The sequence below is a fragment of the Streptomyces sp. NPDC127038 genome (genome assembly GCF_042725875.1).
GTDB lineage: Bacteria > Actinomycetota > Actinomycetes > Streptomycetales > Streptomycetaceae > Streptomyces.
In genome coordinates, this window is the sequence record NZ_JBHXDQ010000069.1 from 1 (window position 1) to 52,786 (window position 52,786).

Below are 52,786 nucleotides of genomic sequence, written 5' to 3' on the forward strand. Positions count from 1 at the left end.
TGTCCGCAAAGTCGCGTCTGCCCGGCGGGCGGACGACGCGTCGTTGCGGTCACGACCTAGCGGCCGCTCCGGTCACGGGAGCGAAGGAGACGTTCCGCTTGCCGGATCCGCGACCCACCACGCCGGAGGCATCCGTGAGTCCAGCCCCTCAGCCGCACACCGTGGCCATCGTCGGAGCGGGCGCCGCCGGCACGCTCACCGCCGTGCAGCTGTGCGAGACGGCCACCCGCCGCCGTACCGCCCTCGCCCTCGTCCTGGTCGACCCCGCGCCCGAGGCCGGGCGGGGCACCGCCTACGCCACGACCGACCCCCGGCACCGGCTGAACGTGCCCGCGGGCGGCATGAGCTGCTATCCCGACGACCCCGGCCACTTCACCCGCTGGCTGTGCGGGCACGGCGAACCCACTGTCAGGGGAACCGACTTCGCCACCCGCTACCGCTACGGCGCCTATCTCGCCGACACCCTCGCGCGGGCGATCGTCCACGCCCACGGCGTCGTCACCGTGCGGCGGCTGCGGACCAGGGCCGAGGCCTGCGCCCCGCGCCCGGACGGACGGCTGGAACTCCGGCTCGCCGACGGGGAGGGCCTGACGGCCGACAGCGTGGTCCTCGCCACCGGACCGGCCGCCACCACCGGTGACTGGGCCCCGCCCCGGCTGCGTACCTCCGCGCGGTTCATCCGCTCGCCCTGGACCCCGGGCGCGCTCGACGGACCACTCGCCCGACCTGCCGGTCACGCACGGGGGGACAGGTGCGACGACGTCCTGCTCGTGGGGACCGGGCTCACCGCGGTCGACCTCGCGCTCAGCCTCGACCGCCCCGGACGCACCGTGCACGCCCTCTCCCGGACCGGACTGCTGCCGCAGCCGCACGCCCTGAGCCCCGCACCGCCGATGGCCCCGCCCGAGGGGCTCGACGCGCCGGACCTGTCCACGCTGCGCCGGGCCGTCTACCTCCACATCGGCCGTGCCGTCCGCGCCCACGGCGACTGGCGCCCCGCCCTCGACAGCCTCCGCCCGCACACCGCGCGCCTGTGGCGCAGCCTCACCCCGGGGGAACGCGCGGAGTTCCTGCGGAACGAGGGCGCACTCTGGAACACCCACCGGCACCGGATGGCCCCGACGACCGCCGAATCCCTGGACCGTGCCCGGACGGCCCGGCGGCTGCGCGTGCACACCGGCGGGATCGCCGACGCCGTCCCCGCCCGGGACGGCAGCGTGCGGCTCACGCTCACCGACGGGGCCCGGATCGAGGCCGGTTGGGTCGTCGACTGCACCGGACCCGGTCCGCGCCCCGAAGACCCCCTGTGGCGCTCGCTGTTCGCGGCGTGCACCGCCGTGCCCGGACCGCTCGGCCTCGGCGTCGCGACCCGCGACGGCCGGCTCCTCGACTCCGAAGGCCGCCCGGGGGCACCGGTGTTCACCCTCGGGGCCCCGCGCCGCGGTGAACTCTGGGAGACCACCGCCATCCCCGAGATCCGCGTCCAGGCCGCCGAACTGGCCGAGCTGCTGCTCGCGCCCCTGTCTCCCCGGCCACGCCCCGCGCGCCGCCGCCCCCTCGACGCGCACGGGCTGCCGCTGTCCACCCACGCCGAGGCCGCCGCCGCCCACCGCGCCGGCCTCGAACGGGTCCTCAAGGTCAGGGCGGGCGCCGAGGACGCCTTCGCGCGTTCCGTCGCCCTCGACCCCGGCTTCGCGCTCGGGCACGCGGCCCTCGCCCTGCTCGGCCACGAATGCGGCGCCGACGTCGACGTCCCCCGGGCACTGGCCGACGCCCGGCGCTGCGCCCGGGAACGGGCCGACGCCCGCGAACGGTCCTTCGTCGACATGGTGAGCCGCCGCGTCCACGGCGAGGGACCCGACCAGGGTGCCCGCGCCCTGCTCGCCCATCTGACCGCCTACCCCGCCGACGCGCTGGCGCTCGCCGCGGCCGTGCCCACCATCGCCTTCTCCGGCATCAACGACCTCGACCCGGCCTACGCGCTGAGCCTGGTCGAGCGTGCCTCGCCCGCCTACGACGGCCACTGGTTCCCGGTCTCCCTGCTCGCCTTCCTGCGCCAGGACCAGGGCCGCCACGAGGAGGCCGCCGAACTCGCCGGACGCGCCCTGGCCGACGAGCCCGCCTCCGGACACGCCGTGCACGCCCTCGCCCACGTCCACTACGAGACCGGCGCCCACGAACGGGGCCGTGACTGGCTGGACGCCTGGGTGGCGGGCCACGGAAGGGGCGCCGTCCACCGCGCCCACTTCTCCTGGCACATCGCCCTGCACGAACTGGCCCTGGACGATCCCGCCGCCGTCCGCAGGCGCTGGTTCGCCCAGCTCGCGCCCGGACGCGTGACCGGCGTCCGCGCCCTGGTCGACTCGGGGTCGCTGCTGTGGCGGGCCCGGCTCAGCGACAGCTGGCGGGGGCCCGTGCCCGCGACGGACGTGCTCGACAGCGTCGCCCGCGAGATCGTGGAACGCCCCGCGACCGCCTTCACCGCGCTGCACGCCGCCGTGGCGCTCACCGCCGCCGGCGATCTCGCGGCACTGCGCCGGCTGCGCGATCACGCCGCGGGTGCCGACCCGGTGCAGCGCGAGGTCGTCGTCCCGCTGTGCGAGGCCTTCGCCGCCCTCGCCGAGGAGCGCTTCCACGACGCGGCCCGGGGTCTGGACGCGCTGCTCCCGGTGCTCGGCCGGGTCGGCGGCAGCGCGGCCCAGCGCGAGGTCGTCGAGGAGACACTCCTGTACGCCCTGACCGCGGCCGGCCGGTGCGAGGCGGCCCGACGGCTCCTGGACACCCGGCTCGACCGGGGCCACGCCCCTCGCGACCGGCGCCTGCTGGCGGCGCTGCGCGACTGAGGGCCGCCCCTGGCGGGCGGGGCGGACCACCGGGCACGCCGGCGTGACGCCGCCGCCCACCCGCCGTGCCTGTCCGCCGTGTCTGTCCGGTCCCCCGGCAGCGGTCCCGGGGACCGGGTGTGCCGCCCGCGCCCCGTCCGTCAGGCCGCCGGGCCCGTCCGGGGTGCCGGGCGCTGGCCCAGGGCCCTGGAGATGCCACGGGCCGTCAGCCGCACCGCCGGGATCAACGACGCCACCCGGGCCTCCGCCTCGGGCACGACGAGCGACACGGCCGCGACGACCGAACCGTCCGCGCCGCGCACCGGGGCGGCCACCGACAGCGCGTCCTCCGTGATCTGACGGCTGCTCACCACCACGCCACTGCGCCGGACTTCGGCCAGTGTCCGGCGCAGACGAGCCGGATCCGTGATCGTGTACGGGGTGTACGCGGCCAACGGCCCGGCGCAGTAACGCTCCTGGACGTCGGGCCGGGTGTGCGCGAGCAGCGCGAGCCCGACCCCCGTCGCGTGCAGCGGCCAGCGGGCGCCCACCTGGATCCGTACCCCCACCGACGAACGTCCCGCGATCCACTCGGTGTAGACGACCTCGGCCCCGTCCATGACCGCCAACTGCACGTTCTCGTGCGTCGCTTCGTACAGGTCCTCCAGGAACGGCAGGGCGATCTGGCGCAGCGCGAGGCCGCGCGGGGCGAGCGCGGCGAGCTCCCACAGCCGCAGGCCCACGTGGTAGACGCCGTTCTCGTCACGCTCCAGCGCGCCCCACCCGGTCAGCGCGGCCACCAGCCGGTGCGCCGTGGTGAGGCTGAGGCCGGCCCGGCGGCTGATGTCCGTCAGGGACAGGGCCGTGTGCTCGTGGTCGAAGGCGGCGAGCACGGCGAGCAGACGGCCCGAGGCGGAGCCGGCGGCGCGCTCTCGACCTTCCATGACCGGCTCCCCGCGGTCCGACCCCGGGCGGGGCGGTTCGGACGTCGTGACCACCCTGCCGTACGGGCCCGGCGGCGACAATCGCCGGGGACGCGATGACACCCTGTTCCTGAAGGGCATGTGCCGCGCGGCCGTGTCCCCGTACGAAACGGCGAAGGCGGTACTTGCGTGAGGCTGACCATTCTCGGCGGCGGCGGATTCCGTGTCCCGCTCGTGTACGGGGCACTCCTCGGCGACCGGGCCGAGGGCCGGGTGACCCGTGTCGTGCTGCACGACCTGGACGCGGGGCGGCTCTCGGCCGTGGCCCGGGTCCTCGCCGAGCAGGCGGCCGACGTCCACGACGCGCCGGAGGTGACGGTCACCACCGACCTCGACGAGGCCCTGCGTGGGGCGGACTTCGTCTTCTCCGCCATCCGGGTCGGCGGTCTGGAAGGGCGTGCTGCGGACGAGCGGGTCGCCCTCGCCGAGGGCGTCCTCGGCCAGGAGACGGTCGGCGCCGGCGGCATCGCGTACGGCCTGCGGACCGTGCCCGTCGCCGTGGACATCGCCCGGCGGGTGGCCCGGCTCGCGCCCGACGCCTGGGTCATCAACTTCACCAACCCGGCCGGGCTGGTCACCGAGGCCATGTCCCGCCACCTCGGCGACCGGGTGATCGGCATCTGCGACTCGCCGGTCGGCCTCGGGCGCCGTATCGCCAAGGTCCTCGGCGCGAACCCGCGCGAGGCGTGGATCGACTACGTCGGGCTCAACCACCTCGGCTGGGTGCGCGGCCTGCGGATCGCGGGCCGCGACGAACTCCCGCGCCTGCTCGCCGATCCCGCCCTGCTCGGCTCCTTCGAGGAGGGCCGGCTCTTCGGCCCGCAGTGGCTCCAGTCCCTCGGCGCCGTCCCCAACGAGTATCTGCACTACTACTACTTCAACCGCGAGACCGTGGCCGCCTACCAGCGGGCCGAGAAGACGCGCGGGGCCTTCCTGCGCGACCAACAGGTGGGTTTCTACGAGGAGATGAAGCGCCCCGACGCCTCGGCCCTCGCCGCCTGGGAGCGCACCCGGGCCGAGCGCGAGGCCACGTACATGGCGGAGAACCGGGACGCCGCCGGTGCGGGCGAACGCGAGGAGGACGACCTCTCGGGCGGCTACGAGAAGGTGGCGCTCGCCCTGATGCGGGCCATCGCCCGCGACGAACGCACCACCCTGATCCTCAACGTCCGCAACCGCGGCACCCTCGGCGCCCTCGACGCCGAGGCCGTCATCGAGGTGCCCGCTCTGGTGGACGCCAACGGGGCGCACCCCGTGGCCGTCGACCCGCTGCCGGACCATGCCACCGGACTGGTGTGCGCGGTCAAGGCGGTGGAACGGGAGGTGCTCTCCGCCGCCGCGTCGGGCTCCCGTACGACCGCGGTGAAGGCCTTCGCCCTGCACCCGCTCGTCGACTCGGTCGGCGTGGCGCGCGCGCTCGTCGAGGGCTACACGGCCGTCCACCCGGGTCTCGCCTATCTGAGGTAGGGCCCACCACGCCGTACCCGGGCGGCGGACGCTGCCCGGGTCCCTCCCGATGACACCCGCTTTGCGCACCGGACTTGCCTACGCTTTGACGATCCGTTTCCTGCGTGTTCAGCCGGGGGTCTGTGCCCGCGTTGTGTACGGTCCCTAGGGTCCCTGTGTGCTTCGAGTGCGTCGAGTGCTTGGAGGAAGGGACACATGGACAGAGCTCTGGCCGTCCGGGCTCGCGGGATCACCAAGTGCTTCGGGGACGTCGTCGCGCTCGACGGCGTCGACCTGGAGGTGGCACGGGGTCAGATCCACGGCCTGGTCGGACCGAACGGCGCCGGCAAGACGACCCTGCTCGGTCTGCTGCTCGGCCTGGCCGTCGCCGACGAAGGCCGCCTGGAGATCCTCGGCACCCCGATCGGACGGGCGCTCGCCGCCCCCGGCGGGGTCGCCGGCTTCGTCGACGGGCCCGGCCTCTACCCCTCGCTCACCGCCCGGCAGAACCTCGCCGCCCTCGCCGCGCTCCGCGGCAGGAGCGCCCGGTCCGCCGGGGTCGACGAGGCGCTGGCCGAGGTCGGGCTCACCGACGTCGCCGACGATCCGGCCCGCGGCTACTCCCTGGGCATGCGCCAGCGGCTCGGCCTCGCCGCGGCCCTGCTCACCGAACCCCGGCTGCTCGTGCTCGACGAGCCGTCCAACGGCCTGGACCCGGCGGGCAAACGCCATGTGCACGGCGTTCTGGACCGGCTCGCCGCGAACGGGACCGCGGTCGTCCTCTCCAGCCACCGGATGGACGACCTCCAGGCCCTGTGCTCCGAGGTCACCATCCTCGCCACCGGACGGGTCGTCTTCTCCGGGCCGCTGGGCAAGCTGGCCGCCGAGAACCGTGAACTCGACTACCGGCTGCTCACCTCGGACCCGGACGCGGCCCGCCCGCTGGCCCTCGCCACGGCCGGGGTCCGGCTGGTTGAGGAGGCCGTGCCACGGGGCGCCACCGACGTGCTCGTCGTACGGGCGCTCGTGCCCGCCGTGGACGAACTGGTGGCGCGGCTCGTCGGCGCCGGCATCGCGCTGCGCGAGCTCGCGCCCGTCGTGTCACCCCTCGAAGCCGCGTTCCTCGCCCTCACCGAGCCGAAGGAGAACGGCGGATGACCGCGACCGTCGCCGAAGACGCCGGAGTCGAGCCCCACGGACCGGACGAGGACGCCACCGCGGCGCTCCGTGTCCCGGTCGCCCGCGTCTACCGCTTCGAACTCGTCAAACTCGTCTCCCAGTGGCGGATCCGCCTGCTGGTCCTCGCCTGCTGGATCGTGCCCGCGCTCTTCGTCGCCGCGGTCAGCCGGCAGAGCACCCTTCCCGTGGACACGCTCTTCGGCCGCTGGATGCACGCCACGGGGTGGGCCGGGGCGCTGGTGACGCTCGGGTTCGCGGGCACCTGGGCGCTCCCGCTGCTGACCTCGGTCGTCGCCGGTGACGTCTTCGCCTCCGAGGACCGGCTCGGCACCTGGCGCCATCTGCTGGTGGCGGTACGGTCACCGCGCCGGATCTTCGCGGCCAAGGCCCTGGCCGGCCTCACGGTCCTGCTGCTGCTCGTGGCCGGACTGCTGGCCTCCAGCTCGGCCGGCGGGGCCGTCGCGGTCGGCGACCGGCCGCTCGTCGGGCTCGACGGTCATCTGCTGAGCCCGGCCGACGCCGCGGGCAGGGTCCTGCTCGCCTGGCTCTGCGTCCTCGCCCCGACCCTGGCCCTGGCCGGCGTGGGACTGCTCGGCTCCGTCACGCTCGGACGGTCCCCGATGGGGCTGCTGCTGCCCGCGCTGGTCGCGCTCGCGATGCAGCTCGCCCAGATGATGCCGCTGCCCGTCGCGGTGCGCCTGGCCCTGCCCAGCTACGCGTTCATCGCCTGGAACGGCCTGTTCACCGGCCCCGCCCAGCTCGGCCCGCTCCTGATCGGCATCGCGGTCAGCCTGCTGTGGGCGCTGACCGCGACGGTGTCGGCCTATCTCCTGTTCATGCGGCGGGACTTCACCGACACGGCCCACGACGGACCGGGCCGCCGCGCCGTCACCGCCGGAGCCCTGCCGCTCGTCGCGCTGGCCGCCGTGACGGCCCTGGCCGTCGGCGCCGCCACGGGGGCCACGGGCTCCGGGATCGAACAGGACAAGGTGCAGCGCTCGGCCGCGACCGCGTTCGCGCACCTCTACCGGCTCCAGACCCGTCAGCTCAACCGCCCCGCCGTCACGGAGGCGCGGCTGAGGGTCACGGCGGACTGCGACAAGGGCAGCGTCCGCGTCGCGGCCGAGGGACCGGGCAACGACTGGCGCTGTGTCCTCTCCTGGCACCTTCCCGGCGTCGACGCCGTGGGCACGGCCGTCTACCAGCTCGACATCACCCCGGACGGCCGATACATGGCCGACGGCGACGGACCGAAGGAGGTGAACGGCTACTTCCTGGTCCGCACTCCGACCGGGGACGCACCGAACCCGCTCTGGCAGTTCGACGGCAATGTCGACCTGCTCGCCAGCTCGAAGGGATGACTCCATGCAGGTAACGCGTCGCCGACGGACCGGGAAGAAGGGACGACCGGGCGCCCTGGGCAGACCCACCGGCGCGGCGGGCCCGTTCGGCGGACTCGCCGGAAGACGGATACCGCTGGTCACGGTGGGCACCACCGTGCTCGCCCTCGTCGCGGCCGGGGCCGCCTTCGCCCAGACGCACCAGTTCGGCACCGACCAGGTCGGCCAGGTCACCGACCAGGGGCAGGTCCTGTCCAGCGACCAGTACATCGCCCCGTACGGCGACCGGCTCGTCGTCCAGAACGGCAAGATCATGTCGTCCTCGGTCAGCCCGGACGGCACCCATCTCGCGGCCTCGCTCACCGACGGCGGGAGCGCCCTGTCGATCGTCGACCTGAAGAGCTGGAAGGTGCAGCAGCTCGTCAGCAGCTCCGCGACCTCCGTCCCGCGCATCAGCGGCAACAGCGTGGGACAGGAAGGGCCGACCTACTCGCCCGACGGCAAACAGCTCTGGCTGGGCCAGACCGACGGGTACACCCGGTTCACCGTGACCGCGGACGGCAGCGTCACCGCCCCCGTGTCCGTCCCGATCGCCGCGGACGGGGACAAGCACGCGCTGGTGGGCGCGGCCGTGTTCTCGGCCGACGGCTCCACCGTGTACTCCGCGGTCAACGGACAGAACCGGGTCGTCGCCATCGACGCGGCCACCGGGACCGTCCGGCAGAGCTGGAACGTGGGCAACGCCCCGCGCGACCTGGCCCAGGTGGGCGACCGGCTCTACGTCAGCGACGAGGGCGGGCGCACGGCGCGGGCCGGCGACACCACGATCAACTCGTACGGGACCCAGGTGCCGGCCGATCCGGTCACCGCGGCCACCACCACCGGAACCGTCAGCGTCATCGACCTGGCGGACCCGGCCGCAGCCGTCGCGAGCATCCCCGTCGGGCTGCACCCGACCGCCCTGTACGCCAAGGGCAGGGCGCTGTTCGTCACCAACACCGCCACCAACGACGTGTCGGTCATCGACACGGCCAGGAACAAGGTCGTCCAGACCATCGCGACCCAGCCCTGGCCCGAGGCCTCGGTGGGCTACGAGCCCGACGCGGTGACGCTCACCGACGACGGCCATCTGCTGGTGACGCTGGGCCGGGCCAACGCCGTGGCCGTGTACCGGTACCGGTCACCGCAGGATCCGGTCCGCTACGTCGGCCTGCTCCCCACGGACTACTTCCCCGCGGAGATCGCCGCCGTCGGCAAGGACGTCGTGGTCTCCAACACCCGTGGCGTCGACGCCCGCCGGACCACCACCGCGGCGGGGCACGCCACCCACGACACGACGTCGAGCGTGCAGCGCTTCACCCTGCCCGACGACAGTGTCGTACGGGCGCAGACGGCCAAGGTCTTCCGGCAGAACGGCTGGACGGCCGGGTCGGTCGCCCGGTCCAAGGGCAGGAGCCACGCCAAGCCCGTCCCCGTCCCGCTGCGGCTCGGCGACCCCTCGACGATCAAGCACGTCTTCCTGCTCGTCAAGGAGAACCGCACCTACGACCAGATCCTCGGGGACGTCCCCGAGGGCAACGGCGATCCGTCGCTGGCGCAGTTCGGCGAGAACGTGACCCCCAACCAGCACGCCATGGCGAAGCAGTTCGGGCTCTACGACAACACCTACGACATCGGCACCAACTCCGCCGAGGGCCACAACTGGCTGATGCAGGCGGACGATCCGGAGTACACCGAGTCCTCGGCCGGTGAGTACGCGCGCAGTTACGACACCGAGGACGACGCCCTCGGCCACCAGCGGACCGGGTTCCTGTGGACCGGGGCGCAGGCGGCGGGCAACTCGGCCCGGGACTTCGGCGAGTTCCAGCAGTTCCTGACCAAGCCGGCGGACGCCAGCTGGCAGAACCTGTACTGCGACGCGAAGAACATGGCCGCGACGGGCCAGGACACGGCGTACGCGCTGGACTCGTCCTCGCCGATCCCCTCGCTCAACGACGTGTCCGTGCACGGCTTCGCGAAGTTCGACACCAGCGTCCCGGACGTCTACCGGGAGGAGATCTGGAAGCGTGACTTCGAGAAGAACGGGCCGGCGAACCTGAACATGTTCTGGCTCTCCAGCGACCACACCGGCGGTCCGGCGAACGCGGCCGCGCAGGTGGCCGACAACGACCTCGCGACCGGCAGGATCGTCGACGAGATCTCGCACAGCAAGTACTGGAAGGACTCGGCGATCTTCGTCGTCGAGGACGACTCCCAGGCCGGTCTCGACCACGTCGACGGCCACCGCGCCCCGATCCAGATCATCAGCCCCTGGGCCCGGCACGGAGTCGTCGACAGCCACTACTACTCGCAGATAACGCTGATCCGGACCATCGAGCAGATCCTCGGCGTCCACCCCATGAACCAGAAGGACAGCGCGGCCACCCCGATGCGCGCCGCCTTCACCGGGCACGCGGACCTCACGCCGTTCACGGCGCTGCCCAACAGGACCTCGCTGACCGACGGCCTCAAGACCCCGCCCTCCTGCGGTACGGACACCCCGGCGCCGCAGGACCCGGCCGCCGCGCCGGTACCGTCGGCGAAGGTGCCGGCGGCCGAACGGGCCCTCGCCGCGCAGTGGGACACCTGGAAGTCGCACCAGCGGCTGACCGGCCCCAACGCCATCCCGGACTACGCCAACCCCGCGCAGATGAACCACTTCACGTGGTACCAGACGCACGGCTGGACCAAGCCCTACCCCGGCGAGCACAAGCTCTTCGCGCCGGGGGACGTGCCGGGCGCCTACCTCCCGTCGTCGGAGTCCGACGGCTGACGTTCACGACCGGTCACCGGTGACCGGTTTACGCGCACGCGGCGATGGGCCGCCCGGAGCAAGTCCCGGGCGGCCCACCGCTCTTGGTCCGATCGCGTCGGCCTCAGCCCGTGAAGCCGGCCGTGATCGACGTGAACTGCCAGGTGTTCTGGCTGATGCCGGAGCAGTTGCTCACCACGCCGCCCCCGGGGCAGGACCGGTCGCGGTTGACCGCCCAGTAGGCGAGCCGGGCGATGTGGTGGTTGTTCGCCCAGTCACGGATCGAGGTCCAGATGGCCGGGGTCGTGTTCTCCTGCTGGTCGGACAGGCCGTTCATGCCGGAGATGCCGATGTGCGAGTACGCCGTGGCGTCGTCCCAGCCGAAGGTCGACTTCAGCTTGGTCTTCAGCCCCTCGGCCGCGTTGACCGTGTTGCCGTACATGTCGGAGCCGCCGCCGAAGTCGAACGGCATGATGGTGAAGACGTCGATGTTCGCGTTCAGGGACTGCGCCTGCTCGATGAGCCGGTTGCCGTAGTAGGTCGGGCCGGTCGTCGAGGTGCCGAAGGTGACGATGGTCTTCAGCCCCGGGTTGTTGGCCTTGACCGTCTTCAGCGCGGTCAGGATCTTCGCCTGGACGGCCTCGTTCTCGAACTCGTCGGTGTTCTCGATGTCCATGTCGATGGCCTTGAGGTTGTAGGCCGAGATCACCTTCTGGAGCGCACCGGCGAGCGCGCTCGCCGAGGAGCAGTTGGCGCCGAGCTTGCTGCCCTGCCAGCCGCCGAACGACGGGACGACGTCACCGCCCGCGGAACGGATCTGGTTGATCGCCGTCTGGTCGACGCCGCCGGTCAGCGCCCGGCTGCCGTCCCAGGCCGGGGTGCAGCCGCCCGAGTCCAGCACGAACGCCATCGTGAACCACTTGACGCCGGTCGCGCTCATCACCGTGGTCGGGTTCGGGGGGTCGCCCCAGCCCTCGTACAGATAGGGAGCGGCCTGCTTGAAGCCGGTGCCGCCGCCTCCGCCGCCCGCGTCGGTCGTGACGCTCACGGAGTTGGAGGCCGCGGAGGTGTTGCCCGCCGCGTCCCGCGCCTTGACGGTGAAGGTGTACGCGGTGCTCGCGGACAGCCCGCTGACCGTGGCGCTGGTGCCCGACACGCTGAGCACGTTGGTGGAGCCGCTGTAGATGTCGTACGCGGTGACACCGACGTTGTCGCTCGACGCGCCCCAGGACAGGGACACGCTGGAGGAGCTCTTGCCGGTGGAGGTCAGGCCCGTGGGCGCGGTCGGCGCCTGGGTGTCGGTCCCGCCGCCACCGCCGCCGGGACCGTCGAGGCTGATGTCGTCGGCGTAGTAGGTGCCCTGCGCGTACCAGCCGTGGACGTAGATCTTGGCGCTGGTCTGCGAGGCGCCGGTGGTGAAGGAGACGGTGAGCTGGCTGTACGCCGACGGGGACGTCGTCCAGTTCGAGGCACCGCCGTCCACACCGAGGTAGACATAGCTGCCGCGCACCCAGCCGGAGAGGCTGTACGTCGTGTTCGGCTGGACCGAGACGGTCTGGGTGCACTGGGCGTTGTCGCTCGAACTCGCCGCCCCCGCGAGGGCTTTGGAGCCCCCGTGCACGGGAGTCGAGACGATCGAACCCAGGTTCCCCGAGCAGGTCCAGGGGGAGAGGCTGCCGGTCTCGAAGCCCGGGTTGGTCAGGATGTTGGCCGCCTCGGCCGTGCCCGGCAGGGCGACCGCGCCGGCGAGGGCCAGCGCGGCCGTGCCCAGCAGGGCGAGGAAACGATGTCTGGAACGTCTGAGCATGGTCATGCGCACGCGATCTCCCTGGAGATATGGGGGTGTTCGGGAGTGCAGAGAGGTGCGCAACCAAGTTGGTATGGACCAATCCCGCTGTCAAGACACTGCGCGGGAATTGGTCCAGACCGGTAAAGGGGGTGGCTCCGTGTGCTACGCCGGTGCGATCGCCGCGCCCGCGGCCGTGGCGGCCTGGGCCGGCAGGGCGGGGGCCGTCGCCTCGACCGGAGCGGGCAGGGCGGACGGGGACTCCGTGGCCCGCGCCGGTACGGCGGGCAGGACCGGCAGAGCGGACACGTCCGGCTCGGACCGCTGCGCCGGCAGCGACACCGGACGCAACGGACGCGGTCCCGCGACCACCGTGTAGTCCGGTCCGAGGAACGGCGGGACCAGCTCGCCCGTCTCCTCGCCCAGCGCCAACTGCACAGCCGCCCAAGGAGCGTTGACCCCGCACTGGGCGATCTGGTGCAGCCCGCCGGCCGGACGGGTGTTCACGTCCATCAGCACCGGCTCGTCACCGTGCATACGGAACTGGATGTTGGACAGATAGTGCAGCCCGAACGCCTCCGCGAGCAGCCGGGCGGGCTCGATCCAGGCGTCGTCGAGGGTGAAGCCGCGACGGCGGCCGTTCTTGGTGCGGCCGATGGCCATGCGGACCCGGCCGTCGGGACCGGTCAGGCAGTCCACCGACACCTCCGGCTGCCCCAGGTGCGGCATCACCAGCCAGTCGACGGGCTCCGCGGCCGTGCGCAGCGCCTCGACCACCAGATCCAGCGGCACGTACGCGCTCGGGAAGCCGGTGAGGTGCATGAGCGAGAAGGGGGAACGGGTGATCCCCCGGAAGCCAACTCCGCCCGCACCGGCCGCCGGCTTGAAGCACGCGCGGTGGCCCGCGGCCTCCAACTCCTCGACCGCAGCCATCAGTTCCTCGACCGTGCGCACCCGGTACCACGGAGGAACCGGTATGCCCACGGCCTCCACGGCCTGGTAGGCGACGACCTTGTCGTGGAAGACCGCGACCGCCTCCGCGGGCGGCGCCAGCAGCGCCGTACCGACCGCCGCGAACTCGGCGCGCTGCGCCACGATCGCGTCCTGGTGCAGGACCGGCACGAACACGTCGACGGAACGGCGCGCGCACATGTCGAGGGCGTACTCGACGTAGGCACGCGGCGACAGGCCCTCGGGCTCCGGTTCCGCCGTGTCGGCGGCGGCGAGCACGGGGGAGTCGGGGTCACCGTGGGTGGCGTGGATCTCGACCGCGCGATGCTGCGGATTATTTCGCAGCTGGTCCATGAAGAACACGTTCTCCGCGTACGTGCGGTTGAGCCAGACGCGTACGCGAGAGCCCATGCATGCCACCGTTTCGGGGTTCGCGGGCACGGCGGAGCGGGCCGGGCCCGGCCAGGGGTAGGGGAGGTACACCGAGCCGTCGCACGCCAAAGCAGATTCGAGCGGAGGTGTTGGGGCGATCATAGGGGTCGCGGAACCCCGATGCTGCTACGGGGATGTTACGGATTCCCCGGCCGCCGCCCGGGCCTCCTTGTCCGGTGGCCGGAGCGTGTGCTGTTGTGTCGGTATTGGCTCTCTACGGGGGTGGCGCGTGCGGCCGACAGACGGCGGTGCCGGAAATCTGCTGGCCATCAGCGACCTGCACATCGGCTACGCCGAGAACCGCGCCCTGGTCGAGGACATGCACCCCTGGACGGACGAGGACTGGCTGCTGGTGGCCGGTGACATCGGTGAGATCGTCGAGGACGTCCGGTGGACCCTGGAGACGCTCGCCGCCCGTTTCCGCAAGGTCGTCTGGGTGCCGGGCAACCATGAACTGTGGACGCACCCCAAGGACCCGGTGCAACTGCGCGGAGTGGCCCGCTACGAGCATCTGGTGGCCCTGTGCCGGGAGTTGGGCGTCATCACGCCCGAGGACCCCTACCCCGTCTGGAACGGCCCCGGAGGCCCCGCCGTCGTCGCCCCGCTCTTCCTGCTCTACGACTACTCCTTCCTCCCCGAGGGCTGCGCCACCAAGGAGCAGGGGCTCGCGTACGCCGAGGGGACCGGCATCGTGTGCACGGACGAGTACCTGCTCCACCCCGACCCCCATCCGAGCCGCGAGGCCTGGTGCCGGGAGCGGGTCGCCGAGACCGAGCGCCGGCTCGCCGCGGTTCCGGACGGCCTCCCGGTCATCCCGGTGAACCACTACCCCCTGGACCGTCACCCGATGGACGTCCTGTGGCACCCCGAGTTCGCCATGTGGTGCGGCACGGCCGCGACCGCCGACTGGCATCGCAGGTTCCGGGTCGAGACCATGGTCTACGGACATCTGCACATCCCGCGGACGACCTGGCACGAAGGTGTCCGGTTCGAGGAGGTGTCGGTCGGCTATCCGCGAGAATGGCGTACGCGACCGGGACCGCCCGGCGCGCTGCGCCGCATTCTGCCGATGGAGGTCAAAGCCGGTGATGGAGGAGCTGCTTCCGGAGTCGGTGGTGGCCGTGGAGAGCCACGGTGACGACCCCGCCGGAGAAGCGAGCCTGTACCCCGAGGAACTGGCGGTCCTGAGCCGCGCCGTGGGCAAACGGCGCCGCGAGTTCGCCGCCGTACGGGTCTGCGCCCGGCGTGCCATGGAGAAGCTGGGCGTGCCCCCGGGGCCCGTGCTGCCGGGCGAGCGCGGAGCCCCGCGGTGGCCGGACGGTGTCATCGGCAGCATGACGCACTGCGACGGCTACGGCGCCGCCGCGCTCGCCCGGGCCGCTGATCTCGCCTCCCTCGGCATCGACGCCGAACCCCATCTCGCGCTGCCCGACGACGTCCTGGACGCCGTCGCCCTGCCCGCCGAGTCGGAGCGCCTGGACCGGCTGCGCGCCCGGGAGCCGGCCGTCCACTGGGACCGGCTGCTGTTCAGCGCCAAGGAGTCCGTCTACAAGGCGTGGTTCCCGCTCACCGGCCGCTGGCTCGACTTCTCCGGGGCGGACATCGAGCTCTCCGCCGACCCGGGCCGCACCGCCGACGGCCTCTCGGGATCCCTGAGCGCCCGGCTCCTCGTCCCGGGACCGGTGGTGGACGGCGTCCCCCTCCAGACCTTCACCGGTCGCTGGACGGCCCGGCACGCGTTCGTGGCGACGGCGATCACGGTCCCGCACCCGGCACCCGGAACGGCTTCCGGCCCCGGGGCCTGAAGGCCCGGCCGCCCCGCGCCGGGACCGATGTCCCTCAGGGCCGGTCCTGCGCCGGGTACCAGGCGTGCAGCAGCTCGAAGAACGCGTCCTCGTTGCCGGTGAGGCCCGCCGCCTCCAGCGCCCGTTCGGTCTCGGCGAGCACGGCGGGCGGGACCACGGGTGGCCGGCCGCCGTCCGGCGGGCCGTCGAAAGCCGCTCGTACCGTCTGGAGGAGGCGGAGGTAGGCCTGCACGGCGGCGCGTTCGTGGTCGGTCAGTACGGCGGTCGGCATCGGACGGCTCTCCCTGGTCGGCTTGTCGTGACACTGGTCCTGACCCCAGCTTGCCGTCCGCCACTGACAATCCGGTTTCCCACCGTGGAGGTTCGCTCGCTTAGCGGAGGCGAAACGTCCCGGAAACCCCAGGTGGAACAAGGCCCCTACGCTGGACGGACGAGCAGGAGCCGCCTTCGCGGCGGCCTGGGAACGGGAGGTTCCGCCCGTGGTCGACGTACAGCCCCGGCAGCCGCGGCGCACCGCGCGACTGCGTCCGGTCGGTGACGGAGAACTGCGCCTGCACCACCGTCTCGTGCACGGATACCGGCGCGCCTACCGGATGGCGGGACAGGGCCCGGCGCTCGTCCTGATCCACGGCATAGGCGACTCCTCGGCGACGTGGGCGGAGCTGATCCCCGACCTAGCCCGCACCCACACCGTGATCGCGCCCGATCTGCTGGGCCACGGCGAGTCCGACAAGCCGCGCGCCGACTACTCGGTGGCCGCGTACGCCAACGGGGTGCGCGATCTCCTGGGCACGCTCGACATCGAGTCAGCCACCCTGGTCGGGCACTCGCTGGGCGGGGGAGTGGCGATGCAGTTCGCCTACCAGTTCCCCGAGCGCACCGAACGGCTGATCCTGGTCAGCGCGGGCGGTGTCGGCGGCGAGGTCAATCCCTTCCTGCGTGCCGTGTCGCTGCCGGGAGCCCATCTGATGCTCTCCGCTCTGCGCCTGCCCGGCATGCGCGTCAACGTCGGGCTCTTCCTGCGGCTGATGCGGCTGCTCGACACCGATCTGGCCCAGGACGCGCCGGAGTTGCTGCACCTCGTGGACGCGCTGCCCGACGCGACCTCCCGCAGCGCGTTCGTACGGACGCTGCGGGCCGTGGTCGACTGGCGCGGTCAGGCGGTGACGATGCTCGACCGCTGCTACCTCACCGAGGGCATGCCCACCATGCTGCTCTGGGGGGACCGGGACAGCGTGGTGCCGGTGCGGCACGCCCACGGGGCGCACGCGGCCATGCCGGGCAGCCGTCTGGAGATCTTCGAGGGCGCGGGACACTTCCCCTTCCACAGCGATCCGGCGCGATTCCTGTCCCTGGTCGAGGAGTTCACGGCCACCACCAGCGCGGCCGACTGGAGCCGCGAGCGCTGGCGGGAGCTGCTGCGCGCCGGGCGTCCGGGTACGGCGGCGGGGCAGCCGGACACCGTCCGGAGCCGTTCGGCGGAGCGTGACCTGCGCGAGGCGAGCGAACGCAGCGCGACCTGACGACCAGGATCGTGGCGCGGCCCGAGTGTCCGGCTCACCGTGCGGGGGGCGAGGTGCGAACCCGGCCCGTGACGGGGTCTGAGGACCGGGTGGCGCGCGGCGGGCCCGGGAGCCCGGCCGGGGAGGAACGCGCGGGGTCAGCCGGTCCGTTCACGGGTGCCGTGCTCCGGTCCGGCCGTCGCTCCGGTCCGGCCCCGGACGGCAGCGACGACCGGCGAGTGACGCAGCGCGTCGGACATGCGTACGAGATCGCGGCGGCCGTCGGTGTGCGCGAACGTGGCCCCGGCCGCGGGCGACGCGTCGGGGGTCTCCGCCGAGCTGATGACACGGCCCTCGGGGTCGGCGGCCCTGGCCCGTACCGCGACCGTCACCATCGCCGCGTCCGCCTCGGCGTGCGCCTCCGTGGCGGAGGAACCGGCGGCGACCGCGGCGCCGTAGGCCCGGGAGCGCACCTCGGAGTCGAAGTAGGGGTAGAGGCTGAGCATCCCGTCATGGATGTCGGACTCCCGCTGGGTGACCTGGAGTTCGGCCGGCGACCACCAGGACATCCGCACCGCGCGCTCCTCCGGCACGGAGACCGGCTTCAGTTCGCGCCAGAGCGGCCCGAGCCGTCGATAGGCCGACCAGGTGTTCCAGCTGTCCTCGACGCGCCGCCAGGCCAGCGGCAGACAGAAGCCGACCGCGGTGATCTGGGCGCCGGCCGAGGCCAGCAGCGGTGCCACGTTGGTGCTCAGTCCGTCCAGGTCGGCGCCGTTCCAGCGGGCGACGACCGCGGTGAACTTGGCCGCGGAGTAAGGGATGTTGCACAGCGACCCGAAGGCGATGATCACCAGACCCGCGCGCAGCCGGCCCTGCACCTGGATCGCCCAGCGCCAGCACATGAAGTTCATCGCGACACCGGCCACGGTGAGCGAGGCGAGATACAGGACGATCATCTCGCGGATGAAGGGCGTGTTGGCGTAGTACGTGTCGAGGTCGCGCAGTCGTTCCTCGGAGGCGTCCCCGAGCGCGAACAGGACGATCAGCGCCACGCCGACCACGGTGTAGCCGAGGATCCAGCGGCGCGACAGACGCCGGGTCACCTCGGGCGGCCCGCCACGCCAGTTGATGATCAGCACCAGACAGGAGGCGCTGTAGGCGCTCAGCAGGCAGTAGACGATGGGGGCCGAGACGTTGGGGACGCCGGTGACGCGGTTGACGGCGGCGATGGTGGGCGGGGCCGCGAAGAGGAACACCAGGCCCGCGAGGGCGAGGAGCACGCCCACCGACCGCAGCAGCGGGTCGCGCCAGCCGCGCAGCAGTGAGGGCCCTTTGAACGCGATCGCCGCGCCCATGGCGACGGCCGGGGTGTAGTAGCTGGATCCGTCCATGGCCCAGGACCTTCAGCCCCGCGGCCCGCGACAGCCGAGTGAGGCCTCGATGCGGCCGGCCAGACCGTGCCGCTGCACCGGACCGCGCAGCGAGGAACCGGCCAGCCAGGTACGGCATTTGCTCGCGAGCAGGAGTCCGAAGCTCTCGGCCTCCTGCTCGTCGGCGCGGTCGAACCGGGTGCGCGCCGCCACCTTGAGGACGGTGGCCTGGAGGTCGGCACCGTCGCTGAGTAAGCGCGCCGCGACGGCGGTGCCGTCGACGTGCTGGGTGCAGTGCCCGGCCTTCATGTGCCACAGCTCGTGCCCGAGGATGACCAACTGGTGGTCGGGCGCGGTGCGTTCCTCGATGACGACCAGATCCTGCTCGGCCATGTCGAGCCACAGTCCGCTGGCGGTGCCGGGCGGGAAGGCGGCCGTACGGAACTGGACGGGACGGCCCCGGCGCCTGCTCATCGCGCCGCACAGCGCGGTGTAGAGGTCGGTGGGTGCCGCCGGCGCGGGGAGCGAGAGCTCCGAGACCAGCTCGCCGCACAGGCGGCGCATTTCCCTTCCGATGCCCACTGCTCTCCCCCGGCTCACGACTCGGGCCGTTTGACGCTCTCCAGGAGCATGTCCAGCCATTCCGCGACCTTGTCCCGGTGCTGGTCGGTGGGCAACTGCGCGGCCCGCCAGGCGATCCCGCGGACGCCGTGGTCGAGGAGCAGCCGTTCGAGCGGGTCGCGGGCGACGGAGGCGGCGGCGCGTTCACGGTCGGCGAGCCGTTGCAGGAGTTCCTGTTCCGAGCGCTGGAGGGCGCCCACGAGTGCCTCGGAGTCCTCGGCCGTGAGGAATCCGGCGTGCACCCGGAAGAAGCGCTGGATGGCGTCGCAGTGCTCCATGGTGGGGCGCCGGTCGCCGTTGATCAGCGCGCCCGCCTGCTGCCGGGACATGCCGGCGCCGTCCGCTATCTCCTGCTGCGTGTAGCGCCGGCCGTTGGGCTTGAGCCGGGTGCGCCGCAGCAGGTCGAGACGTTGCAGGAAGCGTGCCTGGAGGTCGGGTTCACCGGCGGGGCGGCCGCCCAGCAGGGCCTTCGCCACGGCTTCGGGGACACCGGACTCGGCCGACAGCCGCCGGACGTCGAAGACCTCGGCGTGCGGAACGCCGAGCCGGTCGGCGAGTGCGGTGACCCTGGCCACGACGGCCTGAAGCAGTACCGGCGCCGTGGCGCACGGAACCTCGAAGCCATCCGTCACCGACAGATCTCCTACTCAGGTGGCTCTCACGAAGTTCGGGAACCATGCGGACACGAGGGTCAGGAACCATCCCGGCGCCAAGTCCGGGGACCAACCGGAGCGTAGCCCGTCGCTCGAACTCACATCCAGGTCTCGCCACAACTGTGGCGAGATTCAGCCGTCAACGGCCGCCAAATGCCACGATAGTTGACACGCCCGTCCCCGGGACAGCAGGATCGGGACGCCGCGTGAAGGCCGCAGAGGCAAGAGGGGTGACCTCCCGATGGCGTACCAGGCAGGAAGGCAGCGGTCCCAGCCGCGACCTGTCCCCGAGAGTCTCGAAGCGCAGGCGTACCTCCAGGACTACGCCACGCTGCTCGAGGCCGTTCCCTTCCCCTCCGTCGTCTTCGACCACCGCTGGGACGTCGTTCTGTCCAACGCCGCGTTCCAGACACTTTTCGACGGCGTGGGGCCCCATCCGACCGCCATGCCGGGCGACAACTTCCTGCGCTTCGTCCTGTTCCACCCGGACGCGGGAGCGGTCCTCGGTGAGCACGAGTCGAGCTGGTGCCTGCCGATGCTCGCGCACTTCGCGGCGGCGGTGGAGCGCAACGGCCAGGACCGCGGACTGCAGGCGATCCGCCGGGACATCGCCCAGGACCCGATCATGGACGCCGCCTACCGGCACGGCCTGCCCCACTGGATCGAGGCGGTCGGACCGCGCGGGGTCGAGCACGACGGAGCCGTGCGTCCGCTGGTCCACCCCGATCCGCGCTGGGGCAGAACCGACTGCCGGATCGTCGACGACACCCCCAGGACCCTTCAGGACATGGGCTATGCGCGGATGACCCTGGTGCTCCGCGAGACGGCCCGGCCGGTCACGGGCGGACCGCGCAGGGCCCGCACGACGCGCAACGGCGCGGCGCAGCTTCGGGCCGTGTGACGCGCGTCGACTCCGCGGGCGGGGGGCCCGGGTCCGGGTTCACGCGCCCGTGCGGAGCCGGGTCCGCTCAGCCGGCCGGCATCACCAGGACGAGGGGCACGCCGTCGCAGGGGACGAGCCGCATGTTCTCGTGCCGCGCGCTGCCGCCCCCCGCCAGCACGGCTCCGAAGTCGGGCCCCTTGGTGAGGGATCCGGCCAGATGCGCCGGGTCGGCCGAGGCGGCCACCCGGCCCCGCGCGTTCACCAGGTAGGCCGCTCCGGGCAGCCGCTGGAGGAGCGGGACGACGGCGCCCTCGAAGTGCCGCAGGTACACGTCGGCCGCGGCGACCCCCACGAACCGGCCGTCCACATGGACCGGCGCGGACAGGGTCAGGCTGTACTCGTCGGAACAGAGGTAGTCGACGTAGGGCCCGGCGACCGCGCGCTGCCCCGTGTCGCGGGGGAGGGCGAACCAGTCCCAGTGCGTGTAGTCCGAGTACGCGGAGTGCGCCGGATCGAGGTCGAGCAGCAGCGGCCGTACGCTCCCGTCGGAGCCCTGCTGCCACCACTCCAGCCACGCCGGTACGTCACCGAGCAGGCCGGGCGCGGCCACGAACCCGGCGCCCGACACCAGCTCCTGGCTGGTGAGCCGCAGATGGAGGCCCGGGCGCAGCGCGGCGAGGTCCACGCTCGCGGGGCGGCGGCCGGCGGCGGCCACCCGGGTGAGCAGCGCGGTGGTGTCGGCGCGGGTGTCGGCGACCGCGTCGAAGACGGCCTCCAGCGTGGAGCGGACCTGCGCGGCCACGGCCGCCTCGGCGGAGACGTCAAGCGTCGCCGTCGCGCCGACCGCGCCGGGGCTCCTGCGCATGGGTGCCCTCCAGTGGACGCTGACCTGACACGGCACGCGGCATCGACAGACGCAGGGTGATGAGCCGCGCCGTCGAGTCCAGTACGCACCGCTCGGCCAGTGCCCTGGCCGAATCGTGGGCCCCATCTTGCACGGCGGAGATTACGGCGCGGTGACGGTCCGCGACTTCTTCACGATATTCGTCGTCGCCCAGCACCAGGCACATCAGCGCGCCGACCTCCGTCTGGAGCACGACCTGCTCGCGCGTCAGCCGGGCCGACTGAGCGGCGGCGGCGAGTTCGACGTGGAAGCGGCCGTAGACGCGGCTGCGGGCGGCGGCCTCCTCGGCCGAGGCCAGGTCGTCCAGGGTGCGCCGCAGTGCCTTGAGGTCGTCCGGTTCGGTCCGCTGCGCCGCGAGCCTGGCCGCCGCCCCGGACAGGGCGGCCCAGTGGTCGCCCAGATCGCGCAGCTCCTCGGTGCTCCAGCCGGACAGCCGGGCCAACAGACGTTCCTGGCCTGGGACTTCGGGCAACGAGACGAAGCTGCCGCCGCCGCGGCCCCGCCGCGTGGTGACCAGCCCCTGCTGTCTCAGGGCCATCAGCGCCTCGCGCAGGGTGACCGTGGACACGCCGAGCTGCCCGGCCAGCTCCATCTCGCCGGGCAGCTGCTCGCCGTCGGCGAGCAGCCCCAGCTCGATCGCGTCGCCGATCCGGTGCGCGACCGTCTCGACGCGCGCGCGGTTGTCCACGGGAGTGAAGACGGCTCTGCGCACGCCGTCGACTCTGTGCTGCTTCACGGCCACCACCTTGTGCGTTGACTCAACCTTTACTCTAAAGGGGTCTTGAGGTTTGAACTATGACTTCATATCTTTCCGGTCAGTGTTGCAAACGCACCACCGCACCAGAAAGGTTCCCCACCGATGGAGGCAAAGGCGATCAGGCTCCAGGGCCTGCGCAAGGCGTTCGGTGACACGAACGCCGTGGCCGGAGTCGATCTGGAGATAGCCGACGGCGAGTTCTTCTCGATGCTCGGGCCGTCCGGCTCCGGCAAGACGACCGTGCTGCGCATGATCGCCGGATTCGAGAGCCCCACCGAAGGCCGGATCGAACTCGCGGGCCAGGAGGTCACCGGCCTCGCCCCGTTCGAACGGGACGTGCACACCGTCTTCCAGGACTACGCCCTCTTCCCGCACATGACCCTGGAGGAGAACGTCGCCTACGGGCTCAAGGTCCGCAAGGTGCCCAAGGCCGAGCGGCTGGTACGGGCCCGCAAGGCGCTCGCCGACGTACGCCTCGAAGGGTTCGGCCGCCGCCGTCCGAGCCAGCTCTCCGGAGGTCAGCGCCAGCGCGTCGCCCTCGCCAGGGCCCTGGTCGGCCGCCCCCGCGTCCTGCTGCTCGACGAACCCCTCGGCGCCCTCGACCTCAAGCTGCGCGAGCAGATGCAGGTCGAGCTCAAGGCGATCCAGCGCGAGGTCGGCATCACCTTCGTGTTCGTCACCCACGACCAGGAGGAGGCCCTGACGATGAGCGACCGCATCGCCGTCTTCAACCAGGGCCGCATCGAACAGGTGGGCACCCCGGCCGAGATCTACGAACGTCCGGCCACCGCCTTCGTCGCGGGCTTCGTCGGCACGTCCAACCTGCTCGAAGGCCCCTCGGCACAGGTGATCGTCGGCGCCCCCGGCACGTACAGCATCCGGCCCGAGAAGATCCGGGTCATCGCCGAGCCCACGGAAGCCGTGGAGCCCACGGAGCCCGCGAAGGACGCCCGGGCCACGGAGGACACCGATGCCGCCGATGCGGGCGGCACGGCCGGGACCGCCGGCGCAGACGGCGGGGCCGCCGGGACCCCCGCGCCGGAGCACTCCACCGCCACCGGCACCGTCGCCGAGGTCGTCTACCTCGGCGACTCCACCCGCTTCCTGGTCGATCTCGACGCGGGCGGCCGCCTCACCGCGCTCCAGCAGAACCTCGACACCTCCTCCGAGGACGTCGCCGCCCTGCGCGGCACCCGGGTCCGGCTCCGGTGGCAGCGCCGCCACACCTTCCAGGTCCCCGACCCCCGCTGACCTTCCCGCTCAGTTTCCCGTCACGTATGGAGTACGCCGTGCGCCTCACCCCAACCCTCAAGGCCGCCGCCGCCGTCGCGGTGCTCCTCGCGGCCACCGCCTGCGGATCGTCCGCCACCAGCTCCTCCGGGGCCACCGGCTTCACCCCGCCCGACCTCAAGGCGCAGACGAAGCTCGGCAAGACCGAGGGACAGGTCAACCTGATCGCCTGGGCCGGCTATGTCGAGGACGGCTCCAACGACCCCAAGGTCGACTGGGTCAGCGACTTCGAGAAGCAGACCGGATGCCAGGTCAACTCGAAGGTCGCCGCCAGCTCCGACGAGATGGTCAAGCTGATGAAGACCGGCCAGTACGACGCCGTCTCGGCCTCGGGCGACGCGTCGCTGCGCCTCATCGCCTCGGGCGACGCGGCCCCGGTCAACACCGGCCTGGTGCCCAACTACAAGAACGTCTTCAGCGGTCTGAAGAAGGGCGCCTGGAACTCCGTCAAGGGCCAGATGTACGGCATCCCGCACGGCCGGGGCGCCAACCTCCTGATGTACAACACCGAGAAGGTCACCCCGGCCCCCACCTCCTGGTCCGCGGTCTTCGACGACGCCTCGGCGCACAAGGGCCACGTCACCGCGTACGACTCGCCGATCTACATCGCCGACGCGGCCCTCTACCTGAAGTCCGCCAGGCCCGAGCTGAAGATCAAGGACCCCTACGCGCTCGACCAGAAGCAGTTCGACGCGGCCGTGGACCTGCTGAAGAAGCAGAACGCGAACGTGGGCGAGTACTGGAGCGACTACCTCAAGGAGATATCCGCCTTCAAGAGCGGCGACTCCGTGGTCGGCACCACCTGGCAGGTCATCGCCAACCTCGCGGCCGGCGAGGGCGCCAAGATCAAGGCCGTCGTGCCCAAGGAGGGCTCCACGGGCTGGTCCGACACCTGGATGATCTCCGCCAAGGCCAAGCACCCCAACTGCGCCTACAAGTGGATGGACTGGATCATCTCGCCGAAGGTGAACGCCCAGGTCGCCGAGTACTTCGGTGAGGCCCCGGCCAACTCGGAGGCGTGCCGGTACACCAGCGACAAGACCTTCTGCGACACCTTCCACGCCACCGACGAGAGCTACTGGAAGAACATCGCGTTCTGGAACACGCCCATCGAGCAGTGCCTCGACGGCCGCACCGACGTCAAGTGCGTCCCGTACGCGAAGTGGGTCCAGGCGTGGACCGAGATCAAGGGCTGACCCGACGATGACCACCACCGCGCAGGCCGCCGGACGTTCACCCGTCCGGCGGCTCGCCGGGACACTGCACCGGCGTCCCCGGCTGCGGCTGTCCCTGCTGCTGTCCGCACCCCTGCTCTGGCTCACGGTGCTCTATCTCGGCTCGCTGGCCGTGCTGTTCGTCTCCGCGTTCTGGACGACGAACTCCTTCACCTCCGAGGTGGTGAAGGTCTGGTCCACCGACAACTTCCACCAGCTGTTCACGCTGCCCGTGTACCGGCAGGTGATCCTGCGCAGCATCGGCGTGGCCCTCGCGGTCACCGTCCTGTGCGCGGTGATCGCGTTCCCGGTCGCCTTCTACACGGCCCGCATCGCCAAGCCCGCGCGGCGCCCGCTGCTCGTCGTCGCCATCCTCACGCCGCTGTGGGCGAGTTACCTCGTCAAGGTGTACGCGTGGCGGCTGATCCTCTCCCAAGGCGGCCTCGCCGACTGGGTGTTGAAGCCCCTCGGGCTGAGCGGCCCCGGCTACGGCCTGGTGGCGGCGGTCATCGCCCTGACCTACCTGTGGCTGCCGTACATGATCCTGCCGATCCACACCGCGCTGGAGCAGCTGCCCGCCAACCTGCTGGACGCCTCGGCGGACCTGGGGGCGCGGACGGGCCGTACGTTCCGGTCGGTGGTGCTGCCGATGGTCCTGCCGTCCGTGGCCGCCGGCTCGGTGTTCACCTTCTCGCTCAGCCTCGGCGACTACATCACCGTGCAGATCGTCGGCGGCAAGACCCAGCTCATCGGCAACGTCGTCTACTCCAACATCGAACTGAACCTGCCCATGGCCGCCGCGCTCGGCACGGTCCCCGTCGTGGTCATCGTGATGTACCTCCTCGCGATGCGCCGCACGGGCGCCCTGAGCAGTCTCTGAGGAGCCCGCTGTGCAACTCTCCCGTCCCGCGCGCATCGCGCTGCGCGCCGCCGCCGGGCTCGGCTTCGCGTTCATCTACGTGCCCCTCGCGCTCGTCCTGGTCAACTCCTTCAACCGGGACCGCAGCGCGAGCTGGCCGCCGTCCGGGCTCACCTTCCACTGGTGGTCGGTCGCCTGGGAGAACGAGGGCGCCCGCGCGGCCCTGTGGGTCTCGGTCAAGGCCGGTCTCGGTGCCACGGCGATCGCGCTGGTGCTGGGCACGCTGATCGCGTTCGCGGTCGCCCGTCACCGGTTCTTCGGCCGCGACACCGTCTCCTTCGTGGTCGTCCTGCCGATCGCGCTGCCCGGCATCGTCACCGGCATCGCGCTCAACTCGGCCTTCAGCACGGTGCTCGAACCCCTCGGCGTCGGTCTCGGCATGTTCACCGTGATCGTCGGACACGCGACCTTCTGCATCGTCGTCGTCTTCAACAACGTGGTCGCGCGCCTGCGCCGTACGTCCTCCTCGTACGAGGAGGCGGCGATGGACCTGGGCGCCGACACCTTCCGGGCCTTCGTCGACGTCACGTTCCCGATGGTGCGTTCGGCCCTGCTGGCCGGCGGACTGCTCGCCTTCGCGCTGTCCTTCGACGAGATCGTCGTGACGACGTTCACCGCCGGACCCGGCATCGAGACCCTGCCGATCTGGATCTTCAACAACATGACCAGGCCCCAGCAGGCGCCGGTCGTGAACGTCGTGGCCGCCGTGCTCGTCCTGCTCTCGGTGATCCCGATCTACGCGGCCCAGCGGCTGTCCGCCGACACGGCCGCCGACAGCCGGATCTGACGGGCCCCTGACCGCCCTGCCCGAGCCCCAGGGCAGGGCGGTCAGCGCTTGGTGGTGCCGTTGAAGAGCGAGCGGGACCAGAGGTAGCCGGTCAGGCTGATGCCGGCGCACCAGGCGAGCGCGATCCAGCCGTCGTCGCCGATCGCGGAGCCGGACAGCAGACCGCGGAGCGTCTCGGTCATCGGGGTGAACGGCTGGTTCTCGGCGAACCAGCGAAGGCCCGGGGACATCGATCCCGCCGGCACGAACGCGGAGCCGAGGAACGGCAGGAACTGGACCAGCAGCGGCTTGTTGCTCGCGGACTCCACGGTCCTGGAGATCAGGCCGAGCGCCGCCGAGAGCCAGGTGACCGCGAACGCGATGGCCGTCAGGAGCCCGGCGGCGGCGAGCCATTCGAGCGGGCTCGCGTCGGACCGGAAGCCGATGGCAAGCGCGAACCCCACCACCAGGACCATGCTCACCATGGTCTGGACGACACTGCCCACGACGTGGCCCGTCATGAACGCGGAACGGGTGATGTTCATGGTGCGGAAGCGGTTGATGATGCCTTCCGTCATGTCCGAGCAGACCGCGATCGAGGTCGACATCGCCCCGGCGGCCACGCCCATGACGATGATGCCGGGCGTCAGGTACTCCAGGTAGGCGTCCCGTCCGCCGCCCATTCCGGCACCGATCGAGTCCCCGAAGGCGTACACGAACAGCAGCAGCATCAGGATCGGCATCATGGCGGCGCCGAGCGACACGCTCGGATAGCGGAGCGCGTGCTTGAGGTTGCGCCGCAGCATCGTCGTCGAGTCGCGCACGGCGTGGGTGAGGGTGCTCATCGCGGGGTCTCCTTGAGGTGATGCGAGGTGCCGGCGCCGGTCGTCGCGGTGCCGCCGCCGGTCAGGGCGAGGAACACGTCGTCGAGGTCGGGGGTGTGGACGGAGAAGTCGGCGGCCCCGACACCCGCCGCGTCGAGCCGGTCGATCAGGGCGCGCAGCGCGTCGAGGCCGGCGTCGCCCGCCACGCGCAGCGCGAGAGCCTCCTCGTCACGGACCGCGTCGGGGAAGACACCGGCCGCCCGCTCGAACTCGGCGGCCCCGGTGAACCGCAGCCGTACGTGGCTGCCGGGGATCTGCGCCTTGAGGTGCGCCGCCGAGCCCTCGGCCACGATCCGGCCGTTGTCGAGCACGGCGATCCGGTCGGCCAACTGGTCGGCCTCCTCCAGGTACTGGGTGGTGAGGAAGACGGTGGTGCCGCCCGCGACCAGCGAGCGGACCGTCTCCCACATGGTGCGGCGGCTGCGTGGATCGAGGCCGGTCGTCGGCTCGTCCAGGAAGATCACCTGGGGGTCGCCGACGAGCGTCATGGCGAGGTCGAGCCGGCGCCGCATCCCTCCGGAGAAGGTCGCGGCGCGTTTGCCCGCGGCGTCCGCGATGTCGAAGCGCTCCATCAACTCCTTTGCGCGGAAGCGCCCTTCGCGCCTTCCGAGGTGCAGCAGGTCTGCCATGAGGAGCAGGTTCTCCTCGGCGGTGAGCAGGTCGTCGAGTGCGGAGAACTGTCCGGTGACACCGATCGCGGCGCGGACACCGGCGGGTGACGTGGTGATGTCGTGGCCCGCGACCTGTGCCTGCCCTTCGTCGGCGGCGATGAGCGTGGAGAGGATCTGCACGGTGGTGGTCTTGCCGGCGCCGTTCGGCCCGAGCAGCGCGAAGACGGAGCCGGCGCGGATGCGCAGGTCGATGCCGTCGAGCACGGTCTTGTCGCCGTACGACTTGCGCAGACCCACGGCGGAGACGGCGGCGGGAGGCAGAGGACCGTCGCCCGGCCTTGGTTCGGGCAAAGAGATTGGCATGGGCATGACAGAAAAAGGCATGGAGCTCTCCGTTCGGAGGCTGGTGGAAGGGTGACGGGTCGGGTGTCGTCCCGTGCGGTGCTGTGCCGTGCCGTGCGGTGCGCGGCCATTCCGTGAGGTGCCGTGCGGTGCCGCGCTGTCCGGTGCCGCGCTGCTCCGTGAGCGGAGGGGAGTTAGAGCGGCAGGTCAGGGCTTTGATCGAAGGATGTCGATGTTGCCCCAGTTGCTCCGCGCGTGGACCGCGACGGTGCCCTCGGTCGTCTCCGGCGCTTCGGACTCGGGGAGCATGTTCCGTACCTGTCCGCGGTTGGAACTGACGTCGAGCCAGGCGGCCACGCCCCGGCGGATGCCGACCTCGATGGAGCCGTTGGACGTCTCCAGCCGGATCTCGCCCCCGACGGCCTCGGTGACCCGCAGGTGTCCGTTGGTGCTGGTGCCGGTGACCGACGCCCCGGCGTGCGCGATGTCGATGCCACCGTTCGTGCTGCTCATCCGCGTCTCGCCGGTGACCTTGCCGACGGTCGTGGTGCCGTGCACGTTCTTCAGGACGGCGGGACCCTCGACCGTGCCGACGCGTACGTTGCCGGTGCTGCTGGTGATCTCGGCCGGGCCCTCGACCCGGTCCACGGTGACCAGACCGTGCGACACGGCCAGCGTCAGCGGGCCCGTGGTGTCGAGGCGGACGTCGCCGCCCGACGTCTTCACCCGGACCTCGCCGAGCCGTCCCTCGCCGAGCAGTTGGGCCCAGGAGCCGCTCATCTCGACCTGGGAGCCCGTGGGCAGGTCGACCGTCACGTCGACGAGACCGCTGGGGCCGACCAGGGGCCGGTGCTTGGTCCTGACCGTCAGGAAGCCTCCGGCGTACACGACCTCGGTCTGCTCGGCGGCCCGCACGTCCTTGTCCCGCTTCGGGTCGCGCGGCCGGACCTCGACGACCGTGTCGGCGCGGTCGCCCGCGGTGAGACGGATGGAACCGACGGCCACCTCCGCGGTGACCGAGATGGGTTCGGGAGTGTCGAAAGAAGGCATGGCTGTTCCGTCCTCGTGAGTCCTTGGGGCGTCCCCGCAGGTGGGACGTGGTGTGGGTGAAGCCGTGCGGGTGCGGGTGCGGGTGCGGGTGTGGGTGCGGGTGTGGGCGTGGGCGTCGGTGCGGGCCGCGGGTGCGGTCAGCGCACCCAGCCCGTGAAGCTCTGTCCGACCGTGCGGGTCCTGCCGGTCGACTGCGCCCGCGGTCCTCCGTCGACCGCGGCGGACACGGCCCGCACCAGCCAGGCGTTGACCGACAGGCCCTCGCGGTTCGCGGCCTCCTCGGCGCGCGCCTTGAGATGGGCCGGCAGACGCAGGTTGACGCGGGCCGTGCCGCCCTCGTCGCCGTCCCCGGGCGTCAGGGCCCGGAACGGCTCGGCGGGTGCCTCGGCCGCCTCCGTGGTGCCGGCGTAGGAGGGGGGTGGTGTCACGACGAAGTCGGGGTCCAGGCCGCGCAGCCGTACGTCGACCGAGCCGGGGGCGAGTTCGCGGGTGATCTCGTCCATCGCGGCGGAGAGCACGTTGAGCATGGTCAGACGGGTCGCCGACTCGAGGGGAGCGGTGAGCCGTTCGGCCAGCTGACGGGCTTCCTCCCCGCCGGCCTCGGCGGCCACCGCGAGTTCTCGGCGCAGGGTGTCGACATACGGGGTGAGGTCCATGACGACATAGTGGCACCACTATGGCGCCATGTGCAAGCCTAAGTGGCGCCGAGTGGTGGGTCTCGTCATAGAGGGTGGCCCTGACCTGCGCAAATAGGGAGGGGTTGCCTGTGGCGCGATGGTGTCGCGGGCGTTCGTGTGCCGTTCGGGGGTGCATGATGGCGCCGCATGGCGCCACTTGGCGTCGAGTGGTGCCATATGACGCCAGGTGGCGCCAGGCCGCGCCCGGTGGTGCCACGTGAAGGTCGGGCGGACGCGTCCGTCGCACTCTGGTTGAAGGGCTGCGCTATGTGACATAGTACTGATGTGAGTCAGCCTGTTACCTGCGATGTCGTGGTCGTCGGAGCCGGAATGGTGGGTGCGGCCTGTGCCTTGTACGCGGCTCGCGAGGGCTTCGACGTGGTCGTGGTGGACCGCGGTCACGTGGCCGGCGGCACGACCGGCGCGGGCGAGGGGAATCTGCTCGTCTCCGACAAGGAACCCGGACCCGAACTCGACCTCGCCCTGCTCTCCGGGCGCCTGTGGGCCGACCTCGCCGAGGAGCACGCGAAGGCCGTCGAGTACGAGGCCAAGGGCGGAGTCGTCGTCGCGTCGACCCCCGAGGGCATGGCCGCGCTTGAGGCGTTCGCGGCGGGCCAACGGGCCGCCGGTGTGCTGGCCGAATCCGTCCACGCCGGCCAACTGCACGAACTGGAACCGCACTTGGCCCCGGGTCTGGCGGGCGCCGTCCACTATCCGCAGGACACCCAGGTCATGCCCGCCCTGGCCGCCGCGCACCTTCTCCGGGCGTCGGGAGCCCGGCTGCTGACCGGGCACACCGTGACCGGCGTGCTGCGCTCACGGAACGGCTCGGTCCGCGGCGTGCGCACCGACCGGGGCGAGGTGCACGCGCCCGCCGTCGTCAACGCCGCCGGCACCTGGGGCGCCGAGGTGGCCGCGCTCGCGGGCGTCACCCTCCCCGTCCTGCCCCGCAGGGGATACGTCCTCGTCACCGAGCCCCTCCCGCCCCGGGTGCGCCACAAGGTGTACGCCGCGGACTACGTCGCCGACGTCGCCAGCGACTCGGCCGCGCTCCAGACCTCGCCGGTGGTGGAGGGGACCGCGGCAGGCCCGATCCTGATCGGCGCGAGCCGCGAACGGGTCGGCTTCGACCGGTCGTTCTCGCTGCCCGTGGTCCGCGAACTGGCCGCCGGCGCCACTCGGCTCTTCCCGTTCCTCGCGCGGGTCCGCGCCCTGCGGACCTATCTCGGCTTCCGGCCCTATCTGCCCGACCACCTGCCCGCCGTCGGACCCGACCCCCGGGCCCCCGGACTCTTCCACGCATGCGGGCACGAGGGCGCCGGGATCGGACTGTCCACCGGGACGGGGCAGTTGATCGCGCAGGTCCTGGCGGGCCGCCCGCCAGGACTCGACCTCACGCCGTTCCGGCCCGACCGCTTCCCCGAGGAGACAGCGTGAACCCCCTGGACCTCGTACGGGCCGCACCCGGGCCCGCCTTCACCGTCACCCTCGACGGCCGCTCCATCGAGGTGCTGCCCGGCCGGACCGTCGCCGCCGCCCTGTGGGCCGAGGGCGTCACCGCGTGGCGCGGCACCCGTGACGCGGGCCGGCCCCGCGGGGTCTTCTGCGGCATCGGCGTCTGCTTCGACTGTCTCGTCACGGTCAACGACCGCCCCAACCAACGGGCCTGCCTGGTCCCGCTGGCGCCCGGCGACGCCATCCGCACACAGGAGGGCACCGGTCACGATGACTGACGGACCCCACCGTCTCGCGGTGATCGGCGCGGGCCCCGCCGGTCTCGCCGCCTCCCTGGCCGCGGCGGCCCACGGTGTGCGGGTGACGCTGATCGACTCGGCCCCGGCGGCGGGCGGGCAGTTCTACCGACGGCCCGCGAGCGGCCTCGGCGCCCGGCGGCCCGGTGCGCTGCACCACCGGTGGCGCACCTGGCAGCGGCTCGAACGGGAGCTCGCCGCGCACCTGGAGGCGGGCAGGGTCGAGCACTTGACGGATCATCACGTGTGGACGGTCGAACGGACCGGCACGACGAGCGGCACCCGCCCGGGCTTCACCGTCCACGCCCTCCTCGGGCCGCTCCAGGAACGCTCCGTCGCCGTGCGGGCCGACGCCGTGCTCTTGGCCACCGGCGGCTACGAGAAGGTGCTGCCCTTCCCCGGATGGACCCTCCCCGGAGTCGTGACAGCGGGCGGGGCCCAGGCCATGCTCAAGGGCGGTCTCGTCCTGCCGGGCCGCAGGGTCGTCGTCGCCGGGAGCGGGCCGCTGCTGCTGCCCGTGGCGACCGGGCTGGCCGCCGCCGGTGCCGAGGTCGCCGCGCTGGTGGAGTCCCTCGATCCGCGAGCGCTGCTGCGCGGGGCCGGTAGCTTCGCCGCCCAGCCCGGCAAGATCGCCGAGGGAGCCTCGTACGCGGCCGGGCTCCTGCGCCACCGCGTTCCGTTCGTCCCCCGGCACACCGTCGTCGAGGCCCACGGCGAGACGCGGGTCGAGGCGGTCACCGTCGCCGCGCTCGCTCCCGACGGGCGGGTGCGGCCCGGAACCGGTCGCCGCGTCCCGTGCGACACGCTCGCCGTCGGACACGGCATGGTCCCGCACACCGATCTCGCCGAAGCGCTCGGCTGCCGCGTCGACGACTCGAAGGTCGCCGTGGACGACGAGCAGCGCACCGACGTGCCCGGGGTCTGGGCCGCGGGCGAGACCACCGGGATCGGCGGCGCCGGACTCGCCCTGGCGGAGGGGCGGTTGGCGGGCCGTTCCGTGGCCGCACGGCTGAACGGCCGGGAGCCCGACCCGCGCGGCGCCGCGCGTGCCGTACGCGTCCGGGCCCGAGGACGCTCGTTCGCGGCCGCGCTCGACGCCGTGTACGCGCCGCCGGCCCACTGGGCGGAGCAGGTCACCGACGACACCGTGGTCTGCCGCTGCGAGGAGGTCACGGCAGGCCGGGTCCGCGAGGCGGTCACCGGCCTCGGCGCCGGTGACGTACGGACGGTCAAGCTGCTCACCCGCGCCGGAATGGGATGGTGCCAGGGCCGCATGTGCGAATCCGCCGTCGCGGGACTCGCCGGCTGCGAACGGACGCCCGTACGCAGGCTGTTGGCCCGCCCGGTACCCCTCGGCGTCCTGGCCGGCACCGGTCCGGACGACGACGGGACACCAGGGGAGGGGGCCGCCGACCAAGCGTCGAGAGAGGACACCGCCGACCGGACACCGGGACCGGGCGACGATCTGACATCAGGGACGGGCAACGACCCGGCACCAGGAACGGGCAACGGCCTGACGCCAGGGACGAGCGACCCCGGCCCGATACCGGGCACCGACACCACCGCGTGACCGACAGTGCAATGTCACACCCTACGGAGAGGGATGAGCGCCTCATGACCGTCACCCCCGAGAGCCGGCGCCCCTGGCGCGGAATCCTCGTCGCCACCGCGCTCCCGCTGAACCGGGATCTGTCCGTCGACCTCGGCCGCTACGCCGACCACTGCTCCTGGCTCGTCGAGAACGGCTGCGACGGCGTCGTGCCGAACGGATCGCTCGGCGAGTACCAGGTGCTCACGCCCGAGGAGCGGACCAGGGTCGTGGAGACCGCCGTCGCCGCGGTCGGCGGGTCCCGGGTGATGCCCGGCGTCGCCGCCTACGGCTCCGCCGAGGCCCGCCGCTGGGCCGAGCAGGCGAAGGACGCCGGCTGCGGTGCCGTGATGCTGCTCCCGCCCAACGCCTACCGCGCGGACGAGCGTTCGGTCCTCGCCCACTACGAGGAGGTCTCCCGGGCGGGCGTCCCGGTCGTCGCGTACAACAACCCGATCGACACCAAGGTCGACCTCGTGCCCGAACTCCTCGCCAAGCTGCACGCCGCCGGTTTCGTGCAGGGCGTCAAGGAGTTCTCCGGCGACGTGCGCCGCGCCTATCGCATCGCCGAACTCGCCCCGGAACTCGATCTGTTGATCGGCGCCGACGACGTCCTGCTCGAACTCGCCGTCGCGGGCGCCAAGGGCTGGGTGGCCGGCTACCCGAACGCGCTGCCCCGGGCGTGCGCCGAGCTCTACCGGGCCGCGGTCGCCGGTGACCTCGACACCGCGGGCAAGCTCTACCGGCAGCTGCACCCGCTGCTGCGCTGGGACTCCCGGGTCGAGTTCGTCCAGGCCATCAAGCTGTCCATGGACATCGTCGGCCGTCACGGCGGTCCGGTCCGGCCGCCGCGCGTCCCGCTGCTGCCCGAACAGGAGGCCGCCGTGCGTCTGGCCACCGAACGGGCCGTCGCCGCCGGCCTCGTCTGACCCGCCCCCGGCCCGCCCGCCGTCCGCCGACCCACCGAGGAGTCCCATGCGCAGCAAACTCGTCCTGCACGCCGTCGACTCGCACACCGAGGGCATGCCGACCCGGGTGATCACCGGCGGGATCGGCACGATCCCCGGCGCGACCATGAACGAGCGGCGGCTGTACTTCCGTGAGCACCGCGACGACATCAAGCGGCTGCTGATGAACGAGCCGCGCGGCCACGCGGCGATGAGCGGTGCCGTCCTCCAGCCGCCGACCCGCCCCGACTGCGACTACGGCGTGATCTACATCGAGGTGTCCGGCTATCTGCCGATGTGCGGGCACGGCACGATCGGGGTCGCGACCGTGCTGGTGGAGACCGGCATGGTCGAGGTCGTCGAGCCGGTCACCACCATCCGGCTCGACACCCCGGCGGGTGTCGTCGTCGCCGAGGTCGCCGTGGAGGACGGCGCGGCCAAGGAGGTCACGCTCAGGAACGTGCCCTCCTTCGCCGTCGGCCTCGACCGCAAGGCCACGCTCGCCGACGGGCGCACCGTGACGTACGACCTGGCCTACGGCGGGAACTTCTACGCGATCCTGCCGCTGGAGGAGTTCGGCGTGCCCTTCGACCGCTCGCGCAAGGACGAGATCCTCGCGGCCGGCCTCGCGCTCATGGACGCGGTCAACGCCGGGGCCGAACCCGTGCACCCCGAGGACCCGTCCATCCGCGGCTGCCACCACGTGCACCTGTACGCGCCCGGGGCGACCGCCCGGTACTCCCGGCACGCGATGGTGATCCACCCCGGCTGGTTCGACCGCTCACCCTGCGGTACGGGCACCAGCGCGCGCATGGCCCAGCTGCACGCACGGGGTGAACTCCCGCTGGACACCGAGTTCGTGAACGAGTCCTTCATCGGGACGCGCTTCACCGGACGGCTGCTCGGCACCACCGAGGTCGCCGGGGTGCCCGCCGTGCTGCCCAGCTTCACGGGACGCGCCTGGATCACCGGAACCGCGCAGTACCTGCTCGACCCCTCGGACCCGTTCCCCGCCGGGTTCGTCCTGTGAGCGGGCCGCCGCCGGGGCGTAGATACTGGGAGTTCGAGTAGGACGTGACATGGCACAGCAGACGTGGCATGGCACGGAACCGGTGCGGCAGGACAGGCCGCGCACCGGCCCGCACGAGGAGACCCCGATGACCGCGCAGCGCGACAGCGCACCCTCAGCCGTTCCCGACCTGCCCACGCTCGGCGGCAGGAGGAGCAGCTACCGCGAGCGGGTGGCCGACGCGCTGCGCGCCGCCCTGATCGCGGGCGAGCTGCGGCCCGGCGAGGTCTACTCGGCGCCGACGCTCGCGGCCCGGTTCGGCGTCTCGGCGACTCCGGTCCGCGAGGCCATGCTGGACCTGGCCAAGGAGGGGCTGGTCGACACCGTCCCGAACAAGGGGTTCCGGGTCACCGAGGTGTCCGAGAAGCAGCTCGACGAGTACACGCACATCCGTTCGCTCATCGAGATCCCCACCGTCGTGCGGCTGGCCGGCACGGCGGACCCCGTATCGCTGGAGGCGCTGCGCCCGGCCGCGCGGGAGATCGTCACCGCCGCGGCGGCCGGAGACCTCATCGCCTACGTGGAGGCGGACATCCGCTTCCACCTCGGTCTGCTCGCCCTCGCGGGCAACGCCCACCTGGTCGAGGTCGTCGGCGACCTGCGCAAGCGCTCACGCCTGTACGGGCTCGACGCCCTCGTGCGGGCGGGCCGTCTGGAGGCCTCCGCCCGCGAGCACCTCGAACTCCTCGACGCCCTCCTGGAACGCGACGAGCGCGCCGTGCGCGCGGTGATGACCCGCCACCTGGGCCATGTGCGCGGCCTGTGGGCGGCGCACTGAGGACCGGGCCCCGCGGGCGGCGCGAACCCGAACCGGCCGAAGTTTTACGCAAGCAGCTTGCATTTCTTGCGCTATTCTTGCGCGTATGACGCGACGACTTGCTCAGGTGGCGAAGAAGGTCGGGGTCAGCGAAGCCACGGTCAGCCGAGTGCTCAACGGCAAGCCGGGTGTCTCCGACTCCACTCGGCAGGCGGTCCTGTCCGCCCTGGACGTCCTCGGCTACGAGCGGCCGACCCAGCTGCGCGGCGAACGCGCACGGCTGGTCGGCCTGGTGCTGCCCGAGCTGCAGAACCCGATCTTCCCGGCGTTCGCCGAGGTGATCGGCGGCGCGCTCGCCCAGCTCGGCCTCACCCCGGTGCTGTGCACCCAGACCAAGGGCGGGGTCTCCGAGGCCGACTACGTGGAACTCCTGCTCCAGCAGCAGGTCTCCGGGGTGGTGTTCGCCGGCGGTCTGTACGCGCAGGCCGACGCGCCGCACGACCACTACCGCGAACTCGCGGACCGCAACATTCCGGTGGTGCTGGTCAACGCGGCCATCGAGCACCTCGGCTTCCCGTGCGTCTCCTGCGACGACGCCGTCGCGGTCGAGCAGGCCTGGCGCCACCTCGACTCGCTCGGCCACGAGCGGATCGGGCTCGTCCTCGGCCCCGGCGACCACATGCCCTCGGGGCGCAAACTCGCGGCGGCGCGCGCCCTCGCGCCCCAGCTCCCCGACGCTCACGTGGCCCGGGCGATGTTCTCGCTGGAGGGCGGCCAGGCCGCGGCCACCAGGCTGCTCGACCAGGGCGTCACCGGCATCATCTGCGCCAGCGACCCGCTCGCGCTCGGCGCCGTACGGGCCGCCCGCCGCAAGGGGCTCTCCGTCCCCGGCGACATCTCCGTCGTCGGGTACGACGACTCGGCGTTCATGAACTGCACCGAACCCCCGCTGACCACGGTCCGCCAGCCCATCGAGGCCATGGGGCGGGCCGCGGTGGAACTGCTGAACGCGCAGATCGGCGGCGGCAGCGTGACCCCCGAGGAGCTTCTGTTCGAGCCGGAGCTTGTGGTGCGCGGCTCGACCGGGCAGGCGCCCCGCGGCTGAGCCGCGGGGCCGGGGCCGCGTACCGGGGTCCATGACTCCGGTACGCAACCACCTGCCACGCAGCCTCCGTATCGCTGTCAAATAATTACAGATTCTGCGCGACATCTTGCGGACGGATGTCGTCGGTGCTTGAGTGTGCGGCGCCAGAACACGGCGGCACGCCCGCCGTGGGCCTTCCTCGCTCCAGCCCGAAGGGGTCCACCAATGAGAACTACCGGGTTCCGCCGCAATCTCGTCATGCTCATGGCGTCATCCGTCGCGCTCACCGCCACCGCGTGCGGTTCGAGCGGCGGTGACGACGCGGCCGACGGAAAGACCCGCATCACCGTCAACTGCGAGCCGCCGAAGAGCGCCAAGGTCGACCGCTCGTTCTTCGACGCCGACACCAAGGCGTTCGAGAAGGCCAACCCGGCCATCGACGTCGTCATGCACGACGCGTTCCCGTGCCAGGACCCCAAGACCTTCGACGCCAAGCTCGCGGGCGGTCAGATGGAGGACGTGTTCTACACGTACTTCACCGACGTCAAGCACGTCGTCGACGTCAACCAGGCCGCGGACATCACGAGTTACGTCAAGGACCTCAAGAGCTACGGCACCATCCAGCAGCAGCTGCGCGACATCTACACCGTCGACGGCAAGATCTACGGCGTCCCGCGCACCGGCTACTCGATGGGCCTGATCTACAACAAGGCGCTCTTCAAGAAGGCCGGCCTCGACCCCGAGAAGCCGCCGGCCACCTGGGAGGAGCTGCGCGCGGACGCCAAGAAGATCGCCGCGCTCGGCAACGGCACCGTCGGATACGCCGACTACAGCGCCCAGAACCAGGGCGGCTGGCACTTCACCGCCGAGGTCTACTCGCAGGGCGGCAACGTCGTCTCCGAGGACGGCAAGAAGGCGACCGTCGACACCCCCGAGGGCAAGGCCGTCCTGCAGAACCTCAAGGACATGCGCTGGGCCGACAACTCGATGGGCAGCAAGCAGCTGCTGGTCATCAACGACGTCCAGCAGATGATGGGTTCGGGCAAGCTCGGCATGTACCTCTCCGCGCCCGACAACATCCCGATCCTCGTCAAGGAGAAGGGCGGCAACTACAACGACCTCGCCCTGGCTCCGATGCCCGGCGGCAAGGGCACGCTCATCGGCGGCGACGGCTACATGTTCAGCAAGAAGGACAGCCCGGCGCAGATCAAGGCCGGCCTCAAGTGGCTCGACTCCATGTTCCTGACGCCCGGCAAGGGCTTCCTCGGTGACTACGCCCGCGCCAAGCAGAACAACGCGCCCGTCGGCCTGCCCGAGCCGCGCCTGTTCACCGGTGCCGCCGACGCCAAGGACCAGCAGGTCAAGAAGGCCAACGCCAACGTGCCCGTGGACAACTACCAGGCCTTCCTGGACGGCAACCAGAGCCTCCAGATGAAGATCGAGCCGCCGCAGGCCCAGCAGATCTACTCCGTCCTCGACGCCGCCGTCTCCGCCGTCCTCACCAAGAAGGACGCCGACATCGACCAGCTCCTCAAGGACGCCTCCGGCAAGATCGACGCGATCCTGGCCCGAGGCTGACACCGTTCATGAAGACCGCATCGAAGCCCCCCGCAGTGCTCCCTCCGGCCGCCGTCGGCGCGCCGGAGGCGCCGCGGTCGGCCGGGCGCCGGACCGGGGGACCGTGGCGCCGGCGCCTGGCCGACCAGTTCCGCGCCTACGCCTTCCTGGCCGGCGGACTGCTCTGCTTCGCCCTGTTCTCCTGGTACCCGGCGATCCGCGCCGTCGAGATCGCCTTCCAGAAGTACACACCGGGCAGCGGCGGAGAATGGGTCGGCACCGCCAACTTCACCCGGGTCTTCCACGACCCGGAGTTCACCGCCGCCTGGCGCAACACCCTGACCTTCACGCTCCTCGCCCTGCTCATCGGCTTCGCCGTCCCCTTCGTGATGGCGCTCGTCCTCAACGAACTGCGGCACGCCAAGGCGTTCTTCAGGGTCGTGGTCTATCTGCCGGTGATGATCCCGCCGGTGGTCAGCGCCCTGCTGTGGAAGTGGTTCTACGATCCCGGGGCCGGCCTCGCCAACGAGGTGCTGCGCGCGCTGCACCTGCCGACCTCGAACTGGTCCAACGGCGCCGACACCGCCCTCGTCTCGCTGGTCATCGTCGCGACCTGGGCCAACCTCGGCGGCACCGTCCTCATCTACCTCGCCGCCCTCCAGAGCATCCCCGGCGAGCTGTACGAGGCCGCCGAACTGGACGGAGCGAACCTGCTCCAGCGCATCCGCCACGTGACGATCCCTCAGACGCGCTTCATCATCCTCATGCTGATGCTGCTTCAGATCATCGCCACCATGCAGGTGTTCACCGAACCCTTCGTGATCACCGGCGGCGGCCCCGAGGACAGGACCGTCACGGTCCTCTACCTGATCTACAAGTACGCCTTCCTCTACAACGACTTCGGCGGCGCCTGCGCCCTGAGCGTGATGCTGCTCGTCCTGCTCAGCGCCTTCTCCGCCCTCTATCTGCGGCTGACCCGCTCCGAGGAGGACGCGTGAGCACCCGCACCCTGATCTCCCCGCTCACCCTGGGCCGCCCGCGCGGCAGAGCCGTCTACTGGACCGTCTTCGGCGGTGTCGTCCTGCTCTTCGCGCTGGCCTTCCTCTTCCCCGTCTACTGGATGGTCACCGGCGCCATGAAGTCGCCGGACGAGGTCACCCGCACACCGCCCACCCTCCTGCCCGACCACTGGCACATCAGCGGCTACACCGACGCGTGGGACCTGATGGACCTGCCCACCCATCTGTGGAACACCGTCGTCCAGGCGACGGGCGCCTGGCTGCTCCAGCTCGTCTTCTGCACGGCCGCCGCCTACGCCCTGTCCAAGCTGAAGCCGGCCTTCGGCAAGGTGGTCCTCGGCGGCATCCTCGCCACCCTGATGGTCCCCGCGCAGGCCCTGGTGGTCCCCAAGTACCTGACCGTCGCCGACCTGCCCGTCCTGCACACCAGCCTGCTCAACTCGCCCCTCGGCATCTGGCTGCCCGCCGTCGCCAACGCCTTCAACCTCTATCTCCTCAAGCGCTTCTTCGACCAGATCCCGCGTGACGTCCTGGAGGCCGCCGAGATCGACGGCGCCGGGAAACTGCGCACCCTGTGGTCGATCGTGCTGCCGATGTCCCGGCCCGTCCTCGGAGTCGTGTCGATCTTCGCCCTGGTCGCCGTCTGGCAGGACTTCCTCTGGCCGCTGATGGTCTTCTCCGACACCGACAAGCAGCCCATCAGCGTGGCGCTCGTCCAGCTGTCGCAGAACATCCAGCTGACCGTGCTCATCGCCGCCATGGTCATCGCCAGCATCCCCATGGTCGTGATGTTCCTGGTCTTCCAGCGGCACATCATCGCCGGGATCAGCGCGGGCAGCACCAAGGGCTGACGCCCGTACCCGATCTCCTCGAACGAAAGGCAACGCACCGTGGGACAGCCCCGCCCTGCCCGAAATCAGTCCGCGTGGTGGCGTTCCGCCGTCATCTACCAGGTGTACGTCCGCAGCTTCGCGGACGGCGACGGCGACGGCACCGGCGACCTCGCGGGCGTCCGCGCCAGACTTCCCTACCTCGCCGAACTCGGCGTGGACGCGCTGTGGTTCAACCCCTGGTACCTCTCGCCCCTGGCCGACGGCGGCTACGACGTCGCCGACTACCGCACCATCGACCCGGCCTTCGGCACCCTCGCCGAGGCCGAGAAGCTCATCGCCGAGGCCCGCGAGCTGGGCATCCGCACCCTGGTCGACATCGTGCCGAACCACGTCTCCGACCAGCACCCCTGGTTCCGGGCGGCACTGGCCGGCGGCCCCGAGCGCGACCTCTTCCACTTCCGCCCCGGCCGCGGCGAACACGGCGAACTCCCGCCCAACGACTGGCCGTCCCAGTTCGCGGGCTCCACCGAACCCGTGTGGACCCGGCTCCCCGACGGCGACTGGTACCTGCACCTCTTCACCCCCGAGCAGCCCGACCTCAACTGGGACCACCCCGCCGTCCACCGGGAACACGAGGAGATCCTGCGCTTCTGGTTCGAGCGGGGAGTCGCCGGCGTGCGCATCGACTCGGCCGCGCTGCTCGCCAAGGACCCGGACCTGCCCGACTACGTCGAGGGCCGCGACCCGAACCCGTACGTCGACCGCGACGAACTCCACGACATCTACCGCTCCTGGCGGACCGTCGCCGACGCCTACGACGGCATCTTCGTCGGCGAGGTCTGGCTCCCCGACTCCGAGCGCTTCGCCCGCTATCTGCGCCCCGACGAACTGCACACCGCCTTCAACTTCTCCTTCCTGTCCTGCCCCTGGGACGCCGCACGGCTGCGGACCTCCATCGACGAGACCCTCGCCGAACACGCCCCCGTCGGCGCGCCCGCCACCTGGGTGCTGTGCAACCACGACGTGACCCGCACGGTCACCCGCTACGGCCGCGCCGAGACCGGCTTCGACTTCACCGCCAAGGAGTTCGGCACGCCCACCGACCTCGCCCTCGGCACCCGCAGGGCCCGCGCCGCGGCCCTGCTCTCGCTCGCCCTCCCCGGCGCCGTGTACGTCTACCAGGGTGAAGAACTCGGCCTCCCCGAAGTGGAGTTGCCGCGCGAGAGCATCCAGGACCCGATGTACTCACGGTCCGGCGGCACCGACCCCGGCCGCGACGGCTGCCGGGTCCCGCTGCCCTGGACGGCCGGGGAGCCCAACTCCGGCTTCGGCGGCGAACCCTGGCTCCCGCAGCCCGCCGACTGGCCCGGATACGCCGCCGACCGCCAGGCCGGGGACCCCGGCTCGATGCTGAACCTCTACCGCGCCGCGCTGCGCGTCCGCCGCGCCGAACCGGGCTTCGGCGACGGCCCGCTCGCCTGGCTGCCCGCACCCGAGGGCGTCCTCGCCTTCGCCCGTACGGACGGACTGCTCTGCGTGGTCAACCTGGCCGACGGCCCGGTCGAACTCCCCGGGCACTCCCGGCTCCTCCTCGCCAGCGGCCCGCTGGACAACGACGGGTTCCTCCCACCGGACACGGCGGCCTGGCTCCGCGCCTGACGGCTCACGGCGCCCGCCGGCACACAGCGCCCGCCGGCGGGCCTCACCGGGACGACGGCTTGTCCGTCCTGACGACCGGCTCCCCGCGCTTCGCCGCCTGGACCTGCTCGTACACATGGGTCCGCAGTTCGGCGAAGCGCGGGGCGACCCGGGTGCGCAACTGGTCCCGCTCGGCGGGCAGATCGACCGTCAGCCGCTCCCGTACGACGGTGGGGGAGGCGGACAGGACCAGGACCCGCTCACCCAGGTAGACGGCCTCGTCGATGTCATGCGTCACGAACACGACGGTGATCCCGCGCTGCCGCCACAGCCGCCGCACCAGGTCCTCCAGATCGGCCCGGGTCTGCGCGTCGACCGCCGCGAACGGCTCGTCCATGAGCAGGACTTCGGGCTCGTAGGCGAGGGCCCGCGCGATGGCCACCCGCTGCTGCATCCCGCCCGACAGCTGCCACGGATACGCTCCCGCCGCGTCGGCCAGCCCCACCGACTCCAGCGCGTCGGTGACCAGCTCCGCGCGCCGCGCCCTGCCGAACCCCTTCTGCCGCAGCGGGAGTTCCACGTTCGCGCCGACCCGCATCCAGGGGAACAGGCTCCGCCCGTACTCCTGGAACACGAACGCCATGCCGGGCGGCGGGCCGCTCACCGGCCGGCCCCCGAGCAGCACCTCGCCCGACGTCGGCGCGAGCAGGCCGGCCATGCACTTCAGCAGAGTCGTCTTGCCGCAGCCCGACGGGCCGACCAGACAGACGAGTTCACCCGGGTCCACGGTGAAGGTGAGATCGCGGACCGCCTCCACCCGGCGGCCCGACCCCTCGTAGACCTTCCGCAGGCCGGATACGACCAGAGACGCGTGCATGGACCGCCCTTTCGGATGCGTCACGGGGAACGCCTGGAGGAGTCGCGCAGACCGTGGTACCAGCCGAGGACCCGGCGTTCGACCAGCCGGAGGACGACCGAGAGGAGAAAGCCGAGCAGACCGAGGACGAGGATGCCGGTCCACATGTCGGGGATCGCGAAGCCCCGCTGGAACTGCACGATGGTGAAGCCGAGTCCGTTGCTCGCCGCGAACATCTCGCTGATGACCATCAGGATGATGCCCACGGACAGCGCCTGCCGCAGCCCCGCGAAGATCTGCGGGCTCGCCGCCGGCAGGACGACGGACCGGATCCTGGCCGGTCCCGTGATGCCGTACGAGCGGGCCGTCTCGGACATCACGGAGTCGACGGCCCGCACGCCCTCGACCGTGTTGAGCAGGATCGGCCACACACAGCCGCTCGCGATCACGACGATCTTCATGGTGTCCCCGATGCCCGCGAACAGCATGATGACCGGGACGAGAACGGGCGGAGGCACCGCCCGCAGGAACTCCAGGACCGGTTCGCACACCGCCCGCACCCTCCGGTACGAGCCGATGAGCGTCCCGAGGGCGGTCCCCACGGTCGCGGCCGACGCGTAGCCGGCCAGCAGCCGCAGCAGGCTGGGCACCAGGTCGGCACGGAGCCGGGCGCGGGTCCAGACGTCAGGGAACGTCCGGACGATCGTGCGCAGCGGCGGCCAGTAGACGTCGGTGCTGCCGTCCGAGGCGAGCCACCACAGGGCGAACAGCAGCGCGGGGAGCGCGACGACGAACAGCGCCCGCACCAGCGGGCCGGTCCACCGGTCGGTTCCCGAACGCCCGGCCGGGACGTCCGTCACACCGCCACCTCCCCGCGCACCGACTGGTGCCAGGCCAGCGCGTACCGCTCCACGGACCGCGCGCCCACGTTGATCAGCAGTCCGAGCAGACCCGTGACCACGATCAGCGCGTACATCTCGGGCACCGCCTGAGAGGTCTGGGCGACCGCGATGCGCGCGCCCAACCCCGGCGCCCCGATGACGAGTTCGGCGGTCACCGTCAGGATGAGCGCGACCGCGGCGGCGAGCCTCACCCCCGTCATCACGTACGGGAGCGCGGTCGGCCACAGCACATGACGGATCCGGGCCCAGGTGCCGAGCCCGTACGAGCGGGCCGTCTCCTCCGCCACCGGGTCGACGTCCCGCACGCCGTACATGACCTGTACGAGGACCTGCCAGAACGAGGCGTACACGACCAGCAGGAGCACCGACCTCAGCTCGGTGCCGTAGAGCAGGACCGCCAGCGGGATCAGGGCCACGGAGGGGATGGGCCGCAGGAACTCGATCGTCGAGGCGGTCGCCTCGCGCAGATACGGCACGACGGAGAGGACCACGCCCGCCACGATGCCGGCGCCGACGGCGATCGCCAGGCCCAGCGCCCAGCCGGTAAGGGTGTCGCCGAGATCCGTCCAGAAGGCGCGGTCGGTGATCTGGTCGCCGAGGGCCCGCGCGATCCTGCTGGTCGGCGGGAAGTACCGCTCCTTGACGACGCCGAGCCGCGGCACCACCTCGCCGAGGGCGAGGAAGGCCGCGAGCCCGGCGGCGCCCAGTGCGGCGTTCACGGCCCGTTCGGCGGAGCCGCCGCCGCGCGATGACATCGGCTTCACGGCAGCAGCTTGTCCAGGTCGGGCTTCGTCTTGAAGAGGCCGTCCTGCTCGCCCAGCTTCTCCAGCGTCTCGATCGAGGCCCGGTTCGCCTCGGCCGGCCACTTCGGCAGGGTCACCTTGGCCAGCACGGCCGCGGGGATCGTCGTGTACGTGGTGACGATCTGCCGGACCTCGTCCGGGTGCGCGTCGGCGTAGGCGAGGGACTCCGCGGTGGCCTGCTGGAACTCCTCGACCACGTCGGGGTGTTGCTGTGCGTACTGGCTGGAGGTGAAGTACATGGCGACGGTGAGGTTCTTCGCCACGTCGACCAGGGAGGAGGCGATCTCGGTCGCGCCCTGGCTCCTGACCGTGGCGAGCGCGGGCTCGACCACCATGGCCGCGTCGATCTGGCCGCTGTCGAGGGCCGCGGGCATCTGGTCGAAGGCGAGCTCGACGAACTTCACCTTGGACGGATCGCCGCCGGCCTTGCGCACCGACTCGCGCACGGCCGTCTCGTTGATGTTCTTCAGCGTGTTGACGGCGACCTTCTTGCCCTCCAGGTCCTTCGCCGACTTGATCGCGCTGCCCTTCTTGACCGTGATGGCCCCGAAGTCCGCGCCCGCGACGCCCGTCGAGGCGACGCCGTTCGCGATGGCCTTGACCGGAACGCCGTTGGACTGGGCGATCATCAGCGAGGTCACGTTGGAGAACCCGAACTGGAACTGGCCCGAGACGACCCCGGGGACGATCGCCGCGCCGCCCTGCGCGGTCGTCATCGACAGCTTCAGTCCGTGCTTCGCGTAGAAGCCCTTCTTCTGCCCCAGATAGACGGGGGCGACGTCCACGATGGGGATGACCCCCAGCTTGACGGTGGTGGTGCCGCCGGACGAGGCGTTCTTGTCCGAGGCACCACCGCCGCCGGACGAGCCGCAGGCCGTCGCGGCGACCATCAAGGCTCCGGTCGCGATGCCGGCGAGCAGACGACGCATGGCTCCTCCTGTGCAGACGAGAGTGTTCCGACAGGGCGTGCGCACACCGCACAATGGTGCTCAGCGCGAAGGTAGAACCCTGTCCGTGCCGGGTCAATGGCCTTGGCTGACAATATTGTTGACAGTTATCGAAGCGTGCTCACACCGTGTGCGGAGGCGCTTCGCGCGTCCCCCTGGAGGCGGCGATGCCCACGGCAGACCGAGCGCCCCACTTCGTCCGCTCCTTCGAGCGCGGACTCGCCGTCATCCGCGCCTTCGGCCCCGACCGGCCGGAGATGACCCTCAGCGAGGTCGCCCGCTGCTGCGACCTGACCCGCGCGGCGGCCCGCCGCTTCCTGCTGACCCTCGTCGATCTCGGATACGTCCACACCGACGGCCGCGTCTTCCGGCTCACCCCGCGCGTCCTGGAACTCGGCTACGCCTATCTCTCCGGCTTCACCGTCCCGGAGATCGCCCAGCCCCACCTCCAGCAACTGGCCGAGCAGGTGGGGGAGTCGAGCTCGCTCTGCGTTCTCGACGGCGACGACATCGTGTACGTGGCGCGGGTCCCGACCCGGCGCATCATGACGGCGGCGATCACCGTCGGCACCCGCTTCCCCGCCCACGCCACCTCCGTCGGCCGGGTGATCCTCGCGCACCTCACGGACGAGGAGATCGACACCCGGCTGAAGCGGGCCGCTCTGCGCCCGCTGACCGCGCGCACGATCGTCTCGCCGGAACTGCTGCGCGCCGAACTGGCCCGGGTCAGGCGCCAGGGATACGCCATCGTCGACCAGGAGCTGGAGGAGGGACTGCGCTCGGTCGCCGCGCCCGTACGTGACCGGGACGGCGTCGTGGTGGCGGCCGCGAACATTCCCGTGCCCGCCGGCCGCACCAGCGTCGAGTCCGTCCGCCGCGAGCTGCTTCCCCGTCTGCTGGAGACGGTCGCGCGGATCGAGCGCGACCTGGCGGTCACAGGTCCAGGACGAGCCGGCTCCCCAGACAGCGGGACACGCAGATGAGCATCGTCCCGCCCGCCTCCCGCTCCGCGTCCGTGAGCACCGAGTCCCGGTGGTCCGGAACCCCTTCGAGGACCTCCGTCTCACAGGTGCCGCAGGTGCCCTCGGCGCACGAATAGAGCACCTCGACGCCGGCGGCGCGCACGGCGTCGAGGACGGACACGCCGGGGGAGACGGTGAGCGTGCGCCCCGACCGTCCCAGGACGACCTCGAACTCCCGCTCCCCTCCCGCCTCGTGGTCCTTCGGCCGGAACCGCTCGACGTGCAGCAGCCCGGGCGGGCAGCGCTCCTCCACCGCGTCCAGGAGCGACCCGGGACCGCAGCAGTAGACGAGGGTGCCCCGGGGGATGTCCCCCAGCACGGAGGCGAGGTCGAGCGGTCCGGTCTCGTCCTGGGGAGCGAGGGTGACCCGGTCCCCGTACCGCTCCAGCTCCCCGGTGAACGCCATCGAGCCACGGGTGCGTCCCCCGTACAGCAGGGTCCACTCGGCGCCCGCCGCCTCGGCCGCGGCGAGCATCGGCAGGATCGGGGTGATGCCGATCCCGCCCGCGACGAACCGGTAGCGCGGGGCGGGCACGAGGGCGAAGCGCTGCCGGGGGCCGCGGACACGGACCGCGCCGCCCACGCTCAACTCCTGGTGCACGTGGGCCGATCCGCCCCGGCCGTCCGGCTCGCGCAGCACCGCGATCCGCCACGAGCGGCGGTCGGCGGGATCGCCGCACAGGGAGTACTGCCGCTCCAGGCCCGGACCGAGCACGACCTCGACATGGGCACCCGGTGCCCAGGCGGGCAGTTCGGCGCCGAGCGGATGCCGCAGACTCAGGGCGAGAACACCCTCGGCCACGAACTCCCGCCGCTCGACGACCAGTTCCCCCTCGTACGGGCCCTCGCCGTCCGGCCCCGTCACCGCACCCTCCCCACGGGCTTGTCGCCCTCCTCGACCAGGCGGGCGAGGATGCGCCGGGCGGCGAGCCCGCCGGCGTCGATGCCGATGCTCAACTCCTGGTAGCCGGTGCCTTCGTGGGCCAGGGTCTGCTGGAGCAGATTGAGCGCTTCGACGTCCTGCATCACCACGGTGTGGTTCAAGTCCCGCATGAAGGCGCTGACGTCGTCGTCCGATCGGGCGAAGTCGCGGGACACCGCCCAGAAGTCGTACACCCTGCCCCGGGCCGACGGCGTGATGGCGTACGTGATCTCCGTGTGGAAGGCGTTCGGGTCGGTGCCGTCCGGCTCCGGGAGCACTCCCGCCGGCGCGATCCTGCTGTGCAGCAGATAGAGGCAGGGCGCGTGGTACTCGATGTCCTGCCAGCGGGTGATGCGGCCCCGGACGCCGGTCGAACGGGCGTAGAACGGCGGGCACTCGGCATCGGCCATGCGCCGGGAGACCCGTACGACACCGGCTCCCTCGTCCACCTCGGTGACGATCGGCGTCTCGGCGACCTCGGGTGTCCCGATGTACCCGCCGTGCAGATACGTCTCGTGCGAGAGGTCGAGGAGGTTGTCGACGAGGAGTCCGTAGTCCGCGTCGACGGGTTCCATGCCGCTGACCGTCGTCCAGTCCGGCGAGTCCATGTGCGGGGCGCGCGGAACGGCCCCCGGGTCGGCGAGCGCCGGGTCGCCGACCCAGACCCAGACGAACAGGTCCCGCTCGACGACCGGGTAGGAGGCGACCCGGGCGGTGCGCGGGATCCGCTTCTGACCGGGCACGTACACGCACGCGCCGGTGCTGTCGTACGTGAACCCGTGGTAGCCGCACACGATCCGGTCGCCGTCGAGCCGGCTCTCCGAGAGCGGGAAGCGCCGGTGCACGCACCGGTCGGACAGGGCGACGGCGGCCCCGTCCTCCTCGGCGCGGTAGAGCACGATCGCCTCCCCGAGCACGGTCCGCCCGAGCAACTCTCGCCCGACCTCGTAGGTGTAGGCGGCGACGTACCACTGGTTCCTGGCGAAGGCGGTGGTGTGCGGCATGGCGGTCGGCTCCCGTCGTCGGCTCGTGGCGACATCGTCGGGACGGGCGTGACGGGGCCGCAACACGACTTCCGCCCCACGGAAGGGCGGACGCAGGCGGCCTCGGAGAGCCCGTAAACGTGTCGACCCCGCCCCTCGGTACCCGGCAGAGTGGCCGTCCATGACGAGCAGTGAGATGTGGACCCGTGCGGCCGCCGAACGCTACGACGCCGAGGAGAGCGAGAACTCCTCGGCCGCCGCTCTCGGACCGGCCCTCGACTTCCTCGCCGGGCTCGCCGGGGACGGCCGGGCGCTGGAGTTCGCCATCGGAACCGGACGCGTGGGCGTCCCGCTCCGGGAACGGGGCGTGCCCGTGGTGGGCATCGAACTGTCCGAGCACATGGCGGCGGTGCTGCGGCGCAAGATCGACGAGCGCGAACTCCCGGTGACCATCGGGGACATGGCCACCACCGTCGTCCCGGGCGGGTTCACCCTGGTCTATCTCCTGTACAACACCATCTCGAACCTGCTCACACAGGACGAGCAGGTCGAGTGCTTCCGCAACGCCGCACGGCACCTGGAGCCCGGCGGCCGGTTCGTCATCGAACTGGGCGTGCCGCCGCTGCGGTTCCTGCCGCCCGGCCAGATCGCGGTGCCGTTCGACGTCTCCGAGCGGCACCTCGGCTTCGACACCTTCGACCTGGCCGAGCAGCTTCTCGTCTCGCACCACCTCACCCGCGACGGCGACGACGGCCGCTACCGTCGCGGCAGCTCCCGGCACCGGTACGCCTGGCCGGCCGAGCTCGACCTGATGGCACGGATCGCCGGGCTGGAGCTGGAACGTCGCGTCGCGGACTGGGACGGGACGCCGTTCGCCCAGGACTCCGCGAAGCACGTCTCGGTGTGGCGCAGGCCGGTGTGAGGCGGGACGGGGCCGGCCGGGCCGGAACGTTCTTCAGGCGTACCGCCGACCTTCACGCAAGGGACAGCGGGCCCTTTCCTGACGTTCGGTGCACTTGGAAAACTCCCTTCGCGCACGTTCCATCACCCCTGGGCCGCAGGGCCCGTCAGGACGAGAGGTCACCCCCTCATGCCTCAAGTGAATCGACGCCGATTCTTCCAACTCGCGGGCGGAACAGCGGCGTTCACCGCGCTGTCCGGCAGCGTCCAGCGGGCCGCGGCCGTGCCCGCGCACCGCCGTTCGGGCACCATCGAGGATGTCGAGCACATCGTCGTCCTGATGCAGGAGAACCGCTCGTTCGACCACTACTTCGGCTCGATGAGAGGCGTACGCGGCTTCGGCGACCCGCGTCCCGCGACCACGACGGGCACCAAGCCGGTCTGGTACCAGTCGGACGGCACCAAGGACGTGCTGCCCTTCCACCCCGAGGCGGACGACCTGGGACTCGCCTTCCTCAAGGACCTCCCGCACGGCTGGAGCGACGGGCACGCCGCGTTCGACAACGGCAAGTACGACAAGTGGGTGCCCGCCAAGTCGGCCACGACGATGGCCTATCTGACGCGTGACGACATCCCGTTCCACTACGCGCTGGCCGACGCGTTCACCGTCTGCGACGCCTACCACTGCTCCTTCATCGGCTCGACGGACCCCAACCGCTACTACATGTGGACGGGTTACACCGGCAACGACGGCAAGGGCGGCGGTCCGGTCCTCGGCAACGACGAGGCCGGGTACGGCTGGACGACGTACCCGGAGCGACTGGAGGCGGCCGGGATCTCCTGGAAGGTGTACCAGGACGTCGGCGACGGACTCGACGCCAACGGCTCCTGGGGCTGGATCCCCGACGCCTACCGGGGCAACTACGGCGACAACTCGCTGCTGTACTTCAACCAGTACCGCGACGCCAAGCCCGGCGACCCGCTCTACGACAAGGCCCGCACCGGCACCGACGCCCGCAAGGGCGAGGGCTTCTTCGACCAGCTCCGGGCCGATGTGCAGGGCGGGAAGCTGCCCCAGATCTCGTGGATCGCCGCGCCCGAGGCCTTCTCGGAGCACCCGAACTGGCCCGCGAACTACGGCGCCTGGTACATCTCCCAGGTCCTGGACGCGCTCACCTCCGACCCCGAGGTGTGGAGCAGGACGGCCCTGTTCGTCACGTACGACGAGAACGACGGGTTCTTCGACCACCTGGTGCCGCCCTTCCCGCCGCAGTCGGCCGACCGGGGCAAGTCCACCGTCGACGTCGGCCCCGACCTCTTCAAGGGCGACGCGAGCCACGCGGCCGGACCGTACGGACTGGGCCAGCGCGTGCCGATGCTCGTCGTCTCGCCCTGGAGCAAGGGCGGTTACGTCTGCTCCGAGACGCTCGACCACACCTCGATCATCCGGTTCATGGAAGCCAGGTTCGGAGTGCGCGAGCCCAACATCTCGCCCTGGCGGCGTGCCATCTGCGGCGACCTGACCGCCGCCTTCGACTTCGCCCGCAAGGACACCGCGCCCGTCGAGCTGCCCGCCACCGAGGGCTACCGGCCCCCGGACGCCAACCGTCACCCCGACTACGTGCCGACCCCGCCCGCCCATCCCGCCCTGCCCCGGCAGGAGCGCGGCTCGCGACCGACCCGCCCGCTCAAGTACGCGCCGGTCGTGGACGGTTCGGCCGACACGTCGGCCGGCACGTTCACGCTGACGTTCGGCTCGGGAGCCCAGGCGGGCGCCGCCTTCCTCGTCACCTCCGGGAACCGCACCGACGGCCCCTGGACGTACACCACCGAGGCGGGCAGGACCGTCTCGGACACCTGGAACTCGGCCTACTCGGGAGGCTCGTACGACCTCACCGTGCACGGTCCGAACGGCTTCCTGCGCACCTTCAGGGGAGCCGGCAGGACGGCGGGAGTCGAGGTCACCGCCCGTCACACCGGCTGCGACGTGGAGCTCACCTTCGTGAACAAGGGCGCGGGCGCGGCGACGCTCACCCTCACCGACGGCTACGGCGGAGCGTCCCGGACCGTACGGGTCAAGGCGGGCGCGACCGTGAAGCAGACGGTGGACCTGCGGGCGAGCAGCCGCTGGTACGACCTGAGCGTGGTCGCCGACGGACAGGCGGGCTTCCTGCGCCGATTCGCCGGACATGTCGAGAATGGCCGGCCCGGTGTCAGCGACCCCGCCCTCGTCACTGTCTGATGGGTCCGCAACTGCCCGTTGATTTCCGGCCATGTCACGGTAGGGTGCCCCGGTGACCACGCAATCGAACACTCCTCCGGGCTGGTACCCGGACCCCAACGGGAAGCCCCAGACCCAGCGTTACTGGGACGGCTCGCAGTGGACCGACCAGGAGGCCCCCGCCGCGCAGCAGGTGCCGCACCAGGGCACGCCCCAGCAGTCGTTCCCCCAGCAGGCCGGCGCACCCGACCCTCGTGTCCAGCGCCAGGTGCAGCAGCAGGCCGGGGTGGCCCCGAGCGGCGTCGGCGGCGGCACGCTGTTCACCGAGCCGGTCCTGGTGGTGAACCAGAAGGCCAAGCTGATCGAGCTGACCAACGAGTACAAGGTCATGGATCAGCAGGGCAACCCGGTCGGCTCGGTCGTCGAGGTCGGGCAGGGCGTGTTCAGGAAGATCCTGCGCTTCGTCTCCAGCCTCGACCAGTACCTGACGCACCGGCTGGAGATCCGTGACGCCCACGGCGTTCCGCAGCTGCTGCTCACCCGCCCCGCGAAGATATTCAAGTCGCGGGTGGTCGTGACCCGTCCCGACGGTTCGCCCGTCGGCGAGATCGTCCAGCAGAACATGATCGGCAAGATCAACTTCGCGATCAACGTCGACGGCCAGAAGGTCGGCGCGATCAAGGCGGAGAACTGGCGGGCCTGGAACTTCGCGATCGTCGACCAGTCCGAGAACGAGGTGGCCCGGATCACGAAGACCTGGGAAGGCCTCGCCAAGACGCTGTTCACGACCGCGGACAACTATGTCCTCCAGATCCACTTCCAGCTCCCCGAGCCGCTGTTGAGCCTCGTCGTCGCGACGGCGCTGACCGTCGACACGGCGCTCAAGCAGGACGCCCGCGGACTGGGCTGACCGGCCCCGCACGTACGGAAGGGCGGGGGCGGGGACGTGCGCGCCCGCCCCAGCCGCGGTTTGCTTCAGGGTCGTCAGATGTGCCCGGCTGGGGTGGCG

47 protein-coding genes are annotated in these 52,786 nt (G+C 71.7%); 28 read left to right on the forward strand and 19 right to left on the reverse strand.

Translation table 11 applies throughout. The annotated features are described in order from the left end of the window. Window positions 1–134: 134 nt before the first annotated feature. A complete protein-coding gene (locus ACFWI4_RS33680; protein WP_387204148.1) occupies window positions 135–2,843 on the forward strand; it encodes an FAD/NAD(P)-binding protein in 2,709 nt (902 codons plus the stop codon). A 140-nt stretch (window positions 2,844–2,983) separates the two neighbouring features. Here ACFWI4_RS33680 and ACFWI4_RS33685 read toward each other — a convergent pair whose 3' ends face one another. Next, entirely contained in the window at window positions 2,984–3,766 is a 783-nt protein-coding gene (locus tag ACFWI4_RS33685) for an IclR family transcriptional regulator (RefSeq protein WP_387204151.1), read from the reverse strand. A gap of 168 nt (window positions 3,767–3,934) precedes the next feature. Between ACFWI4_RS33685 and ACFWI4_RS33690 the strand changes: the two genes are divergently transcribed. The 4 genes from ACFWI4_RS33690 to ACFWI4_RS33705 all read left to right on the forward strand — a co-directional run bounded on the left by ACFWI4_RS33690 (window position 3,935) and on the right by ACFWI4_RS33705 (window position 10,582). Continuing rightward, window positions 3,935–5,272 (forward strand): 6-phospho-beta-glucosidase, encoded by a 1,338-nt coding sequence (locus tag ACFWI4_RS33690; RefSeq protein WP_387204154.1) that lies wholly within the window; start codon window positions 3,935–3,937, stop codon window positions 5,270–5,272. A gap of 195 nt (window positions 5,273–5,467) precedes the next feature. Further along, a complete protein-coding gene (locus ACFWI4_RS33695) occupies window positions 5,468–6,409 on the forward strand; it encodes an ABC transporter ATP-binding protein (protein ID WP_387204157.1) in 942 nt (313 codons plus the stop codon). Beyond that, on the forward strand, window positions 6,406–7,791 hold the full coding sequence (locus tag ACFWI4_RS33700; protein WP_387204160.1) for an ABC transporter permease: 1,386 nt from the start codon (window positions 6,406–6,408) through the stop codon (window positions 7,789–7,791). The genes ACFWI4_RS33695 and ACFWI4_RS33700 overlap by 4 nt, the downstream gene beginning before the upstream one ends. A 4-nt stretch (window positions 7,792–7,795) precedes the next feature. Further along, complete coding sequence (locus ACFWI4_RS33705; protein ID WP_387204163.1) at window positions 7,796–10,582, forward strand: alkaline phosphatase family protein; 2,787 nt, start codon at window positions 7,796–7,798, stop codon at window positions 10,580–10,582. A gap of 103 nt (window positions 10,583–10,685) precedes the next feature. Here ACFWI4_RS33705 and ACFWI4_RS33710 read toward each other — a convergent pair whose 3' ends face one another. Then, window positions 10,686–12,374 (reverse strand): carbohydrate binding domain-containing protein, encoded by a 1,689-nt coding sequence (locus ACFWI4_RS33710; protein ID WP_387204166.1) that lies wholly within the window; start codon window positions 12,372–12,374, stop codon window positions 10,686–10,688. A gap of 138 nt (window positions 12,375–12,512) precedes the next feature. Beyond that, window positions 12,513–13,709: an ATP-grasp domain-containing protein gene (locus ACFWI4_RS33715; protein WP_387204169.1), complete on the reverse strand. Its 1,197-nt coding sequence runs from the start codon at window positions 13,707–13,709 to the stop codon at window positions 12,513–12,515. Between the two features lie 250 nt (window positions 13,710–13,959). On the opposite strand from ACFWI4_RS33715, the gene ACFWI4_RS33720 reads away from it, so the two are divergent. Then, window positions 13,960–14,868, forward strand: coding sequence for a metallophosphoesterase family protein (locus ACFWI4_RS33720; protein WP_385398312.1), 909 nt, complete (start codon window positions 13,960–13,962; stop codon window positions 14,866–14,868). Beyond that, entirely contained in the window at window positions 14,816–15,535 is a 720-nt protein-coding gene (locus ACFWI4_RS33725; protein ID WP_387204172.1) for a 4'-phosphopantetheinyl transferase, read from the forward strand. The genes ACFWI4_RS33720 and ACFWI4_RS33725 overlap by 53 nt, the downstream gene beginning before the upstream one ends. 34 nt (window positions 15,536–15,569) lie before the next feature. On the opposite strand, the gene ACFWI4_RS33730 is transcribed toward ACFWI4_RS33725, so the two are convergent. Further along, the gene (locus ACFWI4_RS33730) at window positions 15,570–15,806 is read right to left on the reverse strand and encodes a hypothetical protein (protein ID WP_385398316.1); all 237 of its coding nucleotides are present in this window, start codon (window positions 15,804–15,806) and stop codon (window positions 15,570–15,572) included. 208 nt (window positions 15,807–16,014) lie between these two features. On the opposite strand from ACFWI4_RS33730, the gene ACFWI4_RS33735 reads away from it, so the two are divergent. Further along, window positions 16,015–17,058: an alpha/beta fold hydrolase gene (locus tag ACFWI4_RS33735; protein ID WP_387204176.1), complete on the forward strand. Its 1,044-nt coding sequence runs from the start codon at window positions 16,015–16,017 to the stop codon at window positions 17,056–17,058. Between the two features lie 137 nt (window positions 17,059–17,195). On the opposite strand, the gene ACFWI4_RS33740 is transcribed toward ACFWI4_RS33735, so the two are convergent. Genes ACFWI4_RS33740 through ACFWI4_RS33750 form a run of 3 tightly spaced genes read right to left on the reverse strand, consistent with a single transcriptional unit; the run spans window position 17,196 to window position 19,660 of the window. After that, complete coding sequence (locus tag ACFWI4_RS33740) at window positions 17,196–18,428, reverse strand: MAB_1171c family putative transporter (protein WP_387204179.1); 1,233 nt, start codon at window positions 18,426–18,428, stop codon at window positions 17,196–17,198. A gap of 12 nt (window positions 18,429–18,440) precedes the next feature. Further along, complete coding sequence (locus ACFWI4_RS33745; protein ID WP_385398322.1) at window positions 18,441–18,971, reverse strand: toxin-antitoxin system, toxin component; 531 nt, start codon at window positions 18,969–18,971, stop codon at window positions 18,441–18,443. A gap of 32 nt (window positions 18,972–19,003) precedes the next feature. Beyond that, the gene (locus ACFWI4_RS33750; protein ID WP_385398324.1) at window positions 19,004–19,660 is read right to left on the reverse strand and encodes a helix-turn-helix domain-containing protein; all 657 of its coding nucleotides are present in this window, start codon (window positions 19,658–19,660) and stop codon (window positions 19,004–19,006) included. Between the two features lie 262 nt (window positions 19,661–19,922). On the opposite strand from ACFWI4_RS33750, the gene ACFWI4_RS33755 reads away from it, so the two are divergent. Further along, window positions 19,923–20,582 (forward strand): hypothetical protein, encoded by a 660-nt coding sequence (locus ACFWI4_RS33755; protein ID WP_387204183.1) that lies wholly within the window; start codon window positions 19,923–19,925, stop codon window positions 20,580–20,582. A 67-nt stretch (window positions 20,583–20,649) separates the two neighbouring features. On the opposite strand, the gene ACFWI4_RS33760 is transcribed toward ACFWI4_RS33755, so the two are convergent. Together ACFWI4_RS33760 and ACFWI4_RS33765 are read right to left on the reverse strand one after the other, a co-directional pair. Continuing rightward, complete coding sequence (locus ACFWI4_RS33760; RefSeq protein ID WP_387204185.1) at window positions 20,650–21,429, reverse strand: cache domain-containing protein; 780 nt, start codon at window positions 21,427–21,429, stop codon at window positions 20,650–20,652. Continuing rightward, entirely contained in the window at window positions 21,386–22,204 is an 819-nt protein-coding gene (locus ACFWI4_RS33765; RefSeq protein ID WP_387204188.1) for a FadR/GntR family transcriptional regulator, read from the reverse strand. The genes ACFWI4_RS33760 and ACFWI4_RS33765 overlap by 44 nt, the downstream gene beginning before the upstream one ends. Before the next feature lie 123 nt (window positions 22,205–22,327). On the opposite strand from ACFWI4_RS33765, the gene ACFWI4_RS33770 reads away from it, so the two are divergent. From ACFWI4_RS33770 to ACFWI4_RS33785, 4 genes are read left to right on the forward strand one after another with little or no spacing between them, the layout of a single operon-like run. Beyond that, window positions 22,328–23,476: an ABC transporter ATP-binding protein gene (locus ACFWI4_RS33770; RefSeq protein WP_387204191.1), complete on the forward strand. Its 1,149-nt coding sequence runs from the start codon at window positions 22,328–22,330 to the stop codon at window positions 23,474–23,476. Window positions 23,477–23,502: 26 nt separating this feature from the next. Further along, window positions 23,503–24,711, forward strand: coding sequence for an ABC transporter substrate-binding protein (locus tag ACFWI4_RS33775; protein ID WP_387204194.1), 1,209 nt, complete (start codon window positions 23,503–23,505; stop codon window positions 24,709–24,711). A gap of 7 nt (window positions 24,712–24,718) precedes the next feature. Further along, complete coding sequence (locus ACFWI4_RS33780; protein ID WP_385398338.1) at window positions 24,719–25,609, forward strand: ABC transporter permease; 891 nt, start codon at window positions 24,719–24,721, stop codon at window positions 25,607–25,609. Between the two features lie 10 nt (window positions 25,610–25,619). Further along, window positions 25,620–26,435 (forward strand): ABC transporter permease, encoded by an 816-nt coding sequence (locus ACFWI4_RS33785; protein ID WP_387204197.1) that lies wholly within the window; start codon window positions 25,620–25,622, stop codon window positions 26,433–26,435. 41 nt (window positions 26,436–26,476) lie between these two features. Here ACFWI4_RS33785 and ACFWI4_RS33790 read toward each other — a convergent pair whose 3' ends face one another. The 4 genes from ACFWI4_RS33790 to ACFWI4_RS33805 all read right to left on the reverse strand — a co-directional run bounded on the left by ACFWI4_RS33790 (window position 26,477) and on the right by ACFWI4_RS33805 (window position 29,957). Next, entirely contained in the window at window positions 26,477–27,259 is a 783-nt protein-coding gene (locus tag ACFWI4_RS33790; protein WP_387204200.1) for an ABC transporter permease, read from the reverse strand. Then, window positions 27,256–28,272 carry an ATP-binding cassette domain-containing protein gene (locus ACFWI4_RS33795; protein WP_387204203.1) on the reverse strand — a complete coding sequence of 339 codons (1,017 nt, stop codon included), beginning with the start codon at window positions 28,270–28,272 and terminating at the stop codon, window positions 27,256–27,258. Before ACFWI4_RS33795 ends, ACFWI4_RS33790 begins: the two co-directional genes overlap by 4 nt. A gap of 186 nt (window positions 28,273–28,458) precedes the next feature. After that, window positions 28,459–29,301, reverse strand: a complete 843-nt coding sequence (locus ACFWI4_RS33800; RefSeq protein WP_387204206.1) for a DUF4097 domain-containing protein — start codon at window positions 29,299–29,301, stop codon at window positions 28,459–28,461. A 137-nt stretch (window positions 29,302–29,438) separates the two neighbouring features. Further along, window positions 29,439–29,957: a hypothetical protein gene (locus tag ACFWI4_RS33805; protein ID WP_387204209.1), complete on the reverse strand. Its 519-nt coding sequence runs from the start codon at window positions 29,955–29,957 to the stop codon at window positions 29,439–29,441. Between the two features lie 306 nt (window positions 29,958–30,263). Here ACFWI4_RS33805 and ACFWI4_RS33810 point away from each other — a divergent pair, with 306 nt between their 5' ends. The 11 genes from ACFWI4_RS33810 (at window position 30,264) to ACFWI4_RS33860 (ending at window position 42,242) form a co-directional block, all read left to right on the forward strand. Next, window positions 30,264–31,415: an NAD(P)/FAD-dependent oxidoreductase gene (locus ACFWI4_RS33810; RefSeq protein ID WP_387204212.1), complete on the forward strand. Its 1,152-nt coding sequence runs from the start codon at window positions 30,264–30,266 to the stop codon at window positions 31,413–31,415. Further along, on the forward strand, window positions 31,412–31,711 hold the full coding sequence (locus ACFWI4_RS33815) for a (2Fe-2S)-binding protein (protein WP_387204215.1): 300 nt from the start codon (window positions 31,412–31,414) through the stop codon (window positions 31,709–31,711). The genes ACFWI4_RS33810 and ACFWI4_RS33815 overlap by 4 nt, the downstream gene beginning before the upstream one ends. Next, window positions 31,704–33,299, forward strand: coding sequence for an FAD-dependent oxidoreductase (locus ACFWI4_RS33820; RefSeq protein WP_387204218.1), 1,596 nt, complete (start codon window positions 31,704–31,706; stop codon window positions 33,297–33,299). Before ACFWI4_RS33815 ends, ACFWI4_RS33820 begins: the two co-directional genes overlap by 8 nt. Before the next feature lie 44 nt (window positions 33,300–33,343). Then, window positions 33,344–34,246 carry a dihydrodipicolinate synthase family protein gene (locus tag ACFWI4_RS33825; RefSeq protein ID WP_387204221.1) on the forward strand — a complete coding sequence of 301 codons (903 nt, stop codon included), beginning with the start codon at window positions 33,344–33,346 and terminating at the stop codon, window positions 34,244–34,246. 46 nt (window positions 34,247–34,292) lie between these two features. After that, window positions 34,293–35,294: a proline racemase family protein gene (locus ACFWI4_RS33830; protein WP_387204224.1), complete on the forward strand. Its 1,002-nt coding sequence runs from the start codon at window positions 34,293–34,295 to the stop codon at window positions 35,292–35,294. A 127-nt stretch (window positions 35,295–35,421) separates the two neighbouring features. Continuing rightward, window positions 35,422–36,111, forward strand: a complete 690-nt coding sequence (locus ACFWI4_RS33835; protein ID WP_387204260.1) for a GntR family transcriptional regulator — start codon at window positions 35,422–35,424, stop codon at window positions 36,109–36,111. Between the two features lie 85 nt (window positions 36,112–36,196). After that, window positions 36,197–37,195 carry a LacI family DNA-binding transcriptional regulator gene (locus ACFWI4_RS33840; RefSeq protein ID WP_387204227.1) on the forward strand — a complete coding sequence of 333 codons (999 nt, stop codon included), beginning with the start codon at window positions 36,197–36,199 and terminating at the stop codon, window positions 37,193–37,195. A gap of 204 nt (window positions 37,196–37,399) precedes the next feature. Further along, complete coding sequence (locus ACFWI4_RS33845; RefSeq protein WP_385398492.1) at window positions 37,400–38,752, forward strand: ABC transporter substrate-binding protein; 1,353 nt, start codon at window positions 37,400–37,402, stop codon at window positions 38,750–38,752. A gap of 8 nt (window positions 38,753–38,760) precedes the next feature. Then, on the forward strand, window positions 38,761–39,729 hold the full coding sequence (locus tag ACFWI4_RS33850) for a carbohydrate ABC transporter permease (protein WP_385398358.1): 969 nt from the start codon (window positions 38,761–38,763) through the stop codon (window positions 39,727–39,729). Then, window positions 39,726–40,601: a carbohydrate ABC transporter permease gene (locus ACFWI4_RS33855; RefSeq protein WP_385398360.1), complete on the forward strand. Its 876-nt coding sequence runs from the start codon at window positions 39,726–39,728 to the stop codon at window positions 40,599–40,601. Before ACFWI4_RS33850 ends, ACFWI4_RS33855 begins: the two co-directional genes overlap by 4 nt. A 39-nt stretch (window positions 40,602–40,640) precedes the next feature. Further along, a complete protein-coding gene (locus tag ACFWI4_RS33860) occupies window positions 40,641–42,242 on the forward strand; it encodes a glycoside hydrolase family 13 protein (RefSeq protein WP_387204233.1) in 1,602 nt (533 codons plus the stop codon). A 43-nt stretch (window positions 42,243–42,285) separates the two neighbouring features. Here ACFWI4_RS33860 and ACFWI4_RS33865 read toward each other — a convergent pair whose 3' ends face one another. The 4 genes from ACFWI4_RS33865 to ACFWI4_RS33880 are packed head-to-tail and all read right to left on the reverse strand — an operon-like array spanning window position 42,286 to window position 45,711. Continuing rightward, window positions 42,286–43,098, reverse strand: a complete 813-nt coding sequence (locus ACFWI4_RS33865; protein ID WP_387204236.1) for an ABC transporter ATP-binding protein — start codon at window positions 43,096–43,098, stop codon at window positions 42,286–42,288. Window positions 43,099–43,118: 20 nt separating this feature from the next. Continuing rightward, a complete protein-coding gene (locus tag ACFWI4_RS33870) occupies window positions 43,119–43,883 on the reverse strand; it encodes an ABC transporter permease (RefSeq protein WP_387204263.1) in 765 nt (254 codons plus the stop codon). Window positions 43,884–43,933: 50 nt separating this feature from the next. Further along, window positions 43,934–44,734, reverse strand: a complete 801-nt coding sequence (locus tag ACFWI4_RS33875) for an ABC transporter permease (RefSeq protein ID WP_387204266.1) — start codon at window positions 44,732–44,734, stop codon at window positions 43,934–43,936. Window positions 44,735–44,739: 5 nt separating this feature from the next. Continuing rightward, complete coding sequence (locus ACFWI4_RS33880; protein WP_387204239.1) at window positions 44,740–45,711, reverse strand: ABC transporter substrate-binding protein; 972 nt, start codon at window positions 45,709–45,711, stop codon at window positions 44,740–44,742. A 185-nt stretch (window positions 45,712–45,896) separates the two neighbouring features. Here ACFWI4_RS33880 and ACFWI4_RS33885 point away from each other — a divergent pair, with 185 nt between their 5' ends. Next, window positions 45,897–46,712, forward strand: a complete 816-nt coding sequence (locus ACFWI4_RS33885; RefSeq protein WP_387204242.1) for an IclR family transcriptional regulator C-terminal domain-containing protein — start codon at window positions 45,897–45,899, stop codon at window positions 46,710–46,712. Here ACFWI4_RS33885 and ACFWI4_RS33890 read toward each other — a convergent pair. Beyond that, entirely contained in the window at window positions 46,663–47,616 is a 954-nt protein-coding gene (locus tag ACFWI4_RS33890; RefSeq protein ID WP_387204245.1) for a PDR/VanB family oxidoreductase, read from the reverse strand. The genes ACFWI4_RS33885 and ACFWI4_RS33890 overlap by 50 nt on opposite strands. Further along, window positions 47,613–48,677 (reverse strand): Rieske 2Fe-2S domain-containing protein, encoded by a 1,065-nt coding sequence (locus ACFWI4_RS33895; RefSeq protein WP_387204248.1) that lies wholly within the window; start codon window positions 48,675–48,677, stop codon window positions 47,613–47,615. The genes ACFWI4_RS33890 and ACFWI4_RS33895 overlap by 4 nt, the downstream gene beginning before the upstream one ends. Window positions 48,678–48,837: 160 nt before the next feature. Between ACFWI4_RS33895 and ACFWI4_RS33900 the strand changes: the two genes are divergently transcribed. The 3 genes from ACFWI4_RS33900 (at window position 48,838) to ACFWI4_RS33910 (ending at window position 52,687) form a co-directional block, all read left to right on the forward strand. Next, window positions 48,838–49,578: a class I SAM-dependent DNA methyltransferase gene (locus ACFWI4_RS33900; protein ID WP_387204251.1), complete on the forward strand. Its 741-nt coding sequence runs from the start codon at window positions 48,838–48,840 to the stop codon at window positions 49,576–49,578. Window positions 49,579–49,746: 168 nt separating this feature from the next. Then, on the forward strand, window positions 49,747–51,798 hold the full coding sequence (locus ACFWI4_RS33905; protein ID WP_387204254.1) for a phosphocholine-specific phospholipase C: 2,052 nt from the start codon (window positions 49,747–49,749) through the stop codon (window positions 51,796–51,798). A 52-nt stretch (window positions 51,799–51,850) separates the two neighbouring features. Then, window positions 51,851–52,687: a phospholipid scramblase-related protein gene (locus tag ACFWI4_RS33910; RefSeq protein WP_387204257.1), complete on the forward strand. Its 837-nt coding sequence runs from the start codon at window positions 51,851–51,853 to the stop codon at window positions 52,685–52,687. Window positions 52,688–52,786: the final 99 nt, after the last annotated feature.

Bases quoted from the DNA above. Each gene is read 5' to 3' on its own strand.
- ACFWI4_RS33795 (WP_387204203.1), bottom strand. From the start codon at position 28,272: ATGCCAATCTCTTTGCCCGAACCAAGGCCGGGCGACGGTCCTCTGCCT.
- ACFWI4_RS33895 (WP_387204248.1), bottom strand. From the start codon at position 48,677: ATGCCGCACACCACCGCCTTCGCCAGGAACCAGTGGTACGTCGCCGCC.
- ACFWI4_RS33700 (WP_387204160.1), top strand. From the start codon at position 6,406: ATGACCGCGACCGTCGCCGAAGACGCCGGAGTCGAGCCCCACGGACCG.
- ACFWI4_RS33885 (WP_387204242.1), top strand. From the start codon at position 45,897: ATGCCCACGGCAGACCGAGCGCCCCACTTCGTCCGCTCCTTCGAGCGC.
- ACFWI4_RS33695 (WP_387204157.1), top strand. From the start codon at position 5,468: ATGGACAGAGCTCTGGCCGTCCGGGCTCGCGGGATCACCAAGTGCTTC.
- ACFWI4_RS33715 (WP_387204169.1), bottom strand. From the start codon at position 13,709: ATGGGCTCTCGCGTACGCGTCTGGCTCAACCGCACGTACGCGGAGAAC.
- ACFWI4_RS33825 (WP_387204221.1), top strand. From the start codon at position 33,344: ATGACCGTCACCCCCGAGAGCCGGCGCCCCTGGCGCGGAATCCTCGTC.
- ACFWI4_RS33755 (WP_387204183.1), top strand. From the start codon at position 19,923: ATGGCGTACCAGGCAGGAAGGCAGCGGTCCCAGCCGCGACCTGTCCCC.
- ACFWI4_RS33845 (WP_385398492.1), top strand. From the start codon at position 37,400: ATGAGAACTACCGGGTTCCGCCGCAATCTCGTCATGCTCATGGCGTCA.
- ACFWI4_RS33805 (WP_387204209.1), bottom strand. From the start codon at position 29,957: ATGGACCTCACCCCGTATGTCGACACCCTGCGCCGAGAACTCGCGGTG.
- ACFWI4_RS33770 (WP_387204191.1), top strand. From the start codon at position 22,328: ATGGAGGCAAAGGCGATCAGGCTCCAGGGCCTGCGCAAGGCGTTCGGT.
- ACFWI4_RS33835 (WP_387204260.1), top strand. From the start codon at position 35,422: ATGACCGCGCAGCGCGACAGCGCACCCTCAGCCGTTCCCGACCTGCCC.
- ACFWI4_RS33850 (WP_385398358.1), top strand. From the start codon at position 38,761: ATGAAGACCGCATCGAAGCCCCCCGCAGTGCTCCCTCCGGCCGCCGTC.
- ACFWI4_RS33745 (WP_385398322.1), bottom strand. From the start codon at position 18,971: ATGCGCCGCCTGTGCGGCGAGCTGGTCTCGGAGCTCTCGCTCCCCGCG.
- ACFWI4_RS33905 (WP_387204254.1), top strand. From the start codon at position 49,747: ATGCCTCAAGTGAATCGACGCCGATTCTTCCAACTCGCGGGCGGAACA.
- ACFWI4_RS33790 (WP_387204200.1), bottom strand. From the start codon at position 27,259: ATGAGCACCCTCACCCACGCCGTGCGCGACTCGACGACGATGCTGCGG.
- ACFWI4_RS33705 (WP_387204163.1), top strand. From the start codon at position 7,796: ATGCAGGTAACGCGTCGCCGACGGACCGGGAAGAAGGGACGACCGGGC.
- ACFWI4_RS33740 (WP_387204179.1), bottom strand. From the start codon at position 18,428: ATGGACGGATCCAGCTACTACACCCCGGCCGTCGCCATGGGCGCGGCG.
- ACFWI4_RS33865 (WP_387204236.1), bottom strand. From the start codon at position 43,098: ATGCACGCGTCTCTGGTCGTATCCGGCCTGCGGAAGGTCTACGAGGGG.
- ACFWI4_RS33710 (WP_387204166.1), bottom strand. From the start codon at position 12,374: ATGACCATGCTCAGACGTTCCAGACATCGTTTCCTCGCCCTGCTGGGC.
- ACFWI4_RS33760 (WP_387204185.1), bottom strand. From the start codon at position 21,429: ATGCGCAGGAGCCCCGGCGCGGTCGGCGCGACGGCGACGCTTGACGTC.
- ACFWI4_RS33780 (WP_385398338.1), top strand. From the start codon at position 24,719: ATGACCACCACCGCGCAGGCCGCCGGACGTTCACCCGTCCGGCGGCTC.
- ACFWI4_RS33900 (WP_387204251.1), top strand. From the start codon at position 48,838: ATGACGAGCAGTGAGATGTGGACCCGTGCGGCCGCCGAACGCTACGAC.
- ACFWI4_RS33840 (WP_387204227.1), top strand. From the start codon at position 36,197: ATGACGCGACGACTTGCTCAGGTGGCGAAGAAGGTCGGGGTCAGCGAA.
- ACFWI4_RS33875 (WP_387204266.1), bottom strand. From the start codon at position 44,734: ATGTCATCGCGCGGCGGCGGCTCCGCCGAACGGGCCGTGAACGCCGCA.
- ACFWI4_RS33800 (WP_387204206.1), bottom strand. From the start codon at position 29,301: ATGCCTTCTTTCGACACTCCCGAACCCATCTCGGTCACCGCGGAGGTG.
- ACFWI4_RS33775 (WP_387204194.1), top strand. From the start codon at position 23,503: ATGGAGTACGCCGTGCGCCTCACCCCAACCCTCAAGGCCGCCGCCGCC.
- ACFWI4_RS33880 (WP_387204239.1), bottom strand. From the start codon at position 45,711: ATGCGTCGTCTGCTCGCCGGCATCGCGACCGGAGCCTTGATGGTCGCC.
- ACFWI4_RS33730 (WP_385398316.1), bottom strand. From the start codon at position 15,806: ATGCCGACCGCCGTACTGACCGACCACGAACGCGCCGCCGTGCAGGCC.
- ACFWI4_RS33820 (WP_387204218.1), top strand. From the start codon at position 31,704: ATGACTGACGGACCCCACCGTCTCGCGGTGATCGGCGCGGGCCCCGCC.
- ACFWI4_RS33685 (WP_387204151.1), bottom strand. From the start codon at position 3,766: ATGGAAGGTCGAGAGCGCGCCGCCGGCTCCGCCTCGGGCCGTCTGCTC.
- ACFWI4_RS33830 (WP_387204224.1), top strand. From the start codon at position 34,293: ATGCGCAGCAAACTCGTCCTGCACGCCGTCGACTCGCACACCGAGGGC.